Here is a 57,671-nt window from a genome sequence, read left to right on the forward strand (position 1 = left end):
TCCGCGTACATCAGCACCCCCGGGTGCCGCTCGCCACGGTCGGGGAAGACGGCGAAGGCGTCGGCCTGACCGTCCGTGGTGGGAATCTGCAGCGTCCTCGTGGGCATGGCGGGTCTTCCTTCCTTGGAGTTCACTCAATTAACGTTTATTGCACTAACGTTTTTGGCGCGAGTGAACGTACATCGTTAGTCAGACTAACGCAATGGGTAGGATGGGCGCCATGATCAGAGCCGAAGCCGCGGACACGCATGACGACGGCGCGCTCAAGACGCCCGACAGGCTGCGTCGGCGGGCGAGCCGACTGTTGTCGCAGCTGGCCGTGCGGTCGGACCGGCTGATCACCGAGGGGCTGGCCCGGGACGACACCCGCAAGTGGCACTACGCCGTGCTCGCCTCACTGCAGGATTACGGGCCGGGCAGCCAGGCGGAGCTGAGTAGGCGCTCCGGCATCTTCCGCAGCGACATGGTCGGCGTGCTCAACGAACTGGCCGAGCGCGACCTCGTCGAGCGGGCACCGGATCCCGACGACCGGCGCCGCAACATCATCACGATCTCCGCCCGAGGCCGCCGTCACCTACGCCTCCTCGACAAGGTCTTGGACGGCCTCCACGACGAACTGCTCGCGCCGCTGAGTCCGGCCGAACGCGACCAGTTCGTACAGTTGCTCACCCGCTTGCTGGACCACCACACCCGGACCTCCTGAGCCGGTGGTGGCAACCGGCATCAACGCTGCCCGGGGCGCTGTTTCAGGAGAAGACCTCCACCCGTCAGACGTTCAAGGTCGTCCCGCGGGTTTCTGGCTCATCTGGGGCATGCCCCGCCAAGACGCTTTCCTCTGCGTATCAAAACGGTTGACGCCCCGGATGCCCCGCTGAGTGATCCTCCGAGCCAGGCTTTCGCGGTGATTCTCCGTCCTCACCTTGCCTTCACCCTGAGATGTGGCTGGAGCCGTAAGCCTCGACCTCGGACTGCACATGAACATCGTCCAGTTGCCGGGGATCGGCCGCATTTCCCGTATCGCGCCACCGCTGACGGCGAGCGACGAAGAGATCGCCCGTGGAGTCTCCATACTCGATCAGGCGCTCGGCGACGCGGCTCGGGATGTGAGCATCCGGTAGCGGGGAGTACGACTCACAAGGCGCGTCGACCTTTGTCGTCCCAGTTTGCCTGAGCGTGGCAGCGGCTTCAGCCGGGTGCTCCCACCCTCGTGCGGAAGGCTACGACATGAGCCCGAGCACACCTGTGCAGTCCGACGATTCAGCCACCTAGCGACGGCAGCCATGATGCCGCCCGCCCTTCCAACGGCCGGGCTGTGGCGTACAGGTCGGCCCTGGCGAGGCCGCCGTCGGCACCCGCCGGCCTGTGCCGACGGCCGGGTCGCTGCCCTACCTCTGGAGCCGTGCGGGATCAGTCGGTGGATGCCGTGAGGGATCGGGGGCGCAGATCGGTCCAGCCGACCTCGATGAAGTCCAGGCACGCCTCTCGGGTGTTCTCGTCGAGAGCGATCGTCCATCCCCCGGGAACCTCGACGAAGGACGGCCAGAGCGAGTGCTGTCCCTCATCGTTCACCAGGACCAGGAAACGGCCTTCGGGGTCGTCGAAAGGGTTGGTGCTCATGTGTCAGTGCCTCCTCGGGGCCGACGGGCCGGCGACGGCCGCGTCGTGAGTGTGCGTCAGGTCGTCGGTGTGGGTGGGCGTGGTGGGCCGGATCACAGCGGTGAGTAACGGCCGACCGGGTCGAGCGGCGCGTCCTCGGTCCGGCTCGACAGTCGGGCCGATGGCCAGGCCCGTTCCCGCAAGGGACATGGGCCCGTCCAGGAGGTGGATCGAAGATAGAGAGTGTAAAAGCATTAGGTTAGGCTCACCTAATGCAGGATGAGCCTAACCTCTCCCCATCCCTCTCACAAGGAGAAGTTCATGCGCCCAGTGATCGAACGGACCCGCACCTGGGACGGCGCGAACGTGGCTCCGAGCACGTTCCTCCGGACCACGGGCGGCTGCCTCACCAGCCGGCCGTGACCGATCCCGGTTCCGGCCCCGCTGCCGACGTGCAAAACGCCTTCGCCGAGTTCGGACTGCCCCGCAGGCCGGGCACCGACGAGTTCTGGGCGGCGGCGCGGACGCCCGCGTCGGTGCCTGCCGACGACGGCGGCTGGCGGACCTTGTTTCTGTGGCGCGGGTCTTCGGCCCGCATCGACTTCGAGAGCTGGTCGCAGCCAATTCCCCTGCGGCGATGGGCAGACACGGACTGCTGGTACGCCGAAGTGCGCATGCCCGCGCGGCTGCGGGTGACCTATCGGATCGTCGCGGGCGACGCGGCCTACGCCGACCCGTTCAACCCGGTCGGTGCCGGTGGTGACCGGTCCATCGCCGCGACCCCGGATGCCCCGGCCCAGCCGCACTGGCCCGTCATCGGCGCCGACGACACCCTGCCCCTTCCCCGTACCCGGATCCGCTGGACCAGCGAACGGCTCGGCGGACGGCGCACCGTGCGCGTTCACCCGGTGGGCGGCGGCGGACCGGTGGTCCTGCTGCTCGACGGGGACGACTGGCTGCACCTGCACCCGGCGATGACCGCGTTCGACTCGGCCGTCGCCGACGGCGAGATGCCCCCCGTCACCCTCGTCTTCGTTCCGGCCAAGGACAGGCAGGCCGAGTTCGGGTGCAGGCCCGAACTGTGGGAGGCGGTACGGGACGAACTGCTGCCGCTGGTGGCGGAATCGGGCGTACCCGCCGACCTGGACCGCATGGTGGTCGCCGGGCAGAGCCTGGGCGGGCTGAGCGCGCTGTACGCGGCGCTGCAGTTCCCGGACCTGGTCTCGCGAGTCGCTTGCCAGTCGGGGTCCTTCTGGTGGACACCCGGAGCCATGGACCAGGCGGACCTCCTGGGCGGCCCGGTCGGCGGCGCCGTCGCGGCGCGCCTGCGCCAGAGCCCCGACCTGTCCCATCTGCGGTGCGCGTTCGACGTGGGGGAACACGAGACACGGATGCTGCCCCACTGCGAGGCGGCCGAGTCCCTGACCGAACAGGCCGGTGCAACGGTGCGGGTTTCGCGGTCGGCTTCGGAACACGACCGGGCAGGCTGGCGGCATGCCCTGCTCAGGGACGTCGCCTGGGCCCTCGCCTGAGCGGTTCCGGGGGCGTGTTCGGACACGCCCCCGGAACCACCCGGCGCTTCACCGGGCGACGGCCAGGCAGTAGTCCGCGTCGCCGGCGAGGAGGTTGCGGTGGGTGTCCTCGGCGGTAATGACGCCGTCGTCCAGGACGAGGACGCGGTCGGCGGCGTCCAGCAGGGCCGGGCTGCTGGTGAGCACCACGGTGGTCCGACCGCGGCGCAGCTCCGCGACGTTGCGCGCGATGAGCTGCTCGGTGACCGCGTCGACGGCTGTCGTCGGGTCGTGCAGGACCAGCACTTCGGTGTCGGCAGCCAGGGCGCGGGCCAGGGAAAGCCGCTGTCGCTGCCCCCCGGACAGGTTCGCCCCGCGGTCGCGGACCGTGTAGTCGAGCCCGTCGCGGTGGAGGGCGACGACATCGGTCAGCATGGACGCCTCGACGGCCTTGGAGATTGTCCGGCTGCTGCCCGACGGGTCGATGTTCGTGCGCAGGGTACCCGCGAAGATCTCCCCGTCGTACGGATTCACCAGCATGTGCTCGCGGACCGCCTCGATCGACAGGTCCGCGAGGGGCTGCCCGCTGACCCGCACCACTCCCTCGTACGCATGGGGCGCGACGTTCACCGCGAGGACCGACGCAAGGTCGGACGCCGCGCGCGGCTGGTAGACGGCGATCGCCACGAACTCGCCGGCGGCCACTTTGAACTTCAGCTTGTGCAGGGCCCCGTACCGGACGCAGTCGACCTCGAGGTCGCCGCCCGCGGCCGGGCGCTGCGGGCCCGGGGTCGTCACCGGCGGCGCGGTGAGCACCAGCGCCATCCGCTCGGCCGACGCGCGCGCGATCATTACGTACTTGGGCATTTCCGAGAACATCTTGAGCGGTTCCATGATGAACTGCGCGAGGCCCACGGCCATGACCAGCTCGCCGATGTTGATCTGGCCGCCGAACGCCAGCCAGCCCGCCGTCAGGGACACCGCTGCGGCGAGGACCGCGTTGAGGGCCAGCGCGGTGCCCGCGTACGTGCCGTTCACCTTGGCGACAGTGATCGCCTGGCGCTTGGCGTCCGTGCTGACCTTCCGGTAGGAACCGAACGCCGCGTGGTTGCCGCCGAAGCCGTGCAGCGGGCGCAGGCCGATGATCAGGTCGGCGACCTTCGCGCCCGCCCGCGCCACCCGAGCCTGCTGTTCCTGAGTGCTGGCGCCGATCCGCTTGGACATCACGGCCAGGATCGACAGGATCGCGACGGTTCCCACGATCACCAGCAGGCCGAGCCGGATGTCGGCCAGGCCCAGCGCGACCGTCGCGACCACCACCGCGACCAGGGAGCTGATCAGCATCGGCACCACCTCGACGATGTCGGCGGTCTGGTCGGCGTCCTCGGTGGCGATGGTCAGCACTTCGCCGGACTTCAGGTCGACGTCCCTGGCCACCGGCTGGAGCCCGCAGGCGGCCACTCGCACCCGCCAGCGGTGGGCCTCGGTCGTGTTGGCCTTCTGCAGGACGCGCATGCCGAACCGCCACGACAGCGAGACCGTTGTGATGATCACGGCCAGCGCGCCGATCGACAGGCCGAGCGCGCCCAGGCTCCGGTTCTGCATCGTGTGCTCGACGATCAGGCCGAGTGCGATGGGGAAGGCGGTCTCGCCCGCCTGGTACAGGCTCATGAGGACGGTGCCCCAGACCATGGCCCGGGCGTTGCGGCGCAGTGCGGTCCGCAGGATGGCCGACCCCGGGCGGGGCCGCTGCGTGTCAGGAGTTTTCATCAAGGTGACGGGCAATCGCTTCCGGGGTTCGCAGGGTAAACAGATCACGGATCGTGATCACTGGACCGTACTCGCGGCGGAGCAGCCCGTTCAGCCGCACCGCCAGCATGGAGTGTCCTCCGAGGGACACGAAGTCGCTCACCGCGCTCACCTCGTCATCGTCCAGGTCCAGTGCCTCGGCGAAGAACTCGCACACCACGGTCTCGGTTTCGGTCTCCGGGCCGCGTTCTCCCGCCGTGGTCAGCGCGCCGAGCGGCTTGGCCTCCGGCAACGCCTTGGTGTCAGCCTTCCCGTTCACGGTCAGCGGGATGCTGTCGACCTGGGCGTAGTGCGTCGGGCGCAGGAAGTCCGGCAGCGCGGCACCCACTTCGCCGGCGACCTGCGCCAAGTCGGAGCCGTCCAGTACGAGATAGGCTGCCAGCCGGTACGCGCCGTCGACCTGCGGGTCCGGCTGGGCGACCGCGGCGGCGAACCGCACCGCCTGGTGCGCCGAGAACACGGCCTCGACCTCGCCCAGTTCGACCCGGTGCCCGCGGATCTTGACCTGCTGGTCGGTGCGGCCCAGGTATGTCAGGTTCCCGTCGGGCCGACGGATCACCAGGTCGCCGGTGCGGTACATGCGCTCGCCGGGCGCGCCGAACGGGCACGCGACAAAGCGGTGCGCGGTCTGGGCGCTCTGCCCGAGATAGCCGCGCGCGATGCCGATACCCGATACGTACAGCTCACCGGGAACGCCGTCGGGCAGGGGCCGCAGCCACGGGTCCAGTACGTACACCTCGGTGTTGTCGATCGCCACGCCCACCACCGGGTCCTGGCATTCGAAGGTGCCGACGCCGAGGGTGTTGATGGTGTACTCGGTGGGCCCGTACAGGTTGTAGCCGACCGTGCCCTCGGTCTCGGCGAGCCGCTGCCACAGCGCCGGGGTGACGGCCTCGCCACCCAGCAGCACCAGCGCCGGCCGCGTCGCCGGGTTGTCGAGCAGGCCCTCGGCCACCAGTTGCTGCGCGTAGGTCGGCGTCACGTTGATGACGTCGATCCCGCGCTCACGGCAGTACTCGACCAAACGGGGGGCGTCGCGGCGCAGTTCCTCGTCGCATATGTGGACCTCGTGGCCATCGGCGAGCCACAGCAGTTCTTCCCACGACATGTCGAACGCGAACGACACCGTGTGGGCGATCTTGAAGATCGGGTGGCCGTGCTCGGCAAGGACCGGCTCAAAGATCCGCCTTTGGTGGTTGATGAGCATGTTGGTGAGCCCGGCGTACTCGGTCACCACGCCCTTGGGCTTCCCGGTCGAGCCGGAGGTGTAGATCGTGTACGCGGGGTGGCGCAGGCGGTCCGGGTCGTCCGGCGCGAACGTCACGACCGGATCGGCCTCGGGCAGGGGGCGGTCCAGCTCGATCAGGTCGCCGCTCAACCGGGGCGACACGGCGCTCACGGTGAGGATCACCGCGGGGCGTGCGTCCGCGACGATCGCCGCGATCCGCTCGTCCGGGTGGTCCAGTTCCAGCGGCACGTACGCGGCACCGACGCGCAGCACGGCGAACAGCGCCACGATCCAGTCGGGAGAGCGCGGGATCGCCAGACCCACGGTCGTCTCGGGGCCGATGCCCCGCCGGGCGAGCACTCCCGCCACCGCACGACTGCGGTCCTGGAGTTCGGCGAAGGTCATGGTCGAACCCTCGGCGACAAGCGCGACACGCTGCGGATCACGGTCCGCCGCCTGGTCGAAGCGGTCGACGACGGTGTCCGTGCCGACGTCGGTGCGCTGTGCGGGCTCGGGATTCGCCACCAGCCCGCGCAGCGCGCCCACCCGGCCCGTCGACCGGGCCAGGTCCTCGAGCACGCGAAGGTAGTCGTCGAGGAGGCGACGGGCGTCGTCGGGGTCGCCGTCGCGGTGCTCCAGCTTGACCGTGAGCCGGTCGCCGGGCGTGACGACCCACGTGTACGGGTAGTGCGTGGAGTCGTCGGCCTTCACCGAGGTGATGCCGTGCCTGGCGTTCATCTCGGCGAACGCGTCCAGGTCCAGAAAGTTCTGGAGCACGAACAGGTTGTCGAACAGGGTGTCGTGCCCGCTGGCCCGCTGGATTTCGCCGAGCCCCAGGTGCTCGTGCTCCATCGCCTCGACCCGGGCCGCCTGTACGCCCGACAGGTACCCGCCGACCGTGTCATCGGGGCGCGCCCGTGTCCACATGGGCACCGTGTTGAGCAGCACACCGACGATGCCGGAGTGGCCCTCGCCCTCCCGGCCCGAGACGGTCACGCCGAACACGGCGTCACTGCGGCCCGTGTGGGCGCCGAGCAGGAGGCCGAACGCGCCGGTCAGCACCGAGTTCAGCGTGACGCCGTGCACCCTGGCAGCATCCCGCAGCAGTTCCGACAGTTCGGCGGACAGCGTGTGCACGAGGGCGCGCGGCAGGTCGTCCGAGAGGGCGGGAGCCGGCCCGGCGAGCAGCGTCGGGCCTGACAGTCCCGCCAGGTGCTCGGCCCAGAAGCGGTTCGACACCGCGGGGTCCTTGGCGTCGAGCGTCCGGGCGTAGTCCTCGAAGCTCGGCAGGGCCGGGGCCGCGTCGAGCGGCTCGCCCGCGACGACGGCCTGGTAGGCGTCGAACAGGTCCCGCAACAGGATCTCCCGGGACCAGCCGTCCCAGAGCAGCAGGTGGTAGCTCAGCAGCAGGCCGTCCCGGCCGCCGGGCAGACGCACCACGGTCACCCGGATCAGCGGCGGCTCACCCGGGTCGAATCCCGACTCGCGGTCCCGGGTGCGCAGGGCCTCGACGTCGGCGTCCGTCGTCAGGTCGACCGTGCGGACATCGACCCTGCGGCCCATCTTGAGGATCTGGACCGGGTTTCCGTCGTCGTCGGTGGTGAAGCCGGCGCCCACGACCGGGTGCCGCGCGATCACGTACGCCATCGCCTCGGCCAGCGCCTCGGTGTCCAGGCGCCGGTCGAAGGTGAAGTAGCTCTGCGCCACGTAGTGTCCGGCCGCGCCCGCCATCTGGGCCTGAAAGAACAGGCCCCGCTGGAGCGCGGTGACCGGCGCTGTGCGCTCGGCTGTCGCGGAGGCGTCCCCGATGTGCTCAAGAGCGCTGCGCCAGTGCTCGGTGAGCTCGTCGGGTATGCCTTCGGCGAGGGTGAAGGCCGCGTGCAGGCTTCCGGTGGCGTCGTCGATCCACGCGTTGACCTCGACGGCGTACGGGCTGCTCTGATCGCCGCCGGTGAGGTGCGGCGCCTGGGACTCGTTGCCCCGGCCGAGGTAGTTGAACAGCACCTGCGGGCGGGCGGTCAGCAGCGGCGCCGTCTGCGGGTTGAGGTACCTGAGTTGGCCGTAGGCGACGTGTCCGCACTCGTCCAGCTGGCGTTCGGCGACCTCGCGGGCCGCCGCGACGGGCTCGGTGTGCGCCGTGAGCCGAAGCGGTGCGATGGAGGTGAACCAGCCGACGGTGCGGGTGTAGTCGTGGTGTTCCAGGGCCGGGACCCTGCCGTGCCGCTCCAGTTCGATCGCGAGATCGGTGGGCGTGGGCTGAACGTGTGTCAGTGCGGTGCGCAGCGCGCCGCACAGCAGCTCGGTGAGGCCCAGGCCGAGTGCGGCGGGCGCACTGCGCGTCACGCGCTCACTCATCTCGGGTGCGAGCACAACCGTGGCCTCGCGCAGATCCTGGACCGCGGGCAGCAGTGCGGGCGCCTGGAGCGTGCTGACCCAGTGTCCGAGGTCGTCGATCACCTGGGCGGAGCCCACCGCCAGTGCTTCGGCGTACTCGGCGTAGGACGTGGTCGGCGGTGCCAGGGCCGCCCCGCTCATGGCGGTGGCCAGGTCGTCGAGGAGGACCAGCCAGGACACCGCGTCGACGGCCATGTGGTGCACGGTGACCACCAGGGTCCGGCTCGCCTCCAGCCAGGAGAAGGCGATGACTTCTCCTGATTCGGGATCGAGCCGCCCGGCGGCTTCGTTCGCCGCGGTAGTGGCATCGGCGGCGTCCGTCCGGGCGACGGTGACCTCGCGGGCGGGTTCGGTGCGCAGGGCCCACACGCCGTGCTCGACGCGCAGCCGCAGCCGGAGGGCCGGGTGTGCGGCCACGACGGCGTTCGCGGCCCGACGGGCGTCAGCTAGGTCGGTGCCCTCGGCAGCCACCAGCGTCCTTGCCTGGGCGAACCGGGCGAGCGTTCCGCCCAGTTCCCGCTGGCGCAACATGATCGGCGTCGCCGGCAGTGGGCCGTCCTCGCGGCGGGACGGCACGGCCGCAACGGCCTGCGGGGTGCGTGTGCCCACGTGGTCGGCGAGCGCGCGCGGTGTCTTCCACAGGAAAACGTCCCGGGGGGAGATCGACAGTCCGAGCGCCCTGGCCCGGTTGATCACGGTGATGGCGACGATGCTGTCGCCTCCGGCGCCGAAGAAATCAGTGTCGGCGTCCACCGCGGCGCCGGGCAGCGTCTGAGCGAAGATCTCGACCAGGGCGGTGAGCGCGGAGTCGCTGGTGGCCACCGGAGTGTCGTCCTGTGCGGCGCGTTCGGTCAGGGCCTTACGGTCCAGCTTGCCGTTGACCGTCAGCGGCAGGGCTTCGACCGGCAGTACCCGGCCCGGCACCATGTGCACGGGCAGCCTCGTGGACAGCAGGTCGGTGAGGTCACCGGGCACCCGGCCCACGACGTGCGCGACGAGATGGTCGCCGCTGTCCGCCACGGTGACGGCCACATCGACGACACCGTCGAGTTCCCTGACCGCGGACTCCACTTCGCCGAGCTCGATGCGGAATCCCTTGAGCTGCACCTGGTCGTCGGCGCGGCCGGCGAACTCCAGCTCGCCGTCGAGCGTGCGGCGGGCGAGGTCGCCCGTGTGATACATGCGGGAGCCGTCGTCCGCGAACGGGTTCGCGACGAACCGGCCCGCGGTGAGCCCCGGCCTGCCCAGGTAGCCGAGCGACACCTGGTCGCCGGCGACGTAGATGGCGCCCACCCGGCCCGGCGGCACCGGCCGGAGCCGATCGTCGAGCAGGTAGGTGATCAGGCCGGGAATCGGACCGCCGATCGGGCTGACGTCGTCGCCGGGGCCGAAGTCGTCGTCGGTCAGCACCCGGTGGGTGACGTGAACGGTGGTCTCGGTGATGCCGTACATGTTGACCAACTCGGGCGTACCGGTGCCGTGCCGCTCGACCCAGCCGCGCAGCTTCCCAAGATCCAGCGCCTCGCCTCCGAAGATGATCCGGCGCAGCGAGGTGACCGGCTCGTCGGCGTGCCGGTCGGCCTCGATGAACTGATAGAACGCCGACGGGGTCTGGTTCAGCACGGTCACTGAGCGCTCGCGGACCAGCCGATGGAAGTCGACCGGGGAGCGGGTCAGCCCGTACTCGGGCACCAGCAGCTCACCGCCGTGCACCAGCGCGCCCCACAGTTCCCAGACCGCGAAGTCGAAGGAGAAGGAGTGGAACTGGACCCACACGTCGTGCGGGCCGAAGTTCATGTCGGGCCGGGTGTTGGCGAGGAGCGCCACCACGCTGGAGTGCGGGACGACGACGCCCTTGGGCTTACCAGTCGAGCCGGACGTGTAAATCACGTACGCGGGGTCGTGCCAGCTGACCTCGGGCTGGGTGGTGGCCGAAGGGAGTTCGTCGCCCTGGACGAGCACGCGGGCCCGCACCCCTGCCCGGGCCAGCAGTCGGGTGAAGCGGCCTTGCTGTTCGCGGTCCACGAGTACCACCTGCGGAGCGGCGTCGGCGAGGATGTACTCCAGCCGTTCGTCCGGGTACGCCAGGTCCAGCGGCACGTACGCGCCGCCCGCGGTGACGACCGCGACCAGGGCGACGACCTGCTCGATGGAGCGCGGGACAGCGACGGCTACCCTCTTGCCCGGCCCGACACCGGCCGCGTGCAGGGCCGAGGCCAGCTCGTTCTTGGCGTTCGCCAGTTCGCCGTAGGTCAGTGACCGGGTACCGCCGTCGAGAGCGCATTGAGTGACGGCGGTGGCTGCCGGGTGGCGGTTGGCGGCGGCGGCGAACAGTTCGCCCAGGGTCGCCGGGGAGATCGACGCCGGGCGCAGGCCGGCCTCGGGGGCCAGTTCGTCGACCGGGGCGTCCGGCCGGTCGAGCAGGCCGGTGAGGGTCTGGGTGAACGCGTGCAGGATCGCCTCGGCGCTCTCCTGGCGCAGCAGTTCCCCGTCGTAGATCAGGTTGAAGCGCGGACGACCGTCGAGCGCGCGCTCCACCACCAGCGTCAACGGGTAGTGGGGGGCGCCCTCGTTGACGATGTCGGTGATGACCAGGGTGTCGTCGGGCCCGCGCAGAGCTTCCACATCGGTCGCGACGTCGAACACCACCAGAGTGTCGAACAGGGAGCCGGCGCCGGCCTGGCGGCCGATCCTCGCCAGCGAGACGTGCTGGTGCGGCAGCACCGCGCTCTGGTGTTCGCGCACCGAGGCGAACAGGTCGCGCCCCGTGGTGGCGGCTGCCCAGCGGGCACGCACGGGAATGGTGTTGATGAACAGGCCCACCATGTCCCCGATGCCCGGCACCTCCGAGTCACGCCCGGACACCGTGGACCCGAACAGGACGTCCCTGCCGTGCAGGATGCCGCCCAGCGTCAACGCCCACGCGCTGTGCACGGCCACGCTCAGGGGCACACCGGCCGACCGGACGGCCGCGTCGATGTCGTCGGCGGGCTCAGTGGCGGTGTCGGCGAACCGTTCGGACGGGGTGTGTCCTTCGGCGACCAGCGAGGGGCCGGGCAGAGCCGCGAGTTCGTCGCGCCACACCCGGTCGCTCTCGTCGTGGTCGCGTTCGGCGAGCCAGCTCACGTAGTCGCGGTAGCCGCCGAGCGGGTACACGGTCCCCGGCGCGGAGTACTCGGCCAGCAGCGCGCGGAGCATCGGCGGCACCGACCAGCCGTCGGCGATGATGTGGTGCACGGTCTGCACCAGGACGTTGCGGCCGGACCCGGCGCGGATGAGCGTGTAGCGCATCAGTGGGCCGGTGGCCAGGTCGAAACCGGCGCGGCGGTCCCGCTCGGCGTGGTCGCGGATCTCGTCGTCGGTGATGGAGGGGCGGTCCAGCGTGGTGAAGGGCGCCTCCACACCGCTCTCCAGGACGGAGACGACACGGCCGTCGGCGAGGGCCGTGAACCGGGCGGCCAGGTTCGGGTACAGCGCGAGCAGCCGGGTGGCCGCCGCAGCGAGTCGGTCGGCGTCCACGTCGCCTTCCAGCGTCAGCAGTTGCTGCTCGACGTAGCTGCCCGTCGCGTCGTCGTCGAAGACCGAGTGGAAGTACAGGCCCTCCTGCAGCGGGGTCAGCGGCAGGATGTCCCGCAGCGCCGGTCCGTCCAGGTCGTCGACATCGGCCTGGGTGAGCGGCACCAGGGCGAAGTCGCTGGGAGAGTGGCCGCCTTCTTCGAGCGCGGCAAGCGCGGACAGAGCCGCCTGGAAGTACTGGCCGAGGGTGGCGATGTCCTCGTCGGTGAACACCCCGTCGGGCCAGGAGATGGTGGTGACCAGCTCGTACTCGCCACTCGCGTCGGGTTCGGCGATCGCGTTGAACTCCAGGGCGCGCGGCATGCGCATCCTCGGGTCGCGCTTCTCACCCAACTGCCCTGTAGTGCCCGCGAGTTGCCAGTCTCCGGCGAGACCTGCGTCGAAGCGGCCCAGGTAGTTGAACAACACCTGAGGTGCGGGCGCGGTCAGCGCGGTGTCGGTCAAGTACCGCAGGGCGCCGTAGGAGACGCCGTTGCTCGGCACCCGGGCGAGGTCCTCCTTGACCGCCTTGAGGGTGGCGGCCAGGTACGCGGGGGCGGTGAAGTCGGCTGCCGCACCCGGGTCGACGGTCACCGGGAACAGGGTGGTGAACCAGCCTACGGTCCGCGACAGATCGGGCTCGAAACCGGCATCGCCTGCGACGAAGCGTCCCTCGCGGCCGTGTCCTTCGAGTTCGATGTGGGCGAACGTCTGGTCCTGTCCGCGGTCGCGCCGCCACCGGGCGAGGGTGACGGCGAGCGCGGTCAGCAGCACGTCGTTGACGCCCGCGTGGAACTTCGCGGGTATCTCGCCCAGCAGGGCGGCCGTGTCCTTGGGCCCGACGGAGACGGTCTGCGTCCGCTCTTGGGCGACGGTGTCGGCCTCGGTCAGCGCGCGCCTGCCCAGCGGTGCGTCCGCTCCCGGCAGGGTGCGCCGGAAGTGGGTGCGGTCCGTGTCGAACGCCGCGTTCCCGAGCAGCTGCGTCCAGCGCCTGAACGATGTGCCCACGGGGGGCAGGTCGATCGGTGTGCCCGAGGCGAACTGGCGCCATGCCGTGGCCAGGTCGTCCATCAGGATCCGCCAGGACACGCCGTCGATCACGACGTGGTGGGCGACCACGACCAGCCGCTGTGCCTCGCGGTGCCAGACGGCGCGCAGCATCACGCCGTTGTCCGGGTCGAGCCCGGCGGTGGCGAGAGCGATGCAGTCATCGAGCGGGCGGTCGCTCTCCTGCCACACCGCGTCGGCCTGGCCGACCGCCGGGATGTCGAAGCTCCAGCGTTCGCCGCGCACCAGCTTGGCGCGCAGCATGTCGTGCCGCCCGAGCACGGCGGTGAGGATCTCGTCGAGAGCGCCGGCGGTCAGGTCCGCCGGCGTGTTCAGTAGGACCGACTGTACGAAGCCGTCGATCGCGTCCGTGGTGTGGCCGAGCCACTGCACGATAGGCGATCCCGCAACGGAACCGGTCGCGATATCGCCGTGGTCCACGGTGGAGACGTCTTCACGGCTCGCCACCGCGGCCAGTGCCCCGAGAACGCTGTGGGTGAAGATCTGCCGTGCGGTGACGTAGAGGCCCGCGTTCCGCAGGGCGCTCAGCAGTGAGATCGCCAGAATGCTGTCTCCGCCGAGCTGGAAGAAGTCCTGGTCGACACCGGTCTTCTCCAGCCGCAGGACCGTCGCGACGGCCGCGCACACCATGCGCTCGTTGTCGGTGGCGGGCGCCACGACGGAGCCTGTGCCGATCACGGGCTCCGGGAGGGCGACCCGGTCGACCTTGCCGTTCGCGGTGAGCGGGAACTCCTTCATCACGACGAGGTGGGCGGGCACCATGTACTCCACCATGTGCAGGGTGGCCCAGGCCTTGACCTCGTCCGCGTGCAGGTCCTCGTTGCCTGCGGCCGGGATCACGTATCCGACCAGGTAGGTGCCGCCCGCCGTGTTCTTCTTCGCGACGACGCAGGTGTGCCGTACGCCGGGGTGCTCCGCGAGGCCGGCCTCGACATCCTCGATCTCCAGCCGCATGCCGCGGATCTTGATCTGGTTGTCGGCGCGGCCGAGGAAGTCCAGCGACCCGTCCGGGGCGAACCGCGCGAGGTCACCGGTCCGGTACAGCCGGGAGCCGTCCGCGGCGAAAGGGTTCGCCACGAACCGGGAGGCCGTGAGGCCGGGCGCGTTGACGTACCCGCGCCCGAGGAGCAGTCCTCCGGCGTACAGTTCGCCGCCGACCCCGACCGGGACCGGGCGCAGTTCGTCGTCCAGGACGTACAGTTGGGTGTTGGGGTTGGCCTTGCCGATCGACGTCGACAGACGTTCGGCCGCGCCCCGGTAGATGACGTGGGAGACACCGATGGTCGTCTCGGCCGGGCCGTAGCCGTGGTACAGGGGGATGTCGAGCTGGGTGCGGAACCGCTCGTAGAGCTCCGGCGTCAGCACCTCGCCGCCGCACCACACGTGCCGCAGGCTGCTGAGGCGGCCGGAGTCACCCGCCATCTCCAGCAGCACGTCCAGCATGGACGACACCAGGTAGGTGAACGTGACGCGCTGCTCGGCGATCACACCCAGCAGGTGGTGCGGGTCCCGTTCGCCGCCGGGCCGCAGGATCACCAGCCTGGCGCCGGACACCAGCGGCAGGAATATCTCGTTGATGGAGATGTCGAAGGACAACGGCGCCTTGAACAGCGACGCGTCGTCGTGGCCGAAGCCCAGGATCTCGTTGACCTGCCACAACAGCCGCTCGCTGATCGCTTCGTGTCGGATCATGGCGCCCTTGGGCCGCCCGGTCGAACCGGATGTGAAGATCACGTAGGCCAGGGCCGTGCCGGGGACGGTCGCCTCGGGTTCCTCGGCGGCGTAGGCACCGAACGCCCAGTTGCCGAGGTCGACGGCCACGGCGTCCGGTTCTCCCGCGCCGTGCTCGCCCGACGCGTTGAGCTGCAGCACGACCCGGGCGTCCTTGATGACGACGGCTCGGCGTGCGGCGGGCCACTGCGGATCGAGCGGTACGAACGCGCACTTCGCCTGGAGCACGGCGAGGAGTCCGATGACCATGTCCGCGGAGCGGCCCAGCGAGATACCGACGACCTGTTCGGAGGTGAGACCGCGTTCGATCAGGTGATGGGCCAACTGGCTGGAGTGTTCGGCTGCTTGACGGTAGGTCAGCGACCGGTGCTCGTCGACGATGGCGACGGCGTCCGGCCTGCTGCGCGCCTGCTCGCGGAACATCTCCATGATGGTCGGGCGGACCCGGTCGGCCCGGGTGTCGTTCCACTCGGCCAGGGCTTCGATCCTCGCCGGAATGCTGGACGGGCTGATGGTGCCGATGGGCCGGTCCGGGAAGTCGGCCAGGTCGTCCAGCGCGAGCTGCGCGTCGGCCGGCTCGACTCCGTCGGGGACGGTGATACTCAGGCCGTCCGCGCCGACCTGCCAATCGCCGCTGCCGGCACCGCCGTTGTCGACCCACCCGAGGACGTCGGCGAACAGTGTGCCGGGCGTGAGGTCGATACCGTCGGGACTGCGGCTCGTCGTCCAGTACGACAGCCCGATGGCGCATGCCTCGATGATGGTCCGGTCACCGTAGCCGCCGGTTCGCCGGCGTACATCGGCCAGGCGGGCGGGAGAAAGCAGTACGCGAGGAGCGCTCGGTTCCATCATCGAAAACTCAGTATCCTTTCAAGGAGTGCAGGGCAGCCTAACCTAACTTAGGCTGCCCTAACTGCCCTCTCGCCAGGCGCTCCACAGACGCGCGTACTGGCCGCCCAGAGCCACCAACTCACCGTGCGTTCCCTCCTCCACCACGCGTCCCGCGTCCAGCACGGCGATCCGGTCCGCCGCCATCGCCTGGGTCAGCCGGTGCGCCACGAGCAGCGTGGTGCGGCCCGAGCGTGCGGCCAGTACGGCTCGCTCCAGCTCGGCGGCGCCCTCGCTGCCCGCCTCCGCGGTCGACTCGTCGAGCACCACCACCGGCGAGCGGCTCAACACAAGCCGGGCCAGGGCGATCTGGGCGACCTTGGTGCCGTCCAGGCGCTCCCCGCCCTCGCCGACCATGGCGTTCAGCCCGTCGGGCAGCAGCTCGACCCACCCACCGGCGCCGACCGTGCGCAAGGCGTCCATCAGCCGCTCATCGCTCGCCTCGGGCGCGGCGAGCCGCAGGTCGTCGGCGAGCGGGCCCGAGAACACGTGTGTCTCCTGCGTCAGGATGCTCACCAACGCCCGCGCCCCGGCCTCGTCGAAAGCGGCGAGGTCGTGCGACCCGATGCGTACCGAGCCGGCCTGCGGGCTGCCGATGCCGGCGATCAGCGCGGCCAGAGTCGATTTGCCGGCGCCCGTCACCCCCACCAGAGCGAGCGAACCGCCCGCCGGGATGGACAGGTTCACATCCCGCAGGACCGGTTCCTCGGTGTCGGGATAGCTGAAGGTCAGGCCCTCCACCGTCACCGGGTACGGCGCGGTGTCCGCCGGCGCGACAGACACGTCGCCCACCAACCGGTCCTCCGCGGGCTCCCCCAACACCCCGACCAGACGAGTGAGGCTCGCGCCCGACTTCTGCGCCTCGTCGAAGGTGAACATGATGGCGCCCAGCGGGGTGAACAACCGGTGGAACATCAGCGGGGCCGCGGACACCTCGCCCAGGGTGGCCGCGTCGGCCTCCAACAGGGCGTACCCCACCACAAGGATCAGGACCAGCCCGATGAACTCGGCGCGGTTCTCCCTGCCGACGAACCGGCCGAAGAACCGGAACACCTCGACGCCGAGATTGCGCACCCGCCACGACTCCTGGGTGACCTTCTCGCGCACGGCGCCCTCAAGGCGGTACGCCCGGACCGTGTCGATCCCGTTCAGACCACTTATCAACGCCTGCGCACGGTCGGCCTGGGCCACCCGCTGCTCCCGGTAGAGCGGTGCGGACCGGGGCAGATACCAGCGCAGGGCCAGCGCGTACGCGGGCAGCGCGCAGGCGCCGGCCAGGCCGAGCCGCCAGTCCAGTCCGAACATGCCGACCGTCGCTATGGCGACCAGCACTCCCGCCGAGAACACCGTGGGGACGGCCGTGCGGATGCCCTTGGACAGCACGGCCACGTCGTCACCGACCCGGGACAGTACGTCGCCCCGGCCGACCTGCTCGACGCGTGCGCTCGGCATGGCCAGCACCGCGCGGACAGCAGCTTCCCGCAGTTGTGCGAGCAGATCCGCTCCCAGCCGCCCGATCAGGTACGTCGACGCCGCGGTGGCCGCGGCGCCGAGCAGCGCGGCGGCCACCATCAGCACCCCGACCATGACCAGCATCGAGCGCGATTCGCCCTCGACCACCCCGTCGACCACCCGGCCAAGAAGGAGCACCGGGAGCACCTGGAGCACCGCCCCGGCCACCGTGGTGAGCACGGTGGCGGCCGTCAGCCACGGGGCCCGGCGGCAGTGCGCAGCGACCCACCCGGTGGCCTCACCTCCGGCCGCCGTGCGCAGAGTTGTCGGGGCGACGCGGGTGTCGGTGATACTCACAAAGAGACCAAATCTTGCCGGGGACGGGACAGGGCGATCGGCATTTTCAGCCGACCGACTTGGCGAGTTCGTCGATCGCGTACGGCAGGGACAACAGCGTGCCCTGGGACATGGCAGCACCGACCGCCGGTCCCTCACTGTCCAGCAGGTACGACACCTTGCCGCTCTTGACGGCGGGCAGGTTGGTGAACAGCTCGAACTTCTTCAGCGCTTCCGTGTCCGCCTTGTCGTTGATGACAAAGATGCGGTCGACGTCGATCAGGTCCATGCGCTCGGGGGACAGTGGGACGGAGAAGCCGCCGTCCGCGATCTCGTCGATCTTGGTCTGGTACTTGAATCCGATGCCCGTCGCCAGCCGTCCACGCACGTCGGTGGAGGTGAACGGCACCACCGCGTCCTTGTACCAGGACACCGCGACAGCGGTCTGCTTCCCGAAGTCGGGGTTTGCCTTTTCGGCCGTGTCGAGCTTGGTCTGGATGCCCTTCACCAGCTCGGCACCCTCGTCTTCCTTGCCGAGCGCCTTGGCGATGTGCACCGCGTTGTCCTGCCACGGCGCACTGAAGGGCTCCTTCTCGCCCTTGGTGCGGCCCACCGTCGGGGCGATCTTGGAGAGCTTCTCGTAGGCGGCCTTGTCGATCTCGGAGTAGACCGCGACGATCAGGTCCGGCCGCAGGGAGGCGATCTTCTCGTAGTTGGGGCCCGAGTCACCGTTGTTCATGACGACCTCGGGGCGGGTGTCGCCCCACTTGTCCTTCACCCAGGGCCACTGGGTGTTGATGTCGGGGGACTTGCCCGCCGGGTTCGGGTACTGGTCGACCATTCCGACCGGCTTGGTGCCGAGCGCCAGCATGGCCTGGTCGTCCGTGTAGCCCACGGAGACGACCCGCTGGGGAGCCTTGGTGACCTTCGTGGATCCGAACGCGTGCTCCACGGTGACCGGGAATGCACCGGTGGCGGCAGCCGGGGCGTCGTCGCTCTTCTTGTCCGCCGAGTCGGAACCGCATCCGGAGAGGAGGCCCAGCCCGAGGGTCGCGGCGGACACTACCGCCGCCACCCGCCGCCATGGCTTCACAAGCGTCGTTCGATGGAGAAGCATCCGAAATCCCTTGCTGTCGCACGGTCCACTGCGCCCCGATGTAAGGGCAGCCAAACCTTATCCCGCATAAGTGAGGTTAGCCTAGCCTAACTTTCCATCACCGGAAACGAGTTGGACACGCACCTGCCCTTGAGGCCTACAGGTCGAGGCGGACGTGCGTACGGCCGATCGGCACGATCAGCGGCCGATCGCCCACCGGGTCGTCGATCACCCTGGCCTGCAGCCCGAACGCCTCGTGCAGCAACTCGGCGGTGATCACGTCACGCGGATGCCCCTGCGCCAGGATCGACCCCTCCCGCATCACGATGAGGTTGTCGCTGTAGCGCGTGGCCAGATTGAGGTCGTGTAGCACCATGACCACGGTGCACCCCGACTCGTGCAGGTCGTCCACCAGGTCGAGCACGTCGATCGCGTGCGCCAGGTCCAGATAGGTGGTCGGCTCGTCAAGCAGCAGCAGCTCGGTGCCCTGGGCCAGGGTCATCGAGATCCAGACACGCTGGCGCTGACCGCCGGACAGTGAGTCCACCGGACGGTCGGCCAGGTCGGACACCCCGGTCATGGCCAGCGCGCGCTCCACGACGCCGGCGTCGTCCGAGGACCACTGCCGCAGCCAACTCTGATGCGGATGACGCCCCCTGGCGACCAGGTCGGCCACCGTCAAACCTTCCGGCGCGACCGGCGCCTGCGGCAGCAGACCGAGCTTCTTCGCCACGTCCCTCGTCTTGAGCCTGACGATGTCCTCGCCGTCCAGAACGACCGTCCCACTGGTCGGCTTGAGCAGCCGCGTCAGGGTGCGCAACAGGGTGGACTTCCCGCAGCCGTTGGGGCCGATGATCGTGGTGATCACTCCGGGTGGAATCGCCACGTCGAGATCGTCGATAACTGTCAGGCCGCCGTATCCGACCGTGACGCCCCTGGCTGCCAACCGTGAGACGTCCTTGACCCCGGACTCGATCTCGGTGATGAACTGCGCGGCCACAAGCCCCCCTTAATTAGGTTCGCCTTACTTTTTACCATCTACCTGAGGTTCGCCCGCACCAGCAGGTAGACGAGGAACGGGCCGCCGATCGCGGCGGTGACCACGCCGACCGGGAGAGTGATCGGCAGCGCCGTGCGAGCGACCAGGTCCGCGCCGATCAGCAGCAGTGCTCCCACCAGGCCGGAGGCCACCATCGGCGGCGTCGGGCACTTCGCCAGACGCATCGCCACTTGCGGGGCCACCAGCGCGACGAACGGAACCGGGCCTGCCGCGCTCACCGCCACGGCGGCCAGCAGGACCGCGCACAACAGCAGGACCGCCCGCACCCTGGAGTACCGGACGCCCAGGCCGGCGGCGACCTCGTCGCCGAGGTGCATCGGCTTGAACTGGAACGCGACGCCGGCCACGACGACCATGAGAACGAGCGTGCACCAGAACGCCACCCGGACCTCGTCCCACGACCGGTTCTCCAACGAGCCGACCAACCACGCCTGGGCCCTGGCCACGTCCCTGATGTCGGCCGAGACCAGCAGCCAGGTCGTGATCGCCTCCATCACGGCGCTCACCGAGATGCCGATGAGGATGAGCCGTACGCCGTCGATCCCGCGTCGCCACGCCAGGAAGTACACCAGCAGACCCGTGCCGAGACCGCCCGCGAGCGACGCCGCGGACAGGCCCACCGAGCTGACGACCGCCGCGGCGGTCCCGCCCGACACCGTCACCAGGAACACCGCGACAGCGCTGGCTCCGCTGGTGATCCCCAGGATGTCGGGACTGGCGAGCGGATTGCGCGCGACGGACTGCGTGATCGCTCCGGACATCCCCAGCGCGATCCCCACGATGAGACCGGCCAGGGCACGCGGCATCCGCAGATCCATGACCACGAACTCGTCGACCTGTTCGCCCCGGCCGAGGATCGTGGCGATCACCCGGGACAGGCCGATGGGGAAGTCCCCGGCGCTGAGGGAGAGGCAGAACACCAGGAAGGTCGCCGCCATCAGCAGCAGCGTGACCAGGACGAGCCAGGGCCGCCATACGAACGACACACGGCCGATCCGCACGCCCGGCGCCACCGATGGATTCACATCGGTCTTGTTCATGTGTGTCTTGGCCATGCGTGTCTTGTTCATGCGCTCTTGAACTTTCCTCGCCAGACCAGAATCGCGAAGAACGGGGCGCCGAGAAGGGCGACCACGACCCCCGCGTCCAACTCGCCCGGCCGCACCACCAAGCGCCCCACGATGTCGCAGACCAGCAGGACGACGGCTCCCAGCAGACCCGCGTACGGCACCAGCCAGCGGTAGTCCGGCCCGGTCAGAAACCGGGCCCCGTGGGCCACCATGAGCCCGAGAAACGCGATGGGGCCGCAGGCCGCCGTGGCCGCGCCCGCCAGCAGGGTGATGGCGACGATGCCGATGGTCCGGCTCATCGCGATGTTCACTCCCAGCCCCCGCGCCACGTCGTCGCCCAGGTTGAGCAGGTTGAGGGCGGGCAGCGTGATCAGTGCCAATACCAGTCCGGTCGCGATGAACGCGGTCACCGGCCGGATGACGTCGAATTGGACACCGGCCACGGAGCCCGCGTTCCAGAACCGCAGCGCGTTCAGCGACTTCTGGTCGGACAGCGCGACCGCCGTAGTCATCGCCGCGAGGAACACCGTGATCCCTTGCCCAGCCAGGGCGAGCGTCAACGGGTTGCCCGCCCCCCGGCCGATGCTCGCCAGGCCGAAGACGACGACGCCGGCGACCGCCGCCCCCACAAAGGCGAACCAGACGTACTGGAACGGGTCGGTGAACCCGAACAGGGCGATCACCGTAACCACGGCGAACGAGGCTCCGGCGTTCACCCCCAGCAGGCCCGTGTCGGCGATGGGGTTGCGTGTGTACCCCTGGATCAGCGCACCGCCGACCCCCAGAGCGATGCCCGCCACGATCGCGAGAACCGTCCGGGGCACCCGCACGGTCTGCACAATGAGCCTGATCTCGGTGAGCCGCTCGTCGGAGTCGGGCACCGCGAACAGCCCGTGCCAGACCTCGGCGGGACTCAACGCGCGTGCGCCGACGGCCAGCGACACCGCCGCGGCGATCACGAGAATCACCACAAGCGTGCCCAAACCCACGACCCGCCGCCGACGGGCCTCCGTTGTACCCACGGGCGCGGGTCGCTCAACTGCAGTCGTGAACATGTCGATGTACGTTATCCCTCCCCGTGGGCGGACTGACGGGCGGTGCTGCCGTCGGCGACGGGCCGGGCCTCGTCGGAGGCGGACTTCAGGCCCCGGTCGAACAGCGAGTCCAGGATCTCGCCGACCCGTATCGCGGTGTTGGACAGCAGGGACGTCGTGATGCCATGCGTGTGCTCCGTGCCGCCCTGCAGGTAGATCCCACAGCGCAGGTCGGGGTCCGTCGCGACGCGGTAGTCGCGCTCGACGCGGACCCGGCCCTCGTCGTCGCTCAGGCAGCGGTCGGCGACCTCGCCGAGGAGGCCGAGCGGGTCGGCGGGGCTGTAGCCGGTGGCGAACACCACGACGCCGGCGTCCAGGAGCGTCTCCTCGCCCGTGACGAGGGACTTCACCGTGGCACGGACGCCGTCGGGCGTCTCCTGCGCGCCGGTGACCCGGGACACGTTGAGGACACCTGCATGGTGGCGTCGTCGATCAGCATGCCGCGGTGCCAACCGAAGCTCGGCTGCTGCTCGAAGAAGTGAGCGGTGACCGGCTCCTGCCTGCCGACGTGCGCGTTGTGCTCGTTGAGCGCGATCGCCATGGCCACATTGGAGGGGCCGAAGCCGATGCCGATGAGGTCGAGGACCAGCGGTGCGTCGCCAGGAAGGACCTGTGACATGTCACTCCGATCGTGCGGGAAAGCCGCCTGCCAGGCGTGGAGGAAGGATGCGAAGGGCGGGCACGCCGACGGAGCGGCCAGCAAACTTAGGTTAGCCTAAGCTAATCATGCGATGCTGTCGACAGGGCAAATACGGACAATCGGGCATCGATGGCTTATCGTTCGAAGTTCGAGGTGAGCGGCGAACCCACTCCCACGGCGGTCGCGCCATGCGCGAGGTAGATGCGGGCCGCTTCGGCGTCCACTCCCCCGACGGGCACGAACGGCGCGGTCGGGAACGGGCCGTGCAGGGCCCGCAGGTACTCGGGGCCACCCGCCTGCGCCGCCGGGAGGATTGGGAGGGCGTCGGCTCCGAGCCGTTCGGCGACGATGTCGGTGGGGGTCATCACCCAGGCGAGAACGGGCAGTTCGAGTCGCTTCGCCTCCGTGATTCCTCACAGACGGCCGGGGTGACGACGAAGTCGGCGCCCGCCTCGTGGACCGCCTGCACGTCCTGCGCGATCAGGACGGTGCCGGCGCCGAGCGGGGCGGCGGCCCCGAGGGCCGCGCGGGCCCGGCAGATGACGGCGAGCGCGTCGTTGCCGCTGAGCGAGACCTCGATGAGCGGGATGTCCTCCTCTGCCAGTTGGAGTCGTCACCGATGACGAAGACGTGGGGGCGGGTGAAGGCGACACTCCACCGAACCGATCCGGACACCACCGGGCCGTTACCGTTCCCCCTGCCCCTGCCCCTGCCCCTGCCCCAGCCCCAGCCGCCACCCCTGTCCCGATGACCCGACAGACCGGCGGGAGCCACCAGTGCCGTCAGGCCCCTGGTGCGAGCTCCTGCAGGATGGCGTGCCCGGCCGCGCGATGTTCGGCGGCCTCACGCGGGTCCGTTTCGTCGAGGACCGCGGCGCTTCCCTCGTGGGCCAGCGCCTCCGCGTACCGGTATCCAAGTTTCGGGGCCAGATCCAGCGCCTGCCGGTGCAGTCGCAGGGCCTCATCGGGCAGGCCCGCCAGTCGGCAGGTCGGTTCCTCGACACGGCCCTCGTCCCACCTCAGGTAGCCCCGGCGCATGGTCGGTTCGGCCTCGGACCTGGTGTCACCGGCCCTGGGCATCGAGGCCGCCGCCGCTATGTACGCGGCACCGGCCTCCACCATCCGGCCCGAGTTGTAGCGGGGCGAAGCCCAGAGCAGGCTGGCCCCCTGCGCATATCCGGGGTCCCGCCCCGAAGCGAGGGACGGCGCCGCTCGTGCGGGCTCACCGTCGGCATCAGGACGACTGCGGTCGCTGCAGCCCCAGAAGGAGCAGTTGGACCAACCGGCGGGGGTCGTAGCGGGGGTCGCTGTCACGCCCGATGCAGAGGTTGCCGATGCCACGCATCAGTTCGTAGGCATGCGTACCGGGCCTGATTTCGTCGGCCTCGGCTGCCGCGTCGAGCAACTGCGCACAGACGGGCACCAAGCGGTCGAGGAAGTAGGTGTGCAGCGCGTCAAAGCCACTGCTCTCCGACTGCATCGCGTTGGCGAGTCCGTGCTTCGTGACCAGGAAGTCGACGAACAGGTCGGCCCACTGACGGAGCGCTTCGAGCGGAGAGTCGGCGTCGGCCAGCAGGTGCGGGCCGGCCTCGGCGCAGGTTTCGACCTGGTGGCGGTAGACGGCGACGACGAGATCCGCCCGAGTCGGGAAGTGGCGGTAGATCGTCCCCATCCCGACGCCCGCTCGGGCCGCGATCTCACGGATCGGTGCGTCGACGCCGGAGGTGACGAACACCGCAGCGGCGGCGGTGAGCAGCGTCTGCTGGTTGCGCTGCGCATCGGCCCGCTTGCTTCGGGGCCGCACCTCCCCGAAGTGGCTTGCAGTGGGCACCGCGCTCTCCTTCCGATGGCCGTTGACTAACCGAAACATCGCTCCGCACAGCAAGTGGAACAACGCTCCGCTTCAGCGTAACCGAAGCCGGACGCTCCTGACCGCATCCCCCGCCGTCGGCCGAATGAGACAGGCGGCAGAGGTCATTGAACGGAAAACGCATCATGCCTGAATCGACCTCCACAGCCGCCACCTTCAGCTCACCCACTCCTGTCCTCTCGGTCGGTCCGGTGGTGCTGTCGACTCCCGACCGAGCCGTTGACCTGGAGGTACGGGTCTCCGCGCCGGTGACCGAGGGCGACCTGCCGGTCATCCTCCTCTCGCACGGCCAGGGCTACTCGAACCATCTCTCCTCGCTGAACGACTATGCCCACCCTGCTCGCCCTGTTCGACGCGGAGCACGGGCTCGGCGGGGTCTCCGGATATGACGTCGCCGAGACCACGGACGAGAACCTCGAGCGAGTGTCGGCGGTCCAGCGGCTCACCTGGGCCTACCTCCGCACAGAGCTCTACCCCGGCGATTCCGCTTGGCAGGCGGCGCATGACGCACTGACGGCCGAACCCAACCCGCTCGGACGAGTCGAATCGAAGTAGGCACGAGAGACACCGCTTCCGTAAGCGGGAGAACGAGAAGGGCCGCAGCGACCGCCGGGACGTCCGCTGATCGGCGTGGTCGCGGGCCTCTATCCGGCGATCCGCGCCTCCCGTCTGCACCCGACGGTGGCGCTCACGCGAGATGAGGCAGCGTGGGGCGGCGTGGGGGCCCCTCCCCGTACGCCGCGGCGCACCCGGCATCGTTCGGCGAACGTCACGAAGCCACAGGGCCTTTGGTCCTGGCCCTAAGTCCTCCTCGCCGGAGTCGGATCCCTGCGGGCTGTGAGCCCGCCCATAGGGCGTGGATCACATACGAAGCGCCTTAGGAGGACACGGCGTACGGTGCGGCGCCCCATGCAAGGTCCGAGCCGACTTCGTCCCTTCACTACGTAGAAGCATAGTTTTTAGGGTTATTGCGGACATCTCTCGCGGTTGTTAACCATGGAACGTACCCCGGGGAGCCAGCCACTCCGGACCGGTCGAGCAGCGCTCGATCCGACTGTTTCCCGGCCACGTCACGCAGCGTCGCTGCACTGTCGTCGCCCCCCGCGGCTTCCCCGCATTCCACTGATTTGGAGAGTTCCATCCGTATGCTCGCCCAGCCCCGCACCTCCACCGCCCGCACTGCCCGGATCCGTAACTTCTCGGTCTCCGGCCTCTGCGCCGCCGGCGCCGCCGCGGCAGCACTGACCCTCGTCCCCTCCCCCGCACAGGCCGCCGAGCCCACCTTGCACAGCGTGTCCGCGGCGAGCGCCGTCTCCGCACAGGCCGACGCCCTCGCGAAGAAGGCCGACAAGAAGCCGTCCCACCCCGAGAATCTGGACGGCTGGATCCGCGAGTCCCTCGCCATCATGAAGGACAAGGGCATCCCCGGCAGCTACGAGGGCCTGCACCGCAACATCATCCGCGAGTCCGGCGGCAACCCGGACGCGGCCAACGGCACGGACGTCAACGCCCAGAACGGCACGCCGTCCAAGGGGCTGCTGCAGGTCATCCAGCCGACCTTCGACGCCTACCACGTCCCCGGCACGGAGAAGGACCTGACCGACCCGGTCGCCAACATCACCGCAGCCGCCAACTACGCCGCTGACAAGTACGGCTCCATCGACAACGTCGACTCCGCCTACTGAGCGACACGAGGCACAGCACCACCCTGCTCGGAACGACCTCATAGGATCATCGGCCATGAACGATTCAGGCTCAGATCTCGACTGGCTTCAGAGGCGGTATGCCGAGCAGTGCGACGGCGACCGGGAGCACATGTGGGGTGTCAAGATCGGCACCCTCGACAACCCGGGATGGACCATCACGCTTGACCTTGAGGACACTCCGCTCGGAGCACGCGAATACCCCGAGCAGACCATCGAACGCGGCCCGACAACTGGATCCACGCGCGAGTAACAGGCTTCCACTTCAACGCCGCATGCTGCCCCGCCAACCTCACCGAGGCCTTGGCCATGTTCCGATCGTGGGCCGAGGCACGCAGGCCGTAAAGCAGAGAAGCCCGGCAACCCTGCTGCACCTGCCCGCCCCTGTCACGCCACCGCCGCCGTCGCCGACCCCGTCGCGCGGCAGGTATGCCTGACAGAGCGTGCGGTGAGCAAGCCCTCCGCCAGGACGGTGGCAGCCCGTACGGCGCACCCCGGGCGAGTCCTTGTATCGACCCCGATTTGGCGCGGACTCGGCGCGCCGTCTGCCTGCGCCACGCGCGCAAAGAGTCAGGACGACGTAGCAAAACTCGCGTGATGTGACACTGTCAGGCACTCCTCGAAGGCTTTCGACGGGAGCAGAGGATGAGTCAGAAACGCCACAAGACGCCCAATCACGCGCGGCTGCGCTTTGACGGATGCATCGCGGGCACAGGCACCTCATCCGGGACACGCATCGTACTGGGACATTGGCAACGATCGCCGTTCGGCTCGTTCAGCGACGTGATGCTTGAGCGAAAAGACGGCGAACGGCGGCTGTTCGCACCCACTTCGCGGACGGCGGATTTCATCGCCACCACCTACAACTTCGACACCGTGCACATCGTGCCGGTGGACGTCAGCGTCGAAGCAGCCCTCTGGACCGTCAAGGCGGGTCCTCTCGACCTGCGCTTCACCACCGGTCGGCGAGGACCCCTGGGGATTCTTCTGCGTGCGGTGCCCGACACGCTCGCCGCCCGCCCGGCCTGGAGCACACTCCTGGACCTTCCCGCCCGCCTCCTGCTGGCAGGCGTACGGACCCGAGGCAGCGCAGGGACCGGTCGCCGCGAGTGGTATGGACCGCACGATCTGAGGCCGATCGACACAGTTTCGGCAGTCTTCGAAGGCAAGGACCTCGGCGTGATGGCGCCCATCGAACCGCCCGTGCGCTTCGGGTTCGCTTCGGTGCCCCGGAAACCCGCCGTCACTCGGATTACCACCACGGTGGCACTGGGCCCAGAAGAGCGGCACCCCCTGGGGGCCTGACTGCTCGACCAGGTCGTACGCCAGGCGTACAGCACGCAGGCCCTGACGCCGGAGCCGTCACCATGTGGGCCAAGGGCCGAAGAGTTCGACCGCCTTCGTATCCGGATTCCCGCTCAGCCGACCAGGCGAAGAAATGGGAGGCTGGCCGTGCTGGTCCCACAGCGGGACCACAGCCGTACGCTGTACGCGCCCGGGCCATGGAGCAAGGAGTTGCAGCCGCATGTGGACGTGTGAACAGGTGGTCGGCGCGAGCCTGAACGTGAAGGAGACCATCGGTCTCTACCGGGCATCCACCCTGGCCGAACGACGCCCGGTCGACGACGAGGAACGCTTCACCAAGATGCTGGCCGGCGCCAACCTGATCATCACCGTGCGCGCGGAGAACCGGCTCATCGGGATCGCCCGCTCGATCACCGACGGCGCATACGCCACCTACTTGAGCGACCTGGCCGTCGACAGCGAGTTCCAGGGTCAGGGAGTGGGACGCGCCCTCATCCAGGCCACCAGGGAAGCGGCGCCCCAGGCCCGGCTCATCCTGCTGGCGGCCCCCGCCGCCGTCGACTACTACCCGCACGTCGGCTTCACCCAGCACGACTCCGCCTGGACCATCAAAGGCCCCGCCACGGTGTGAAGCCGGCCACCTACCAGGCCGTCACAGCCGCACACCTGTATCCAGCGGCACACCTGCCCACCGGCCAAGCGCCGACGCGTACACGGACACCCTCTGGCAGATGCCGCAAAAGTTCCCACAAGGGAGCCGAAAGGCCTCAACAAGCAGCCGGCCGCACACCAAGGGCCGCTTACATACGCCGGGTTACCGACGCGCGGCCTGAACCGGACTGGTCAGCCACTCCAACACCTTGAGTTAGGTTAGGCTAAGCTGACCCCCTGTCGGAGGGGAAGTCCTGTCATCAGGAAGAAGCTTGCGCGCATCTGGGCATACTGCTCACGGCTGCGGACGCCTTCATGCGGGACATCCAGCCCTTCGTCGTCGCCGACCTCTCCGCCGAAGAGCACGCCATGGCGCTGCGGTGGGCAGCGCGCAGTGGCGTCGTGTGCACCAACGACATGCCGCTGCGTGCCCTCCTGACCGGCAGGGCGGCGCGTGACGCATGACAGGCAGGCCGGCAGACATCGAGCCTGGCATCGGCACAGCGTTGAGCCGGCACGAGGAGAGACAAAGACCATGACAGTACGGGTCGCTGCGACCGGAGCGAGCACCGCTGTACTCGGCTCCAACACCACGCGGGTACAGGTGACGGTGAACGAAGAGACCGCTCGCCCGACCGCTGCGAGTGCCATCGACAATCCGGCCAGGGGCACTGCCGGCCACGCGGTGCACAGCATGAGTGTCACCTTCGGCCTTCCTGAGGGCCTGGACCTGGACCTGTCCACGAATGGAGTGGCCCAGTGACCGCCACAGCCGCACAGGGATTCCTTACGAGCGGCGTGCGGCCACGCCACGCGCCTCGGGCACTGGAGGATTTCCAAGGCCGCACGGTCGTGATCAAGTTCGGCGGAAACGCCATGGTGAACGAGGATCTCAAGCGGGTCTTCGCCCAGGACGTGGTGGAATTGTGGCGGGCGGGGCTGCGCCCTGTCGTCGTACACGGCGGCGGCCCGCAGATCAGTGCGCTGCTCGACCGGCTCGATCTGGAGGTCCGTTTCGAGGCTGGTCTACGGGTCACCACTCCGGAAATCATGGACGTGGTCCGGATGGTGCTGACGGGTCAGGTCCAGCGGCAGCTCGTGGGGCTCGTCAACAGCCACGGACCCTTCGCCGTGGGCCTGTCGGGCGAGGACGCGCACACCATGACTGCTGTGCGGCGGCCGGCCTGGGTGGACGGAGAACCGGTGGACATCGGGCTGGTCGGCGACATCACCGAGGTCAATCCGGACACCGTACAGACGCTGCTGGATCAGGGCCGTATACCGGTGATCTCCCCCGTGGCCCGGGGAACGGACGGACAGGTCTACAACGTCAACGCCGATCTCGCGGCGGCGGCCCTGGCGGTGGCCCTGGGCGCGGAGAAGCTGGTGATGCTCACCGATGTCGAGGGGCTGTACGCAAACTGGCCGCACGACACCGAGGTGATCGAACGCCTGACGGCGGATCAACTGGAGAAACTTCTGCCGGAGCTGGCGGGCGGGATGCTTCCCAAGATGGAGGGGTGCCTTCAGGCCGCCCGGGCTGGCGTGCTCATGGCCCACGTAGTGGACGGCAGGATCGCGCACTCGGTCCTGGATGTGTTCGGCGGGGACCGCTTCGGCACCACCGTGGTTCCGGGCGAGGACGGGGACGAAGACGGGGACGGGGACGGGGACAATGCCGCATGACTGCCGGCCGACGTCCGCGCCCGCTCCTCACGGGTCGCCGCTTCGCTCAACTGGCGACGCAGGGTGCGGAGTGCGGACGTCGGTGACAACGCCGGCGGGCCCAGCCGCACGGCCGGCGTCGGCGTTCGGCGAGGTGCGCGAAGCGAGCTGATCGCTGCTCGACCGGGCCCATCGGCACCAGGGGCCCCCTCTGCGATACGGCGACAGAGCACGAAAGCGGGTTACGAGCCCAACAGTCCACGTAGCTGCGCCAGTTGGTCAGAGGGCGCGGGCGAGGACTCGCGAATTGCGGCGTGGGTCCAGGGATTTCACCCAGGCCATCGGTGCGAGTTCCTCGGAGGCGGACGCGAAACCGTACCGGAGGAACAGGCCGCCACCGCCGGTCGTCGCAGTGAACACGACGTCCAGCGATTGCGCGGTCGCGTGGGCCAGCGCCCCGCGCAGGAGCTGAGCGCCCACCCCTGAGCCCTGACTCTGCGGCGCGACGCAGAAGTTGTAGAGCACGCCTGCGGGCCCGCGGCCGCGGGAGGGTTCGGCGGGATGAACACGCAGCCCCAGACAGCCGTCGAGGGCTCCATCCTGGGCCTCCACCACAAGAAAGTCGGCAGCGTCTGAGGCGTAGAGGGACAGGGAACGCTCACGCAGCGCCCCGGAGCGTACGAACGGCCGGGACAGGGCCTCAAGCGCGGTGGCATCCCCGTGATGCGCGGACCGCAGCCGGAGCGGGGCGGGCAGGGGGGTGCGCGGCGACGGCGTGCCGAGGCGCGCGGCGATGGGGGCCGTGATCAAGAGGCTTCCTTTCATCGGTACCACCCGTGCACGAAGGGCAGTTCTGCCGCCGCACCCGGGACACCATCGACAGTAAGGGTAGCCTTACCTAACTCAATCACCAAAACAGAGACGCGCATCCTACGACCCACTCAGCGGCGGCCGTTGCCCCCGGCGTCCACACGCGCCCGCGCCCGCACGCGCGCCCCTGCCGACACCCTGGACCCGATACGCGCAGATCAGGCGTCGCAGTGCCACATGCGTGAAATGACGCTCCCTGGGACATGGCTGAGGACCGCTTCGCGCGGCCGTCGTACCCAACAGCTCCGCGTACCCAGCAACTCCGCGCACCGAACGCGGAGGGCGATCGGGAGCGTCTACGAGCAGGGGCGACCCGGATATTCGTCGCTCTCCGGCGCTCCCGCCTCGCGCATTTTGCGCAGGACCTCCCGCTGAGCCCCGTCCCCGATATCAACAGGGCAGTTGATCTCCCTGTCGAAGATCATGGTTTCCCCGGCGGTGTTCCAGATGACCCATTGATGAGGCGCCGAACCTGCCCGCCACAGGTGTGCGTAGCGCTCCAGGTCATCGGTCTTCGTTCGGGCCGTTGTGCTCACAGTGCCGACTCCTTGGTCTCGTGGCCGTCGACGAACGTCGTGACCACCTCGATGTCGCCGATATGTGAAGTGCTCACGCACCGTGGGTCGTCGCCGAGCACCACCAGGTCGGCGCGCTTGCCCGGGGTGATGCTGCCCGCGACGTCGTCCCAGTGGCAGGCGAACGCGCCGCCGACGGTGTACGCGCGCAGCGCTTCATCGACCGTGACGCCCTCTCCCGGGCCGATCAGCTGCCCTGACTCGGAAGCTCGCTCGACCATGAACTGGATGGCGCGCAAGGGCGAGCCATGGGCGACGGGCCGGTCGGAACTGCCCACCAGTGTGATCCCGTGGTCCAGGAACCCTCTGCCCCGGTAGAGCCAAGGCGCCCTGTCCTCCCCCATAATCGACGCGTAGTCGTCGCCGAAGTACCGCAGGAAGCTCGGCTGGACCACCGCGATCGCGCCGAGCTGCGCGAATCGCGGCAGCTGATCGGGTCGGATCAGGCCCGCGTGTTCGATACGGTGCCGTGCGTCCGGGCGCGGTCGCAGCGCCTGCGCCCGTTCCAAGGCGTCCAGCGCGAGGTCGGCGGCGCGGTCGCCGATGGCGTGGACGGCGAGCTGCCACCCGGCCAGATGGCCGTCGACGATGGTGTCCATGACGACGTCCGGGTCGTCCTGCAGCTCCCCGGCGCTTTCCAGACCCTCGTACGAGGTGGTCAGCGCGGCGGTCCGGGCCATCATGCCACCGTCGGTCCAGATCTTGAGCGCACCGACAGAAAGCCAGTCGTCACCGAATCCGGTGCGCAGGCCGAGGTCGAGAGCCCTGGGTATCTGGTCGTTCACGTGTGCGCCGACCGGGTGCAGCGTGTCCGCGGCCACCATGAGCTGTACCCGCAGCGGCAGTCGGCCCTGTCCTCGCGTAAGTTGGTAGGCGGCCAGTTCGACCGGGCTGTGGCCGAACAGGGCGCCGCCGATGCCCGCTTCGGCGACCGCGGTCACTCCCTCCGACAGGCAGGTCCTCGCGGCGTACGCGATCGCGTCCGCCAACTCGTCCTGGGAGTAGGGAAGCCGAAGCCGGCGCGCGGCGCCCATCGCACCCTCGGCGAGGTAACCGTCCTCGTGCGGGACGTCGGCGGGCAGCAGATCCAGGACGGCGCTGTTGACCACGCAGGCGTGTCCCGAGTCGTGCATCATGAACACCTTGCGGCCGTCGCTGACCGTGTCCAGCTCGGCGGCGGTGAGATGGCGCCCGAGCCCTCGCTGGTCGTAGCCGCGCACGGACACCCAGGAGCCCTGCGGCTTGTGGGCGACAGCCTCGGCCACCACCCCGAGCACGTCCGCGACACGATTGCACGGCGCGACGCTCGGGACCCTCGCGTTCAAACCGGTCCAGGCCAGATGCACATGACTGTCGATGAACCCGGGCAGCACCGTCGCGCCCTGAAGATCGACCACCCGGCGGGCCGGCAGCGACGTCACGGCGTCGTCCAGCCCCACGATCCGCCCGTGCCAGATTCCCAGGTCGTGGGCGACGGGATGGTCCGGATCCATGGTGATGATGCGGCCGTTGGTCAGCCTCGTGCACAGCATGGGCAGTTCGTCTCCCTAGGGGTGGAAGAGCCCTGTTCAGAGGTGCGTGTTGACCTCGTCGACGGCGTCACGAGTCTGCCCGGAGGTGAGCTCCTGGCTTCGTTGCACGATCGAATCCAGGATCTCGCCGACCCGGATCGCGGTGTTCGACAGCAGGGAGGACGTGATGCCGTGCGTGTGCTCCGTGCCGCCCTGCAAGTAGATCCCACAACGCAGTTCGGGATCGGTGGCGACCCGGTAGTCACGCTCGACGCGGACACGACCCTCGCCGTCGCGATGGCACTGATCGGCGACGGCGCCGAGCAGCCCGAGAGCATCGGCGGACCGGTAGCCGGTTGCGTAGACGACCACATCGGCATCGAGCGGAGTCTTCTCTCCGGTGACCAGGGATTCGACCGTGGTACGGACCTTGTCCGGGCTCTCCACGACATCGGTGAGCCGCGAAACGTTGAGGAATCGCAGCCGCTCGGTCCCCAGAACCTTCTCCTGGTACGCCTGGCGGTACAGGTCGTCGATCAGGTCGATGTCCACCACGGCGTAGTTGGTATTGCCGTGGTAGCTCATCAGCTTGCGCTTGATCTCGTCGGGGGCCGTGAAGTACTCGTCCACCGCGCCGGGATCAAAGATCCGGTTGGCGAAGCTGCTGTCGTCGGCGGGACTGTATCCGTAGCGGGCGAATACGGCGCAGACTTCGGCCTTCGGGAAGCGGCGGTGCAGGTAGGCCACATTTTCGGCGGCGCTCTGACCGGCCCCGACCACGATGAAGCGGGAGGGCTCGTCGGCGTCCAGGCCATCCACCCGGGCCAGCAGGTCGGAGTTGTGCCAGATCCGGTCGGTGCGATCGACACCCTCGGGCATCTGAGGCCGCAGACCCGTGCTGACGACGAGGTTCCGGGCGCGGTGGACCACCACTTCGGACCCGGAACGGGCCGTCACGTCCAGGTACTCCACCACTCCGTCAACCACGAAGGGTGTCACCGAGACGACCTCGTGCCCATAGGACACCATGTCGTCCACCTGAGCCGCGGCCCACTCGAAATAGTCGTGGAACTCCACCCGCAGAGGGAAGAGGCTCTTACCGTTGACGAAGTCGACCAGCCGCCCCTTGCTCTGCAAGTAGCACAGGAAGCTGAACTCACTCGACGGATTCCGCATCGTGACCAGGTCCTTGAGGAAGGAGACCTGCATCGTCGCGTCGTCGATCAGCATGCCGCGGTGCCAGCCGAAGCGCGGCTGCCGCTCGAAGAATTGAGCTGTGACCGCCTCCTGCCTCCCGACGCGTGCGTTGTGCTCGCTGAGGGCTATCGCCATGGCCACATTGGATGGCCCGAAGCCAATTCCTATGAGGTCGTGAATCGGTGGTACGTCGTCAGGAAGAGCCTGTGACATGTCACTCCCATCGAGGGGCAGCCGCTTGTCAGGCGTGGGGGAAGGCGAGCACGCTTGCGAAGCGGCGGGCCGAGCGGAACTTAGGTAACGCTAACCTCATCTCGCAAGCCTGTCGACAGGGCAAAGCGGATATAGCGTGCGATTTACTGCAACATCGCCCAAAATATCGGCCGTTGCATCCTTAGGTAAGGCTTGCTTTACTTAATGTCGCTCGGACACTGTCTATAAGAAGGAGCCTCATGCGGGTCGTCATGTTCGGTTATCAGACCTGGGGCCACCGCACCCTGCAAGCTCTCCTGGACTCGGAGCACGACGTCGTGATGGTTGTGACGCACCCCAAGAGCGAGCACGCGTACGAAAAGATCTGGAGCGACTCCGTAGCCGATCTCGCGGAGGAGCACGGTGTGCCCGTGCTGATCCGCAACCGCCCCGACGATGAAGAGCTGTTCGCCGCGCTCAAGACAGCCGACCCGGACATCATCGTGGCCAACAACTGGCGTACGTGGATACCTCCGCGCATCTTCGGCCTCCCCCGCCACGGCACCCTGAACGTGCACGACTCACTGCTGCCCAAGTACGCGGGCTTCTCCCCACTGATCTGGGCGCTGATCAACGGTGAGCGTGAAGTGGGCGTCACCGCGCACATGATGGACGATGAGCTCGACGCCGGTGACATCGTGGACCAGCGGGCGGTGGGGGTCGAGCCGACCGACACGGCTACCGACCTGTTCCACAAGACGGTCGACCTCATCGCCCCCGTCACGGTCGGCGCCTTGAGCCGTATCGCGGCCGGCGAGACCGAGTTCACCAAGCAGGACCGGTCGCAGGCGACCTTCTTCCACAAGCGCTCCGCCGAAGACATCCGCATCGACTGGAACTGGCCTTCCGAAGACCTCGCGCGCCTCGTACGCGCCCAGTCCGCCCCGTACCCGAGCGCCTTCACGTACCACAAGGGCAAGCGCCTCGAGATTCTGACGGCGGTCGTGTCCGAAGGCACCTACGGCGGCACCCCCGGCCGCATCTTCTACCGCGAGGGCACCGGCGTGGCGATCGTCGCGGGAGCCGACGCCCGCACCGGCCGCAACCACGGCCTGGCCATCACGCGTGTGCGCACCGAGGACGGCGAGGAAATGACTGCCACCGACTACTTCACCTCGATGGGCGGCTACCTCACGGGCCGTCCGTGACGGCCGGAGAACCAACACTGATCAGAGAACCAACACCCGCACGTGCAGCACGGCTCTCGACCGGGGATATGACCACCTGAGAATCGGCGGCCGCGGCCGCAGGCCGACTCGCGTCGTCGCCCGCGCGGACCTTCCCGTCCACGCGGCGACGGCACGTGCTCGGCGCTGCCGCATACCTCTGCGCTCGTCGGCCAACCATGTACAGGCACCCGAAGGTTGGGCCCCACTGGCATTCGTTCACTCTCCATGCTTGAAAGCGCGCACAACAGCCGATATTCGCACGGCCCCGAAAGGACCGGAAGGAGAGCGATGGAGCAGTGGTCCGTCTCGGGAGCGGCTCACGACCCGTCGGGCGCCGGTTTCAGCACCATCGGGATTTCCAGCGCGCCGACCGACTGGAGCCAGATTTTCCGTGCCCTCGCCAAAAGCTCCCTGCACATCGAGACGTTGACGGAGAGTGTCCCGGACGTCGCGCGCGCCGCCCCCGGCCCCCAGGAGACGCCCGATCCGAACGGGACTCAGTGAGTGGCGTGGCCGACGATCCACTCCGCCAAGGCCACCAGCGTGGATTCCGCACGGTCGGCCATGTGGTCGCGCAACGCCTCAATGTCCTCGCCGCTGTCGCCCAGGACTGGATCGGTGCGCAGGAGCTGCCAGGACTGCTCGACAACGCTGCCCCAGCCCTGCTCGCGGAAGCGCCAGTCCCAGCGCACGATTCCACACTCGGCTCCGCCGACGACAAAGGCGAAGGCGGAGCCCGGATCGGCCTGCGCCACCTCGGAGTGGGTGACCCGTTCCCGCCCGTCCCGGCAGTTGCGTCTGATCGCGTCCTGTTCCTCAGCCGACATCGCGCGCTCCGAGGCACTCGCCCTCGACACGTGCCACCGCGTCGATCTCGACCACCCCGCCGTGGGGCGGCGACGCACCCCGACACAGCTTTTTCTGGGCGGAGAACCCTATGCCGCACCCCGCGGACACCCACCGGCCCAGCGCCGCATCCGGGCAGCAGGCACGCCATCCGAGGTGAGACACACGCGCACCGAGAGCCCGGACATGACCGTCGAGGGACGCACCGGCACGGGTGACACCGTTCACGACCGCGACGACCGAAGTGCCCCGCACCAAGCGAGTGGTGGGCATGGACGCCGAGTTCGGTGGAGGGGTCGAGGACGTCAGCTCACCGCGAGCGCCCGGAGCCCTCCAGGATGCGGGCGAGCTCGGTTCTGGACCGCACGCCGAGCTGCGAGAACACATTGCGCAGATGGTGGTCGACGGTCCTTGTGCTCACCGACAGACGCAGCGCCACCTCCCGATTGGTCGCGCCCTCGGCGACATGGCGGGCAATTCGCCGCTGCTGCGGGGTGAGCCGGTCGAGGAGACCGTTGCCGCGTCCGTCGGCCACCGCCTCCCCCGCGGCCCGCAGCTCTCCAGCCGCGCGCTGCCACCAGGCCTGTGCCCCACAGCGCTCGAAGGCGACCAGCGCATCACGCAGTGGACCGCGCGCCTCTCGGGTCCTGCGCCTCCGGCGCAGCCAGTGCCCGTAGAGCAGCAGCGTACGGGCCCGCTCGAAGTCACCACCCGCGCGCTCGTGTTGAGCGAGGGCTTCCATGTATCGGTCGGCGGCCGACTCGGGCGGCGCTACCAGGGCCCGACAGCGGGCCAACTGTGCGGGGGCGAGCGGATCCGCCGTGTCCGCGGCCCATCGCGTGAACTCCTCGACCGCATCGAGCGCTTCATCCGTACGCCCGGCGAGGACGGCAGCCTCCACCAGGCACGGTACGGCCAGCATCCGGGCGGCGAAGTGCCCGCGCCGTGGCCCGCGGCGCACCAGCGGGAAGAGCCGCGCCGCGGCCTCCGCGGGCAGCCCCCTGGCCAACTCCGCGCGGGCCACGGCCCAGGTGGCGAGGGTGGCCGCCTGGGTGAGGCCGTGCGATCCGGCGCCGGCCGCTGCTCTCTGGGCGTGCCCGGCGCAGATTGCACCGTCGCCCTCCACCGAAGCGGTCAGAGCGAGCACGGCGTGCAGGTGAGTGGCGATGTTGCGCTGCCCCAGGCGGGCAGCGGCGCGCAACCCTTCCTCGGCGTGGGCACGAGCCAGCGCATGCCGTCCGACCCGTAGTTCGCCGTAGGCCAAGTACTCGAGGGCCTGCGGGAGTTGGACCTCGGGGCCGTGGGCCCGCACGGCGGCGAGTGCGCGGCCACCCGACCGGCAAGCGCCCTCGACGTCCCCGATGACCAGGGCGGCGACCCCGGCACGCATCACGGCGGCGGGATCGCCCGCGCGCAATGCCCCCTCGATGCAGTCCCGCAAGAGCACCCTGCCTTGAAACATCCGGCCCCCGAAGACCGCCAACATGCCTTCGACGTATGGCCCCAGGACGGCCTTTGGGGCCGCCGGCCCGTCCCCCGGTCCCGTGCGCCCGGCTGCGCTGCCCTCTTCGCCTCCGTGGCTCGGCACCTTCGATACGGCCGAAGCCCGTCGCAGGGCGTCCACCCAGCCGGCCGCGTCGCCCATCGCCCAGGCGGCCTCCGCTGCGCCCAGGAGCGCGTCGGCCGCGCGCTCGGTGTCCTGCCCGGTCAGCAGGGCCGCCGCGGTGAGCAGCGACTCGCGGGCATCGGCGACCGGACCGTCGCGCAGTGCGAGCAGCCCCCGTACGTAATGGACTCGGCCGGGCGCGGGAACGGCGCGTACCCGGGTGAGGAGGGCGCGGGCCCGCCCGGGGTCACCGCCGTGCCAGGCCTGTTCGGCGGAGGCCGCGAACCGCACGTCGCGCAAGGTCACGTCGGTGGTCAGGTCGGCGGCCCTGGCGAGCGCGACAGCGCGGTCGGCGTAGGGGCGCGGCTCGACCGCCACGGCGGCCAGGGCGTCCGCGAGCAGCGGGTCGGCGACGGAAGCCGCCAGTGCGCGCTGTACCAGGTGCGGCAGTTCCTGGTGCGGTGCGTCCAGGGTGGCGGCGAGCAAGTGGTGCGCCGCGCGCAGGCGGGCCGCCGGTGACCTGCGCAGTATCGCCGTGCGCAACAGCGGGTGGGTGAAGCGCACCCGTGTGCCGTCGCTGCGGACGACGTCGGCCCGTTCCGCCGCCCGGAGCCGGTCGGGGTCGATTCCGGCGAGCCGTGCGGCGCTTGTCAGCACGGCGGCGTCGGCTCCCGCACCGTCCGGTTCGTGCTCGTGGGCCGCAGCGGCGAGGAGCAGCAGCAGCCGGGTCTCGGCAGGCAGCGCCTCGGTGCGTGCGGCGTACGCATCGAGTAGGGCCTCCCCGCCCGGCAGCGGGTGCGGCAGCGGCGTCCGCCCGGCCAGTTGATCGGGGGTGACCTGCTCGGCGAGGGCGGTGAGCAGTCGCGGGTTGCCCGCGGCCTCGCGGCACAGGGCCTCGCGTACGACCGGATCGGCCTCTTGGCCGGTGAGGCGCGCACACAGCTCCGTGGCCGCGGTGGTGTCGAGTGGCCCGAGGCGCAGCTGGGGCAGGTCGCCGAAGGGTGCCTGGGCGCCGGGTCCGTAGGGGCTGCCCGAGCTGTGCGAGAAGTCCGCCAAGGTGACCAGGACAGCGACGTGGTCGGCGGGCTCCAGGCGCCGGGCCGCGAAGCCGAGCGCGACGCGCGAGTCCGGGTCCCAGGCCTGCGCGTCGTCGACACAGACCAGGAGAGGTCTACGTGAGCCGAGGGCCCGCAGCAGGTCGAGCAGGGCGATGGGGGTGAGCTCGGCGCGCGTCACGTGGGCCGCCCCACGGGGCAACGACCCGGGTGCGGAGCACAGCAGGGCGTGCAGCCCGCTGTACGGCAGCAGGCCCCTCGCCGCCACGGCACGGGTGTGAAGCAGCGGGAGTTCGCCGTGCGCGACCATCGCATGCCGCAGCAGACCGGAGCGGCCGAGTCCGGGCGGAGCGCTGATGACGAGGGCGCTGCCATGTCCGTCGCGCAGGCGCTCCGACAGCTGGTCCAGGATGGCGAGTTCACCGCTGCGGCCGCACAGCCGAAGGGGACTGCGAACGGTCGTGGTTGGGGTCACGCCGGGCAACGTACTGCCGCCCGAGGGGCGTCCGGAAGGCTCACGTCCGGCTGTCGGCGCCGCGGTTCGTGGTCTTGGGCGGGCTCCCAGCGACCACGGGCCACGGCTGTGCCGGCGCACAGCTCCCGGCCCGTCTGTCGCCTGCTCCCGGCACCAACACGCGGTGCCGGTGACGATGCCTCGTCACCGGCACCGTGCACTCGGGGCCGTTACTCGGTTGATCAGGTGTGCGGGCAGTTGCCCCGGTACTCCTCGACGGTCAGGCTCGGCCGCGGCAGTGGGCACAGGAACTGCTCGTAGCGGGTGTCATTGTCGATGAAGCGCTTCAGCCACGAGATGCTGTACTTCGCGATGGTCGTGTTCGCGGTGTTCGGCGTGAAGTGGTTCGCGTTGTTCAACTCCAGATACGCCTTGTCGAGCGAACCCGGCAGCGACTCGTAGAACGGCTCGGAGTGCGAGGAGACCGGCGCGATCGTGTCGCCGTCCGCCCCGATCACCAGCGTCGGCGTGCGCACCTCGGGCCAGGACGTGTCGGTGTTCCACCCGGTCAGAGGGATAGCTGCTTGCAGCGAGGTACGGCTCTTGGCGGCCTCCAGGCTGCCTCCGCCGCCCATCGAGTGGCCCATTACGCCGAGCCGTGAACTGTCGATGCGGCTGCGAACCGGGCTGCGTTCGGTCAGGTAGTCCAGGGCGGCGAGGAGTTGGTCGCCGCGGCTGCCGGGCTGGTCGGTGACCGTGATGGTGTCGATGGTGAAGACCACAAAGCCCTGGGAGGCGAGCCTCGGGCCCAGCCAGGCCATGCTGGACTGACTGGCCGTGTAGCCGGGTGCCACGGCGACGGCGCCGAAGGTGCCGTCCGCGGTGGATGTGGGGTAGTAGATGGTGCCTCCGCCGAATCTGCCGGCACTCAGCCGGGACACCGAAGCCTCGGAGACGGCGTACGAACCGCGGGAAGCTTCGATGCTCGACTGGGTGGGGGCAGGTCCGCGCTGGTAGGGGTTGTCCGCGGCCGTCGCCTGCGCGCCGGGGAGGAGCGTGGCACACAGGCCTGCGGCGACCGCGGCGGCGGCCATCGCCGTGCGGGCGGTGCGGCTCCTGGCAAGTTCGTGCTGCACGAGGGGGGTCCTCTCGATCGGGCGGCGCCGCGCTGTCGGGGGCCGGGCTCGTCGTCCGGAGTCCCTGCCCCCGACGGGGCGTTCGCCGCCTTGTTGATGGCGACACCACCGTCGCGGCCCCGCTCCCCTCACACATCGGCAACTTCACCGGTCCTTGCCCCGGTCGGCCACTCGGGGAACTTCGCAGTCCTCCGAACCGGATATCGGGCTCAGTCGCCCACCCGTGGCGGGCACTCGGCCCCTTGGAACGACGGCACCCTTCGAACGGGCATCCGCCCGACCGTACGACGGTGAGCATGCGACAGCGGTCGTCACGACCCGTATCTCGGGGTCAGGCTGTCGGTGGGCCGCTGGGAAGGGAGCGGACGAGTGTCGCGCAACGCCGACGTCTTCCGGCCAGGGAGCGTGGCCGCCGTGCACGACTGCCCCATGCGCCCCGGGGATTCTCACCACGCTTCGACGGCCCCGCTGGGGCGAGCAGAACACGTCCTGCTCGCCCCACGCGTACGTCCCCCTTCGAATCCGGGAGACGCACGAGATCGGCATGCGGTGGGGCTCAGACGGAGGTCGGCCGGAATGCAGCGCCGCCGGACAGCCCCTCGGCAGCTCGTCCTGCGCTCAGGCGCTGCTGTCGAATCTACTGTGCGCGCATCAGCAGATGGCCCCGCCGATAGCGCTCTCCCTCGCCGGGCTCGCGCAGCATCCGTCCGACTTCGACGAATCCGGCATCCCGGGCCAGCCCGGCGAGGTCGTCGATCGGCCATCGGTACGCCGTAGTCACTTTGTGGTCGAACGCCTCCACCGGCCCGCCCTCGGACTCGAAGAAGGCGAGCAGGAGGGCGCCACCTACGGTCAGGGTCCGACGGAACTCCGCCAAGTACGACGGTACTTCCTGCGGCGGAGCATGAATAACCGAGTACCAGGACACGATTCCGCCCAGTTCGCCGTCGGCCAGGTCCAGGGCGTCCATCGACCCGAGCTCGAACCGCAGGTCCGGGTACGCCTCGCGGGCAAGGTCGATCATCACCGGTGACAGGTCGACGCCGAACACGTCCAGTTCCAGTTTCCGCAGATGCGCCGTCACATATCCAGGGCCGCAACCCAGCTCGGCGACGGGCCCGGTACCAGTGGCTCGTGCGAGCTCGGCGAACGCGGCGAGAACCGCGCGGTCCAGCGGAAGACAGTCGAGCCCGTCGCGGACGAGATCGGCGTAGCGAACGGCGACGGCGTCGTAGGCATCCGCTGTTGCACAGAGGTACGAGCGAAGTTCGGTCACAGTGAATGACACTAGAGCTTACGCGATCGGGTCCAACGACTGGCCCGTCGGACAGACCCCGGCCTTCCGTGGCCATAGCGGGGGATCTGCCAGAATCGGCGGACGCTGAGCGTCGGAACGATGGTGATGGGCGCCGCAGATGTGCGGCGCGGCGTGGACTTCTGGTGTCGGGCGCTGGGTTACGTCCCTCGCGATGGCGAGGCGATCGACACCAGCCACGGCTGACGGACACTGACAGCTCGGATGACCACATGCGCGAAGACCGGGTTCCTCACGGCCGAGTACAAGATCAACTCGCTGGCGCCCACCATCGGCGACGCCATCGAGGCAGTGGGTTACGTCCTGAAGTCCGGACGCGCCCCGACCGTGTGCCAACTGGAGGTGTGCGGCTTCCAGGACAGTCGGCGGACAGTCGTCGGCAACGGTTGGCCGACCCTGATCCGCCTGAACACACCAGAGCAGTGACAACTCCCCCGGGACTCGGCCACGACTGTCCGGGACAGGAGCACTGGTACCTGGCGATGCCCCGCGACCCGGGCGAGTCCACCGGCCCCTCCCTCACCCGTCGGCATCAGGTGGCGGCATCGGGCCGTACTAGGCTCATCGGCCAGCCACCAGTCGCCCTGACAGGAGACCCATGCCCTCTTACAGATCAGCAGACCGCCACCAAGCACGTGATACCCCGATGGCCGGCAGCCTCACCTACGCTCCACCCGGCGCGACATGTCCCGGCGACGACGTCTGGTCGACCGAGATCCCGGGATACCGCCGCTACGAGCGGACCGTCGTCATCGGGCGTGGCGACAGCGACTGGCGCGCCGCGTCCGACGCCGTCCTGCAATGGGGCATCAAGCGCCGTAGCGGTTTTGGAGTCACACCGCTGGCAGGCGCCGGCGAACGGGTCACCGAGGGGGCCGAATACCGCATCACAGCGGCGTGGGGCCCACTGGCTGTGCACGAGCCGGTGCGGGTCGTCGCCGTCGTGGACACGCCCGAAAGATGCGGCTTCGCCTACGGCACACTGCCCGGACACCCCGTGTCCGGCGAGGAAGCCTTCATCGTGTGCAACACCCCCGATGGCCACGTCACCCTGACCTTGCGCTCCCTGACCAGCCGCGCCCCCAAAGGCCCGTGGCGGCCCCTGTTCCCCGTGCTTCTGCTCGCACAACGCACATACCGTCGCCGATACCAACGCGCCCTCCGACGACCCGCACGAGGCGAGTGAGTACCCCACAGGCTTGGCTGACACGGCCACGACGATCGTCTCAAGGCTGATGGAGCAGGCGACGGCGTGGACTTCACGGCGTGTCACTGCGTCCGTCCCGCGGACCGAAGCTGCGAGAACATCGGCATCGGTCGCCCGGGCTCGGAGAAAGCAGTCGGCCCACTGGGTGATCTCGGTATACGAGGATTCCCGGGTCACTTGGGTGATCGTGGCCTCACTGTCGAAGCTCGTGGTCCGCAGTTCGCCACCGGGGCCCACGAGCGCCCAGTGGGCTTTCTGCACGTAGGACATGCCGACGCCGCCAGGGCACCACGCAAGGGGCGCCCGCTTGGCGCAAGGGGCGCCCCGGGGCACATCTCCCCGGGGCGCCCTCACCTGCATGGGCGGCCGCGTGCGCGCGCCCCTGTTCCCGGCCGTCAGACGCAGTACTGCCCCTGCTTCCCGATCGACCGGTACATGCAGTCCGCGTTCTCCACCAGTTGGAGCACCGCGTCCCGGTTGCGCGAGGTCTCGCGCTCGATCACCTCGTCCGGCGGGTAGAAACCGCCGCCCGAGGCCGAACCCGGGTACATCTCGAAGGTGTAGCCGAAGATCTTCTGCGAGCCCCACAGCCAGTCGTCGATCGACCCGTCGGTGATGTAGAGATCGCTGGACTGCTCGGCGGTGTAGCCGTTGCTCGCACTCATCTTGCGGCCCACGGCTGCGAACGCGTCGCGGTCGTCGGCCGTCATCCCGGGGGCCGTGTCGTTGTACGTGTAGCCGAACGGCCACAACACCAGCTGGCTGTACGTGTGGAAGTCGATGCCCGCCTTGATCTGCTGCTTCCCGCCGACCACCCGGCTGCGGACGAAGTCCGCCACGACCTTCGTCTCGGGCGCCGACTCGGCGGCGGCGCCGCGATAGGTCTCCGACGAGCGGCTGGACGAGGAGCCGCCACAGCAGCCCCAGTTGTATGCCCAGTTGCGGTTGAGGTCCGTCCCCACGTAGCTGGAGCCGGAGTTGGGCTGCCGGTTCTTGCGCCAGCTGCGGTACGAGCCCGACGCGATGTCGTACTCGCCGCCGTCGGGATTCATGTCCGGCACAATCCACAGCTCACGGCCGTTGACCGCCTGGCTGATCCGGGAGTCGGTGCCGTAGTCCTCGCCGAGCTCGCGGAGCAGATAGAGCGCCATCTCGACGGTCAGGTGCTCTCGGGCGTGCTGGTGGGCGGTGAAGAGGACCTCGGGCTCGGCCTCGTCGGTGCCGACGTTGTCGCTGACCTTGATGGCGACGATGTCCCGGCCCTGATAGGTCTTGCCGATCACGCGCTTGCTCATGATCGAGGGGTACGCGGCGATGCGTGCGTCGATCTCCGCGTTCATCTCGGCGTAGTTGTGGTATCTGGAGTCGGCCGGAGGGAAGTCGAGGGTGCCGATGCCACCCGACGCGGGCGGTTCGCTGCCCGGCACGGGCAGGGCCTCCAGCACGTGGCCGCGGGCCCGGAGCTTCTTGGCCTGGGCCGCGTCCGCGGTGATCACGATGCCGTGGTCGTGCACCTCGTCGATCGAGACGCCGGCGCGGGCGATCGCGGTGCGGGCGGCGGGAGTGGTGTGCCCGGTGATCTCGTACTGACGGGTCCGCTCGTCCGCGGCGACGGCCGCGCTCCGGGACGAGGCGTCGGCGCCGGTGACGGCGGTGAGGGGAGCGGTGAGACCGAGGGCGAGCAGAACGGCGATGGTGGCGGTCCGTCTGACCTTCGTCGGCCGGGGTATCCGTGCGTTGACGAGTCGCATGCTGGCAATCTCCTGAGTCCGGTGAGGTGGGGGGTAGAGCTGTGCGACGCGCACATGGTCGTGCTATGGCATGACCAGGTCAAGAGAGGGGTTCCGGCCACCGCTCGTCCCGGCCGGACCCCCAGGCGCGCACGGGGCTGACGCGATCTCGACGGTCCGGAGTCGACGGCACTGCCGAGTCGGCGTACCAGGGTGGGTAACGACATCCGCGACCGGCCTGGGAACGCAAGCCGTGCGACAGGCCAGTCGTCCTCCTGGAGGCGCCGGTCGGCGGCGACCTGACGCTCGGACACATGAAGCCGCTCGACCCCCTCGGCCCCCTCAGCACCGCCGCCGTCGTCCCGCCGACGACCGGGCCCTTCAACGGGCGTTCCGAACGTGGACCGAGGTGGCGCGAATGCTTGCCGCCGCGCGTCGCATCGCCTAGCGTATGGCGACTATTAGGAAACCTTCCTGACGATCACTGTTGAGGAGTCCCCCCATGTGGAGGTTGCGAAGGGCCGCCCAGCCCACTCTCGTCACCAGCCTCGCCCTGGCCGTCGCCACCGGCCTCGCCGGACCGGCCGCGCAGGCGCGCCAGCCCGCACCCGAACCGGCCGAGAGACCGAGCACGCAGGGCGGAGGGCATGTCCGGGTGGACCAACTCGGGTACGCGGCCAAAAACGACAAGTGGGCCTACCTGATGACACCCGGCGCCTCGGCGGGGGCACGGTTCGTGGTGCGGGACGCACGCGGGCGCCAAGTGCTGAGCGGCAGGGCCGGTGCGGACCTCGGGAAGTGGAACGAGGCCTACCAGCACGTCCACGGCCTTGACCTGAAGGCCCTGCACAAGCCCGGGAAGTACCGGGTCGAAGTCGGCGGCCTGAAGTCGCCGCAGTTCACGGTGGGAGGCGGGCGGCTCTTCGACGGGGCGGCCGACAAGACGGTCACGTTCTTCGCCTCGCAGCGGGACGGGAAGAATGTGATTCCCGGCTCGCTCGAGCGGAAGCCGTCGCACCTGACCGACCGCGCGGCCCAGGTCTATGACTGGCCGGTATTCGCCGGGCCCGATACCGACCAGACTGTGGGTGAACTGAAGCCCATCGGCGGGCCCGTCGATGTCGAAGGCGGCTGGTACGACGCGGGGGACTATCTGAAGTTCACACATATCGCGGCGTACACCGACACCTTGCTCTGGGCCTCGGCGCGGGACGCCCGCCACGCCGACCCGAAGCTGCTCCGTGAAGCGCGGCACGGGTTGAGCTGGCTGGACAAGATGTGGGACGAGAAGACCCGGACGCTGTACATCCAGGTCGGGGCCGGCGCGGGCAACGCCGAAGGGACGTATGTCGGCGACCACGACGTGTGGCGGTTGCCCGAGGAGGACGATCTCGACGCCGATCCGGCGCACCGGTTCCTGAAGAACCGGCCGGTATTCCGCGCGGCAGCGCCGGGGAAGCCGATCAGCCCGAACATCGCCGGCCGGACGGCCGCGGCCTTCGCTGTCGCCGCTCAGGTGGAGACCGATCCGAGCAAGGCGTGGCGCCACATCAACACCGCGGCGCAGATCTACGCGCAGGCGCAGACGACCGGTGTTGATCAGCTGGTGACGTCGTTGCCGTTCGCGTTCTACCCCGAGAGCGTGTGGCGGGACGATCTCGAACTGGGTGCGGCGGAGCTCGCACTTGCTGGGCGCAAGCTGGGTGATCCTCGCTCGAAGACGTGGTTGCGGGACTCGGCCCGTTGGGCCAAGGAGTACCTCGCACACGATGCGGGCGGGGACACGTTGAACCTGTACGACGTGAGTGCGCTCGCGCATGCCGATCTGCTCAAGGCGATTCGGGCGCACCGGGTCGACGGGCTGGCGGTCGGCGCGGCCGATCTCACCAAGGACCTCAAGGCGCAGCTCGAGATCGGCCGGCGCCGTGCTGTCGCCGATCCGTTCCGGGCAGGAGCGGCGTACAACCAGTTCGACGCGGTGCCTCACGCTTTCGGACTCAACGCGACAGCCCGGCTCTACCGGGGGGTGACCGGGGATCGGTCGTACGACGCGTTCGGGACGCAGCAGCGCAACTGGTCGTTCGGCGCGAACCCTTGGGGTGTCTCGTTCATGGTGGGGGTGGGCGAAAACTTCGAGCAGTGCCCTCACCACCAGATCGCCAACATCAAGAAGTCCACGGCCATTGGCGCTGTGGTCAACGGGCCGAACAGTGAGGACCTCTTCACCCACGGCCTGGGCGACAACCTTGATCGAATGAACCCCTGCCCGCCCGACGCCGTCGATCGGAACGAGGAGTTCACCGGACGGGGTTCGCGCTACGTGGACGATGTCCGCTCGTGGCAGAGCTCCGAACCGGCCGACGATTTCGCCGCCATCGCCACCTACGCACTGACCCTCGAAGCCCGCTGACCGCCGTTGAGGTCGACGGTGTACGCGCGCCTGGTCGCGTCGGAGTTCTCGTACGCCGGAGCGCCACCGAAGGACCCGGGGCCATGGCCCCGGGTCCTTCGGACGCAACGGCGGTCAGCCGATCGTCAGCGTGCGCGCCTTGCTGGGCACCCCCTTCGCGTCGAGGGCGAACAGCATGTAGCCGCCGGGGAGTGCCACACCCGGATCGGCGGGAATGCGTACCTCGTACGATCCGTCCGCAAGGCGGATCGACTGCAACGGCACCCGGCGCTGGTCGTTGTCGACCGAGTGCGTCGCCGCCCCCATGCGGACGAGGGAGAAGGCGGAGCCCGCCCCGTCGGTCGTCACCGGCACCGTCGCGCCGTGCGCGACCCTGGCCGGAACGGTTCCGATGATGGCGGGGCGCGGCTTCTCCGTACCGTCGGAATTGAGAAGGTACGGAGGGGTGAAGATCGCGCCGTCGGAGTGGTTCGTGGCGCAGCCGCCGCACAGTCCGCCGCCGCCGGAGAATATCCGGCCGTCGGGAAGCAGGTTGGCGACGCTGTGGTAATTGCGCGGTACCGCCATGGATGCCATCGGGGTGAATGTGCCCGTCTGCGGGTCCCAGATCTCCGGTGTCATCGTGGAGGTCGCGTCGCTGAAGGGAACCGGGTAGGACTGCCCGCCGAAGACCGCCACCTTGCCGTCCGGCATGACGACGCTGTTGCTGAAGGCCCGCGCCTGCGCCATGTCGCCGGTACGCGTACTGACGGGCTGCGCCCCGCCGTTGAGGTCGACGGTGTACGCGCGCCTGGTCGCGTCGGAGTTCTCGTACGCCGGAGCGCCACCGAGGGTCAGCAGCTTCCCGATGTCGTACGCGACCGCGTTTCCGTTCATCGCGTCCTGGCTGTCGGCGCGAGTCCCGGCGGCGGTGACGCTGCCGTTGCCGGTGGTGGAGATCCAGTTGAGCTGTTTGCTGGGGCCGAGTTGCAGCACCCTGCCGCCCGAAGTGGCGTGCAGCCACTGGTGGTTGTCTGCGCGGTAGGGGCCGGCCTGGTCGGCTGTCATGGTGGTGGTGACCGGTACGCCGGACAGCTTGCGCCAGGTGCCGGTGGCGGGCGACCAGACCTCGCCGTCCTTGCCGCCCGCTCCGCCGCTCCAGGAGCCGCCAAGAACGAACGCGTCACCGGTGGAGAGAAGAGTCATGGCCTGGTAGCCACGCGCGATGTTCATGTCGGTAGTGGAGGACCAGGCGTCGGTGCGCGGGTCATAGATGCTGGCGCGTTCGGCGTTGCTGCCGCCGGTGACCAGCACCCGGCCGTCGGCCAGCACCGCGATGCCGGGGCAGAACATGTCGTGCCGGGTGTTGTCGATCCGTCGTTGACTCACCTGGCCGGTCGTCAGGTCCAGGATCGCGGTCTGGGTGTAGCCGTTGCTGCCGCCGAACCGGTCGATGGCGTACGCCGACCAGGCCAGCAGCTTGTTGTTCGGCAGCACCGCGGTGGCAACCGGGACCAGCGGGAAACCGGTGACCTGTCCCCATGAGCCGGTGGTCGCCGGGTCCGCGGGTCCGGCAATGCGAATCTCCGCCGCCGAGGACCACGGGCCGCGCCCGCCGGCCTCTGTGGTGGCGGTCAGACGGACGTATCGCGCGTCGACAGCCCGGGTGAACGTGGCTCCCTTGACGGTGTCGTCGTCCTTCCAGGTGCCGGTGGCGACGGGCGTCCCGAACGTGGCACCGTCGATGCTGGTGGTGACCGAGTACGCGCCGATCCTGCCGTTCGCGCCGGCCCTGCGAGGCTCGTAGGTGAGGGCGGAGACCGTCTGTGTGCGCTTCATGTCGAGGGTGATGCTGTGCGGCAGCGGCGCTGCCGTACCCGACCACTTGCTGTGCCAGAGCGTGGTGCTGCTGCCGTCCAGAACCAGGGCCGCACGGTTGTCCGCGCTCGTCGTCTCCTCGTCGCTCGCCACGGCGGTCCAGCCGTCGCGCGGGAGGTCGACGGTGGAGGCCGGTGAGCCGGGGTCACCGAGCAGGTTGATCTCCGCGGCCGAACTCCACGGTCCGCGTCCGCCGGCCTCGGTGACCGCGGTCAGCCGGACGAACCGGGCTCCCCGGGCGGCGAAACTGAGCGTTTTCGTGGTGGTGTCGTCCGCGAGGGTACCGGTGGCCACGGCCGGGCCCCAGCTCTGGCCGTCGGCGCTGACGTGCAGCTGGTACTCGCCGATCCGGCCGTTGGCGCTGCCCGTACGCGGCCGGTAGACCAGCGCGGAGACGACTGCTGTGCGGTGTATGTCCACGGTGAGCGTGTGCGGGAGGGGCGCGGCGGTGCCCAACCACTTGCTGTGCCAGATCGTGGCCGCGCTGCCGTCCAGGACATTGACCGCACGGCCGTTCTCCCCGGTCGTCTCCTCGTCGCCGGCCAACACGGTCCATCCGGTACGCGGCAGCATCGGAGCGAGGGGCTCCATGGCGGACGCGGGTGCGGCCCTGTGGTGCGGAGCCGGTGGCGGCGAGGTCCCGCCGACGGTGGGGGTGGGCGCAGGTGCCCGGTTGTCCGCGGTGGCGCTGTTTCCGCCGGCCCCCAGGAGGGGAAACAGCGTGGTCACCACGGCGAGGGTGGCGAAGAAGACCAGGATTCGGGAGAGGCGCCGAGGCGAGATCTCCCCCGATCTGAGCCGTCCGAATAATCGAGCAGAGCAAGCTGACATGGTGCCCCCTTTTTTTCCGGGCCGGTATTACCACGACCCACAAGGGCATGACCATGTCAGGCTGTGGCGATAACGTAAAGACTTTGCGAGGTCACCTCTTCGGGCCCGCTCGAATTAGCCGAGTACCTACGAACCCGGCTCGTTGCAGCGGCATGAAAAACAGGACCACGTCGTCACGGACGGCCGCCGAACTGCGCATCCCGTCCGGCTGCTGACCGCCACGCAGCAGGCCCGGCGTATGCGTGGCGGTCACGGCGATCCGGCCCTTCCGGTCATTATTGGCCTCTGCGCGACTGCTGTCATTGCTCTCGCTCCTCCAGGCGTGCGGGGACTGGCCGGGGGCGCTGCTGGCCGAGCGGCTGGACATCAGCCCGCGCACCGTACGACGTGATGTCGACCGTCTGCGCGAGCTCGGGTATCCCGTAGTGGCCTTCAAGGGGCCCGACGGCGGGTACCGGCTCGACGCCGGCACGGAACTGCCCCCGTTGCTGTTCGACGACGAGCAGGCCGTCGCCCTCGCCGTCGCCCTCCAGATCGCCACCACCACCGGCGACGGCATCGAGGACGCCGCGGCACGCGCGCTGACCACCGTCCGGCAGGTCATGCCCGCACGGCTGCGACACCGCATCGACACCCTCCAGGTCACCGCCGTCAAGCGGCCCGAGAGCCGGCCGAACCCTGATCCTCGACCTGCCCGCCGCCGTCGTGTCCCGCTACACCCACGACGGAATCGTCGAGGAACTCGACCCGAACCGCTGCCGGCTCACCCTTGGCTCGTGGTCATGGCCCGGCCTGGCCGCCACCATCGGTGGTTCGACGCCGACATCGAGGGTGTCGGCCCGACCGAGCTCAAGGACGCCTTCGCGCACCTGGCCCGCCGCTACACCAACGCCGCGACCAACGCCCCTTCTACGCTGCCCCCGGCCCAATGAGTCACCCGCACACCGACCACGATTCGGGCGGATGGACAGCGCGATGGTCCGAGGCTGTGCGGCCGGAGTGCGCCGTCGAGGGCCATGACGACCAGCCGCCGATCCGCGCACGATCATGGTGTTCGTCCTGATCCGAACGAACGACGTACTGCGCCACCAAGCCCCTACCTCCGCTGCTGCTCCCGTGAGAAAGGCCGACCGCCATGACCGCGACCGCCCCCTCGTCCCCGCCGAGCCTGCTCGCGGCCTTCGCGCACCCGGACGACGAGTCCCTGGTGGCCGGCGGCGTGCTCGCCCAGCACGCCGCCGCCGGCGCGCGCACTGCCGTCGTCACCGCCACCTGGGCACCGGACAGTCATCGGGTTGCCGAACTCTCCGACGCCGTAAGGATTCTCGGCGCCGGACCGCCGCGCATGCTCGGGTACGCCGATGCCCGTATCCCCCAATCGGCGCCCGGACAGGCCCGGTTCCGCGATGCGCCGCTCGATGAAGCCGTGGGACGACTCGTCGGACACCTGCGCGAGATCCGCCCGGACATCGTCGTCACCCACGACGCGTACGGCAATCTGACCGGCCACCCGGACCACGTACACACCCACCGCGTCACCGCACTCGCCCTACAGGCCTCAGGACTTGAGCACCTCTACCCCGAGACCGGGGAGCCCTGGCAGCCTACCGCTCCCTACCTGGCCACCCATCCGCACTCGGGCGTCGTGAAGTTGGGCAACCTGCTGCCCCGGGTCGGCAAGTCCCTGCTCAGCGTGCCGGACCCGCGGGTCACCGCGACGGTCGACGTGAGCCCGTGGCTCGCACAGAAGTGGGCCGCGATCCTCGCGCACCGAAGCGAAGTGGGACGCACTCGATCCCTGCCGGGCATCCTGTCCCGCCTGGCTGCCGACGCCCGGCACCGGATCATCTCCACCGAGTACTACACGCGCTTCGACATCAGGCCGACGCCGGGCGGACTGCGGGAGCTGACGCTCTGACCCCTCAGGCTGCCCAGCCCGAGCGCGACGCCGACGGCCGGTTTCGCAGGACCGCGGGTCCAGGGGCGGGCACAGGTCAGGCAGTGGGGACTCCCAGCCCCGCCGTAATGGCGGTGGTGCGGGTGAAGATGCCGGCGGGGAGATCGGTGTTGCAGAACTTGTTGTATTCAGCCGTAATCGAACCCGGCGGTGTGCCCCGGGCCGGGTACTGAGCCGGTAGACCCCTGACGTCGCGCGAGCCTGGTCGTGTGGATCGGCCTCTGTCCGGCTCCATGCAACCGGGCCCCATCCCAGAAGGCTCAGACGCATGTCCGGATGTGACAGGGAACTGTCATTGCGGTCATCGGCAGTGGCGGTGAGGATGGGGACATGCCCATTCCGCACCGTGTCGTCATCGCGGTCTTCCCTGATGTCGACCTCCTCGACGTCTCCGGCCCGGCCGAGGTCTTCGCGCTGGCCAACCGAGTGACCGCGGGCCTCGCCGGCTACCAGGTCCACCTGGCCGGGCCCATCGGCGGCGAGGTGCGGACATCGGCGGGTGTGCGTCTGGTGGCAGATCTGTCCTTCGACGAGGTCGGCGGGCAGGTGGACACCCTGCTGGTGCCCGGCGCGGTCGACATGACCGACGCCGGCCCCCTGGCCCGTATCGATCCCGATGTCGTGGCCTGGGTCAAAGAGACCGCACCGCACTCCCGGCGGGTGGCGTCGGTGTGTGTGGGCGCGCACCTGCTGGCGGCGGCCGGGCTGCTCGACGGCAGGACGGCGACCACCCACTGGTCGACCGCCGCCCAGCTGGCCGCCGATCACCCGACCGTCACGGTCGACCCCGATCCCATCTTCGTACGCACCGACCGGGGCCGGCTGTGGACCGGGGCCGGCATCAGCGCCTGCCTGGACCTCGCGCTGGCTCTGGTGGCCGAGGACCACGGCGAGGAGACCGCGCTGGCGGTGGCCCGGCAACTGGTGATGTACCTCAAGCGGCAGGGCGGCCAGAGCCAGTTCTCCGTTCCGATCAGCCGCCCCGCGAGCTCCCGCCGTGACATCGACGAGCTGCGGCTGTGGATCGCCGAGCACCTTGACGAGGACCTGTCCGCAGAGGTTTTGGCGGCCCGGATGTGTCTGAGCGAACGGCACTTCGCCCGCGTCTTCAAGCAAGAGACGGGCTCCAGCACGGCCGGCTACGTCGAAGCGTCCCGGGTGGAGGCGGCCCGCCGCCTCCTGGAGACCACCGACTGCCCGCTCGACCAGGTCGCGACCGCTGCCGGGCTCGGTTCGCAGGAGACCCTGCACCGGGCGTTCAAGCGGCAGCTCGCCACCACCCCCGCCGCCTACCGCCGCCGGTTCCGCACCCAGAGCACCTGACGCGCCTGCCCGTACGCAGGCAAGCCCGCGGCTTCGCCCTGCCTCATTCCTCGACGAAAGGCCCCCCGATGACCACGAATCAGCCGTCCAAGACCCTGCGCGACGTGATCGGCCTGGACAACCAGCCGCCCCGGCTGAGTGACTCCGTCCTGATCATGATCGACTTCCAGAACACCTATCGCACCGGCGTCATGGCTCTGGACGGCGCCGAGCAAGCCCTCGCAGCGGGCGCCCGCCTGCTGGAGCGCGCCCGCGCCGCGGGCACCCCGGTCGTCCACGTCATCAACGACGGCGGCGAGAACACCCCGTACGACATCCGCGCCCACATCGGGGCCATCAGCGACCAAGTCGCCCCGGCGGAGGGTGAAACGGTCGTGGTCAAGCAGTTCCCCAACTCCTTCCACCTCACCGAACTGGAGAAGACACTGACCGACCTGGGCGCCGGGCCGGGCAGCGGCAAGGACCTGATTCTTGGCGGCTTCATGACACACATGTGCGTCAACTACACCGCCCAGGGCGCCTTCAACCTCGGTTACCGCCCCACCGTCATCGCCGAAACCACCGCCACCCGCACGCTCACCACTCCCGAAGGCGCCGTTCTGCCCGCCGCCTCCCTCCAGGCCGCCGCCCTGACCGCGATCACCGACCTGTTCGGCACCGTCGTCCCCACCGTCGGCGCCCTCCCCGCCTAACAGGTCCACCGAGCGCGGCAGCCCGCCCCCGCTGCCGTCACCAGCGGCGGGCATCGGAGCAGGTGAGCACGACAACGGTGGACCCAGGGCACCCGGCCCATCGACATCCGATGGTGCGGAGGCACGGAGACCGGGATACTGAGTGGTTATGTCCACAAAGCCTCCGGCAGGCCCGCTGTGTACGCGCGCATCGCTCGCCACCGACCTGCAAGCACTTGGCCTACGCCCTGGTGAAACCCTCCTCGTCCACTCCTCCCTCAGCTCGCTCGGCTGGGTCTGCGGCGGCGCGGGCGTCGTCGTCACGGCGCTGCTCGATGTCCTGAGTGGCGAGGGGACCTTGGTGGTTCCGACGCACTCCGGGGACAACTCGGATCCGGTGAGCTGGGGGAATCCGCCTGTTCCCGAGGCATGGTGGGCGGACGTTCGGGCGTCGATGCCGCCCTACGACGCTCGCACCACGCCCACCCGTGGCATGGGTGTCATCCCGGAGACCGTCCGCAACTGGCCGGGCGCCGTCCGCAGCGGCCATCCGCAGACCTCCTTCGCGGCTCTGGGCCCGCGTGCCGCGGCGATCCTGGACGGCCATGCCCTCGACTGCCAACTGGGCGAGCAGAGCCCGCTCGCCCGGCTCGAAGAAGGCGGGGCGAGGATCCTTCTCCTGGGCGCGGGCTTTGATTCCTGCACCGCGTTCCACCTGGCCGAATACCGGGTCGCCGCACCGCTGGTGGACAACTCCTTCGCGGTCATGACCCCGCAGGGCCGCCGCTGAAGCACTGTGCGTGACACGTCGATCTCCGAAGAGCACTTCGATGAGTTGGGTGCGGCCTTCGAGAAGGAACGCCCGGTGGTACGGGGCACGGTGGGCGGGGCGCAGGCCAGGCTGTTCGGCGTGTCCGAGGCGGTGGAATACGCCGAGGGCTGGCTCTTGGAGCACCGGCCCCGGACAGCCACGACCTGACGAAATCAGCCGCTCGGCAGCGTGACCGGTCGATTGATCGGCTGATGGATTGGCCGGCGGATCGGCTGGTCAGGCCCCGAGGACATCCAGCGGGGTCATCTGGCCGAGCAGTCCGCTGACGATACCGGCGACGCCCACCACCAGGACGGGGTTGCGGCGCGCCACGAATCCGATGATCACCACGACCGCACCGAGAGGAACGATCATGCGGCGGCCTTCGTCAGGCGTTGGGGCAAGGCACCAGGGGCGGCACGGATCCGGAGTTCCGATTCCGTGGGGGATGCACGGACCCTAGGAGATCGTTCAACGATCCAACAAGGGTAATCCCGGCACGATGTCGGGTAGCGGGAGAATCGACCCTTGCCGGATCGTTCAACAATCGGCTACGTTCAAGATGTGATCGATCTCAACGCAGACCTCGGCGAAGGCTTCGGCCGCTGGACTCTCACCGACGACGCCGCCCTCCTCTCCGTCGTCACCAGCGCCAACGTCGCCTGCGGCTTCCACGCGGGCGACCCGTCGGTGATGCGCCGCGTCTGTGATCTCGCCGCCGAGCGCGGAGTACGGATCGGGGCGCAGGTGTCGTACCGCGACCTGGCCGGCTTCGGGCGGCGGGCCATGGACGTACCCAGCGACGAGCTGACGGCCGAAGTTGCCTACCAGATCGGGGCGTTGAAGGTTTTCGCCGAGGCCGCCGGGGCCGAGGTGTCATACGTCAAGCCGCACGGCGCGCTCTACAACCGCACCGTCCACGACGCCGAGCAGGCCCACGCCGTGGTGGCGGGTGTCCTGCTCGCGGGCGGGGCGCTGCCGGTGCTCGGCCTGCCCGGGTCACGGCTGCTCGCCGCAGCCGAAGAGGCGGAACTCGTCGGCGTGCCGGAGGCCTTCGCGGACCGCGCGTACACCCCCGGGGGCACCCTCGTGCCGCGCCGCGAGGCGAACTCCGTGGTGACGGAGGAGGACGCGGTGGTACGGCGCGCGCTGGCGTTCGCGGTGGAGGGTTCCGTCGAAGCCCTGGACGGTACGCGCGTCGAGGTCGCCGCCCGCTCCCTGTGCGTGCACGGCGACACCCCCGGCGCGGCCCGGATCGCGGCGCGAGTCCGGGAAGCGCTGGACGCGGCCGGGGTCGAGGTTGGGGCCTTCACATGACCAGGAACCGACTTCTCGACGTACGCATAGCCGGGCGGCACGCCCTGCTCATCGAGCTTCCGGACGCCGAGCGCACCGGGGCCTTCCACGCCGAGCTGTTGCGGCGGCGCGCGGCGGGGACGCTCCCGCCGGTCGAGGAGATCGTGCCGGGCGCGCGGACCGTACTGCTGGACGGGGTGCCGGATCCGGAAAAGCTGGCCCGCCAACTCGCCGACTGGGACGTGCCGTCAGGGGTGGCCGACGACGGCGACATCGTGGAGATCGCCGTGCGCTACGACGGGCCGGACCTGGCTGCCGTGGCGGATTTGTGGGGGCTCGGCGCGCAGGAGGCCGCCGCCCGGCATTCCTCGTACACCTATCGCGTCGCGTTCTGCGGTTTCGCGCCCGGGTTCGGCTACCTCACGGGACTGCCCGCGGAATTGCACGTACCGCGCCGCGCCACGCCCCGCACCCGGGTTCCGGCCGGGGCGCTCGCACTCGCGGGGCCCTACACCGCGGTGTATCCGCGCTCCACACCCGGCGGCTGGCAGTTGATCGGCACCATGCCCGACCCGACACCGCTGTGGGACCTCACCCGGGACGGAGCGGCGCTCCTCACGCCGGGAACCCGGGTCCGATTCGTCCCCGCGGACAGCACGCCATGACCATCAGCCTCACCGTCATACGCTGCGGCGCCCTCACCACAGTGCAGGACGCGGGCCGGCGCGGCCATGCCCACCTGGGCGTTCCGCGCTCCGGCGCCCTGGACGCACCCGCGATGAGGCTCGCCAACCGGCTACTCGGCAACGCCCCCGACGCCGCCGTCCTGGAGACCACCCTGACCGGCTGCGCCCTGCGGCCCGATAGCGGCGTCACTGTCGTGGTTGGCGGCGCGCCCTGCCCGGTGACGGTGGACGGTCGGCCGGTGCCGTGGGGCGCACCGGTACGGGTGCCCGCGGGCGCGGTCGTCGATGCGGGCGGAGTGAGTGCGGGCGTGCGCTCATATCTGGCCGTCGCGGGGGGCATCGCCGCCGAGCCGGTCCTCGGCAGTAGCTCGACGGACCTGCTCTCCGGACTCGGTCCGGCGCCACTGCGCGACGGGGATGTGCTCCTCGTGGGCGCACCCGTACAGCAGGCGGCGCTGCCCGCCACCGCCCCCTGGGCAGGGCCGCCGGACGAACTGACGCTGCCGATACGGCTCGGCCCCCGCGCCGACTGGTTCACCCCGGAGGCACTGCATACGCTCACCTCGGCGACGTACAGCGTGTCCCCGCACAGCAACCGCATCGGCCTGCGCACCGAAGGGCCGCCGCTGGAGCGGGTGTCGACGGGCGAACTGCCCAGTGAGGGCATGGTCCTCGGCGCGGTACAGGTGCCACCGGACGGGCGCCCGGTGGTGTTTCTGCACGACCACCCCACGACGGGGGGCTACCCGGTGATCGCGGTCGTCGCGGAAGCCGCCCTGGCGGCGGCAGCCCAGGCCGCGGTAGGGACTCCGGTGCGCTTCACGCTCGGCTGACACATCCGGGCGTCAGAGCCGTGCCCCTCCCCCATGTCGGCCATCTACGGGGGGGAGGGGGGAGGCCGGCAACGGGCCGTCCGCGCTGTGTTGTGCCCGCTGAGATCGCGGGACTGGAAGGCCGGACTAGAAGAAGTGTTTGCGCCCACCGACCTGGCGACCCATCGCGCCGAGGATCCACAGAACCGCGCCGACCACGACGAGTATGCCGCCGACCGTCGTCAGGAGGGAGATACCGACCAGCAGGCCGATGATGAGCAGAATGACACCAAGGACGATCATGAGTGTTCCCTATCTTCCGGTCTCTTCGGGGTGTGCGGTCCTCGCCTCGTCAGAGGTGAGGACCCTTGCC

General features: G+C 69.6%; 40 protein-coding genes and 10 pseudogenes. 24 read left to right on the forward strand and 26 right to left on the reverse strand.

Annotation, left to right across the window (positions count from 1 at the left end; translation table 11 throughout):
- Positions 1-107: pseudogene (locus QMK30_RS20670) on the reverse strand (dienelactone hydrolase family protein); the annotation flags it as partial.
- 113 nt (positions 108-220) lie between these two features.
- Here QMK30_RS20670 and QMK30_RS20675 point away from each other — a divergent pair.
- Both QMK30_RS20675 and QMK30_RS20680 read left to right on the forward strand, forming a co-directional pair.
- On the forward strand, positions 221-703 hold the full coding sequence (locus QMK30_RS20675; RefSeq protein ID WP_283519774.1) for a MarR family winged helix-turn-helix transcriptional regulator: 483 nt from the start codon (positions 221-223) through the stop codon (positions 701-703).
- Between the two features lie 256 nt (positions 704-959).
- Positions 960-1,118 (forward strand): annotated as a pseudogene (locus tag QMK30_RS20680) (aspartate aminotransferase family protein); the annotation flags it as partial.
- A gap of 289 nt (positions 1,119-1,407) precedes the next feature.
- On the opposite strand, the gene QMK30_RS20685 reads toward QMK30_RS20680, so the two are convergent.
- Complete coding sequence (locus QMK30_RS20685; RefSeq protein WP_283519775.1) at positions 1,408-1,617, reverse strand: MbtH family protein; 210 nt, start codon at positions 1,615-1,617, stop codon at positions 1,408-1,410.
- A 398-nt stretch (positions 1,618-2,015) separates the two neighbouring features.
- Between QMK30_RS20685 and QMK30_RS20690 the strand changes: the two genes are divergently transcribed.
- Positions 2,016-3,128 (forward strand): alpha/beta hydrolase-fold protein, encoded by a 1,113-nt coding sequence (locus tag QMK30_RS20690; RefSeq protein WP_283519776.1) that lies wholly within the window; start codon positions 2,016-2,018, stop codon positions 3,126-3,128.
- Positions 3,129-3,176: 48 nt separating this feature from the next.
- Here the strand turns inward: QMK30_RS20690 and QMK30_RS20695 are convergent, their stop codons facing one another.
- The 12 genes and pseudogenes from QMK30_RS20695 to QMK30_RS20745 all read right to left on the reverse strand — a co-directional run bounded on the left by QMK30_RS20695 (position 3,177) and on the right by QMK30_RS20745 (position 24,358).
- Positions 3,177-4,877 (reverse strand): ABC transporter ATP-binding protein, encoded by a 1,701-nt coding sequence (locus tag QMK30_RS20695; protein WP_283519777.1) that lies wholly within the window; start codon positions 4,875-4,877, stop codon positions 3,177-3,179.
- Positions 4,864-15,744: a non-ribosomal peptide synthetase gene (locus QMK30_RS20700; protein WP_283519778.1), complete on the reverse strand. Its 10,881-nt coding sequence runs from the start codon at positions 15,742-15,744 to the stop codon at positions 4,864-4,866. The genes QMK30_RS20695 and QMK30_RS20700 overlap by 14 nt, the downstream gene beginning before the upstream one ends.
- A gap of 57 nt (positions 15,745-15,801) precedes the next feature.
- Complete coding sequence (locus QMK30_RS20705; RefSeq protein WP_283519779.1) at positions 15,802-17,589, reverse strand: ABC transporter ATP-binding protein; 1,788 nt, start codon at positions 17,587-17,589, stop codon at positions 15,802-15,804.
- A 46-nt stretch (positions 17,590-17,635) separates the two neighbouring features.
- On the reverse strand, positions 17,636-18,685 hold the full coding sequence (locus QMK30_RS20710; RefSeq protein ID WP_283519780.1) for an iron-siderophore ABC transporter substrate-binding protein: 1,050 nt from the start codon (positions 18,683-18,685) through the stop codon (positions 17,636-17,638).
- Between the two features lie 136 nt (positions 18,686-18,821).
- Entirely contained in the window at positions 18,822-19,664 is an 843-nt protein-coding gene (locus tag QMK30_RS20715) for an ABC transporter ATP-binding protein (protein ID WP_283519781.1), read from the reverse strand.
- Between the two features lie 38 nt (positions 19,665-19,702).
- Positions 19,703-20,794 (reverse strand): FecCD family ABC transporter permease, encoded by a 1,092-nt coding sequence (locus QMK30_RS20720; RefSeq protein WP_502963182.1) that lies wholly within the window; start codon positions 20,792-20,794, stop codon positions 19,703-19,705.
- Positions 20,791-21,849 carry a FecCD family ABC transporter permease gene (locus QMK30_RS20725; RefSeq protein WP_283519782.1) on the reverse strand — a complete coding sequence of 353 codons (1,059 nt, stop codon included), beginning with the start codon at positions 21,847-21,849 and terminating at the stop codon, positions 20,791-20,793. The genes QMK30_RS20720 and QMK30_RS20725 overlap by 4 nt, the downstream gene beginning before the upstream one ends.
- Before the next feature lie 11 nt (positions 21,850-21,860).
- Positions 21,861-22,295: pseudogene (locus tag QMK30_RS20730) on the reverse strand (L-lysine 6-monooxygenase); the annotation flags it as partial.
- Entirely contained in the window at positions 22,235-22,507 is a 273-nt protein-coding gene (locus tag QMK30_RS38835; protein WP_502963183.1) for a SidA/IucD/PvdA family monooxygenase, read from the reverse strand. The pseudogene QMK30_RS20730 and the gene QMK30_RS38835, both read right to left, overlap by 61 nt.
- A gap of 155 nt (positions 22,508-22,662) precedes the next feature.
- A pseudogene (locus QMK30_RS20735) lies at positions 22,663-23,132 on the reverse strand (bifunctional 4-hydroxy-2-oxoglutarate aldolase/2-dehydro-3-deoxy-phosphogluconate aldolase).
- Positions 23,133-23,310: 178 nt separating this feature from the next.
- Positions 23,311-23,649, reverse strand: a complete 339-nt coding sequence (locus QMK30_RS20740) for a hypothetical protein (RefSeq protein ID WP_283519783.1) — start codon at positions 23,647-23,649, stop codon at positions 23,311-23,313.
- Positions 23,650-23,761: 112 nt separating this feature from the next.
- The gene (locus QMK30_RS20745; protein WP_502963184.1) at positions 23,762-24,358 is read right to left on the reverse strand and encodes a TetR/AcrR family transcriptional regulator; all 597 of its coding nucleotides are present in this window, start codon (positions 24,356-24,358) and stop codon (positions 23,762-23,764) included.
- Between the two features lie 164 nt (positions 24,359-24,522).
- Between QMK30_RS20745 and QMK30_RS20750 the strand changes: the two are divergent.
- The 8 genes and pseudogenes from QMK30_RS20750 (at position 24,523) to argB (ending at position 29,742) form a co-directional block, all read left to right on the forward strand.
- A pseudogene (locus tag QMK30_RS20750) lies at positions 24,523-24,952 on the forward strand (hypothetical protein).
- A 590-nt stretch (positions 24,953-25,542) separates the two neighbouring features.
- The gene (locus QMK30_RS20755; RefSeq protein WP_349362095.1) at positions 25,543-26,082 is read left to right on the forward strand and encodes a transglycosylase SLT domain-containing protein; all 540 of its coding nucleotides are present in this window, start codon (positions 25,543-25,545) and stop codon (positions 26,080-26,082) included.
- 130 nt (positions 26,083-26,212) lie between these two features.
- A pseudogene (locus tag QMK30_RS20760) lies at positions 26,213-26,445 on the forward strand (Imm53 family immunity protein).
- A 300-nt stretch (positions 26,446-26,745) separates the two neighbouring features.
- A complete protein-coding gene (locus tag QMK30_RS20765) occupies positions 26,746-27,405 on the forward strand; it encodes a hypothetical protein (protein WP_283519785.1) in 660 nt (219 codons plus the stop codon).
- A 220-nt stretch (positions 27,406-27,625) separates the two neighbouring features.
- The gene (locus QMK30_RS20770) at positions 27,626-28,036 is read left to right on the forward strand and encodes a GNAT family N-acetyltransferase (RefSeq protein ID WP_283519786.1); all 411 of its coding nucleotides are present in this window, start codon (positions 27,626-27,628) and stop codon (positions 28,034-28,036) included.
- 296 nt (positions 28,037-28,332) lie between these two features.
- Positions 28,333-28,521: pseudogene (locus QMK30_RS20775) on the forward strand (isochorismatase); the annotation flags it as partial.
- Between the two features lie 70 nt (positions 28,522-28,591).
- Positions 28,592-28,819 (forward strand): hypothetical protein, encoded by a 228-nt coding sequence (locus tag QMK30_RS20780; RefSeq protein WP_283519787.1) that lies wholly within the window; start codon positions 28,592-28,594, stop codon positions 28,817-28,819.
- 35 nt (positions 28,820-28,854) lie between these two features.
- Positions 28,855-29,742, forward strand: a complete 888-nt coding sequence (argB, locus tag QMK30_RS20785; protein ID WP_502963187.1) for an acetylglutamate kinase — start codon at positions 28,855-28,857, stop codon at positions 29,740-29,742.
- A gap of 258 nt (positions 29,743-30,000) precedes the next feature.
- On the opposite strand, the gene QMK30_RS20790 is transcribed toward argB, so the two are convergent.
- The 4 genes from QMK30_RS20790 to QMK30_RS20805 form a co-directional block, all read right to left on the reverse strand.
- On the reverse strand, positions 30,001-30,531 hold the full coding sequence (locus QMK30_RS20790) for a GNAT family N-acetyltransferase (RefSeq protein ID WP_283519788.1): 531 nt from the start codon (positions 30,529-30,531) through the stop codon (positions 30,001-30,003).
- Positions 30,532-30,887: 356 nt separating this feature from the next.
- Positions 30,888-31,127 (reverse strand): hypothetical protein, encoded by a 240-nt coding sequence (locus QMK30_RS20795; protein WP_283519789.1) that lies wholly within the window; start codon positions 31,125-31,127, stop codon positions 30,888-30,890.
- Positions 31,124-32,698 (reverse strand): amidohydrolase, encoded by a 1,575-nt coding sequence (locus tag QMK30_RS20800; protein WP_283519790.1) that lies wholly within the window; start codon positions 32,696-32,698, stop codon positions 31,124-31,126. The genes QMK30_RS20795 and QMK30_RS20800 overlap by 4 nt, the downstream gene beginning before the upstream one ends.
- Positions 32,699-32,734: 36 nt before the next feature.
- On the reverse strand, positions 32,735-34,087 hold the full coding sequence (locus QMK30_RS20805; RefSeq protein WP_283519791.1) for a lysine N(6)-hydroxylase/L-ornithine N(5)-oxygenase family protein: 1,353 nt from the start codon (positions 34,085-34,087) through the stop codon (positions 32,735-32,737).
- A gap of 239 nt (positions 34,088-34,326) precedes the next feature.
- Between QMK30_RS20805 and QMK30_RS20810 the strand changes: the two genes are divergently transcribed.
- Together QMK30_RS20810 and QMK30_RS20815 are read left to right on the forward strand one after the other, a co-directional pair.
- Positions 34,327-35,274 (forward strand): methionyl-tRNA formyltransferase, encoded by a 948-nt coding sequence (locus QMK30_RS20810; RefSeq protein ID WP_283519792.1) that lies wholly within the window; start codon positions 34,327-34,329, stop codon positions 35,272-35,274.
- A gap of 309 nt (positions 35,275-35,583) precedes the next feature.
- Positions 35,584-35,799 carry a hypothetical protein gene (locus tag QMK30_RS20815; RefSeq protein WP_283519793.1) on the forward strand — a complete coding sequence of 72 codons (216 nt, stop codon included), beginning with the start codon at positions 35,584-35,586 and terminating at the stop codon, positions 35,797-35,799.
- Here QMK30_RS20815 and QMK30_RS20820 read toward each other — a convergent pair.
- The 4 genes from QMK30_RS20820 to QMK30_RS20835 form a co-directional block, all read right to left on the reverse strand.
- The gene (locus QMK30_RS20820) at positions 35,793-36,122 is read right to left on the reverse strand and encodes a hypothetical protein (RefSeq protein ID WP_283519794.1); all 330 of its coding nucleotides are present in this window, start codon (positions 36,120-36,122) and stop codon (positions 35,793-35,795) included. The two genes, QMK30_RS20815 and QMK30_RS20820, sit on opposite strands and share 7 nt — an antisense overlap.
- A 329-nt stretch (positions 36,123-36,451) precedes the next feature.
- A complete protein-coding gene (locus QMK30_RS20825) occupies positions 36,452-39,277 on the reverse strand; it encodes a helix-turn-helix transcriptional regulator (protein ID WP_283519795.1) in 2,826 nt (941 codons plus the stop codon).
- 221 nt (positions 39,278-39,498) lie between these two features.
- Positions 39,499-40,350 carry a bis(hydroxyethyl) terephthalate hydrolase gene (gene bdeA / locus QMK30_RS20830; RefSeq protein ID WP_283519865.1) on the reverse strand — a complete coding sequence of 284 codons (852 nt, stop codon included), beginning with the start codon at positions 40,348-40,350 and terminating at the stop codon, positions 39,499-39,501.
- 679 nt (positions 40,351-41,029) lie between these two features.
- Positions 41,030-41,668: a class I SAM-dependent methyltransferase gene (locus QMK30_RS20835; RefSeq protein ID WP_283519796.1), complete on the reverse strand. Its 639-nt coding sequence runs from the start codon at positions 41,666-41,668 to the stop codon at positions 41,030-41,032.
- Positions 41,669-41,911: 243 nt separating this feature from the next.
- Between QMK30_RS20835 and QMK30_RS20840 the strand changes: the two genes are divergently transcribed.
- Both QMK30_RS20840 and QMK30_RS20845 read left to right on the forward strand, forming a co-directional pair.
- Complete coding sequence (locus tag QMK30_RS20840) at positions 41,912-42,133, forward strand: hypothetical protein (RefSeq protein WP_283519797.1); 222 nt, start codon at positions 41,912-41,914, stop codon at positions 42,131-42,133.
- A gap of 220 nt (positions 42,134-42,353) precedes the next feature.
- Positions 42,354-42,893, forward strand: coding sequence for a DUF1990 domain-containing protein (locus QMK30_RS20845; RefSeq protein WP_283519798.1), 540 nt, complete (start codon positions 42,354-42,356; stop codon positions 42,891-42,893).
- Between the two features lie 416 nt (positions 42,894-43,309).
- On the opposite strand, the gene QMK30_RS20850 is transcribed toward QMK30_RS20845, so the two are convergent.
- Positions 43,310-44,665, reverse strand: a complete 1,356-nt coding sequence (locus tag QMK30_RS20850; protein ID WP_283519799.1) for a M14 family metallopeptidase — start codon at positions 44,663-44,665, stop codon at positions 43,310-43,312.
- Positions 44,666-45,146: 481 nt separating this feature from the next.
- On the opposite strand from QMK30_RS20850, the gene QMK30_RS20855 reads away from it, so the two are divergent.
- Positions 45,147-47,054 (forward strand): glycoside hydrolase family 9 protein, encoded by a 1,908-nt coding sequence (locus QMK30_RS20855; RefSeq protein ID WP_283519800.1) that lies wholly within the window; start codon positions 45,147-45,149, stop codon positions 47,052-47,054.
- A gap of 114 nt (positions 47,055-47,168) precedes the next feature.
- Here QMK30_RS20855 and QMK30_RS20860 read toward each other — a convergent pair whose 3' ends face one another.
- Entirely contained in the window at positions 47,169-49,640 is a 2,472-nt protein-coding gene (locus QMK30_RS20860) for a galactose oxidase family protein (protein ID WP_283519801.1), read from the reverse strand.
- Positions 49,641-49,999: 359 nt separating this feature from the next.
- Between QMK30_RS20860 and QMK30_RS20865 the strand changes: the two are divergent.
- From QMK30_RS20865 to QMK30_RS20885, 5 genes and pseudogenes are all read left to right on the forward strand, one after another.
- Positions 50,000-50,674: pseudogene (locus QMK30_RS20865) on the forward strand (helix-turn-helix transcriptional regulator).
- Between the two features lie 203 nt (positions 50,675-50,877).
- Positions 50,878-51,660, forward strand: a complete 783-nt coding sequence (locus tag QMK30_RS20870) for a PIG-L deacetylase family protein (protein ID WP_283519802.1) — start codon at positions 50,878-50,880, stop codon at positions 51,658-51,660.
- 369 nt (positions 51,661-52,029) lie between these two features.
- Positions 52,030-53,022, forward strand: coding sequence for a GlxA family transcriptional regulator (locus tag QMK30_RS20875; protein ID WP_283519803.1), 993 nt, complete (start codon positions 52,030-52,032; stop codon positions 53,020-53,022).
- A 68-nt stretch (positions 53,023-53,090) separates the two neighbouring features.
- Positions 53,091-53,714 (forward strand): isochorismatase family protein, encoded by a 624-nt coding sequence (locus QMK30_RS20880; RefSeq protein WP_283519804.1) that lies wholly within the window; start codon positions 53,091-53,093, stop codon positions 53,712-53,714.
- Positions 53,715-53,862: 148 nt separating this feature from the next.
- A pseudogene (locus tag QMK30_RS20885) lies at positions 53,863-54,672 on the forward strand (AAC(3) family N-acetyltransferase).
- Between the two features lie 72 nt (positions 54,673-54,744).
- On the opposite strand, the pseudogene QMK30_RS20890 reads toward QMK30_RS20885, so the two are convergent.
- Positions 54,745-54,879 (reverse strand): annotated as a pseudogene (locus tag QMK30_RS20890) (5-oxoproline transporter, DUF969 family subunit); the annotation flags it as partial.
- 189 nt (positions 54,880-55,068) lie between these two features.
- On the opposite strand from QMK30_RS20890, the gene QMK30_RS20895 reads away from it, so the two are divergent.
- From QMK30_RS20895 to QMK30_RS20905, 3 genes are read left to right on the forward strand one after another with little or no spacing between them, the layout of a single operon-like run.
- Entirely contained in the window at positions 55,069-55,821 is a 753-nt protein-coding gene (locus tag QMK30_RS20895; protein ID WP_283519805.1) for a LamB/YcsF family protein, read from the forward strand.
- Positions 55,818-56,465 (forward strand): 5-oxoprolinase subunit B family protein, encoded by a 648-nt coding sequence (locus QMK30_RS20900; protein ID WP_283519806.1) that lies wholly within the window; start codon positions 55,818-55,820, stop codon positions 56,463-56,465. The genes QMK30_RS20895 and QMK30_RS20900 overlap by 4 nt, the downstream gene beginning before the upstream one ends.
- Positions 56,462-57,319, forward strand: coding sequence for a 5-oxoprolinase subunit C family protein (locus tag QMK30_RS20905; protein WP_283519807.1), 858 nt, complete (start codon positions 56,462-56,464; stop codon positions 57,317-57,319). Before QMK30_RS20900 ends, QMK30_RS20905 begins: the two co-directional genes overlap by 4 nt.
- Positions 57,320-57,445: 126 nt before the next feature.
- Here QMK30_RS20905 and QMK30_RS20910 read toward each other — a convergent pair whose 3' ends face one another.
- On the reverse strand, positions 57,446-57,601 hold the full coding sequence (locus QMK30_RS20910) for a hypothetical protein (protein ID WP_283519808.1): 156 nt from the start codon (positions 57,599-57,601) through the stop codon (positions 57,446-57,448).
- Between the last annotated feature and the right edge of the window lie 70 nt (positions 57,602-57,671).

Origin of the sequence: Streptomyces sp. H27-C3 (assembly GCF_030063415.1) — a bacterium.
Classification (GTDB): Bacteria; Actinomycetota; Actinomycetes; order Streptomycetales; family Streptomycetaceae; genus Streptomyces.

Excerpts from the sequence above, each read along its gene's own strand:
- QMK30_RS20675 (WP_283519774.1), top strand. The coding sequence starts at position 221 with ATGATCAGAGCCGAAGCCGCGGACACGCATGACGACGGCGCGCTCAAG.
- QMK30_RS20685 (WP_283519775.1), bottom strand. The coding sequence starts at position 1,617 with ATGAGCACCAACCCTTTCGACGACCCCGAAGGCCGTTTCCTGGTCCTG.
- QMK30_RS20695 (WP_283519777.1), bottom strand. The coding sequence starts at position 4,877 with ATGAAAACTCCTGACACGCAGCGGCCCCGCCCGGGGTCGGCCATCCTG.
- QMK30_RS20700 (WP_283519778.1), bottom strand. The coding sequence starts at position 15,744 with ATGATGGAACCGAGCGCTCCTCGCGTACTGCTTTCTCCCGCCCGCCTG.
- QMK30_RS20710 (WP_283519780.1), bottom strand. The coding sequence starts at position 18,685 with ATGCTTCTCCATCGAACGACGCTTGTGAAGCCATGGCGGCGGGTGGCG.
- QMK30_RS20720 (WP_502963182.1), bottom strand. The coding sequence starts at position 20,794 with ATGAACAAGACACGCATGGCCAAGACACACATGAACAAGACCGATGTG.
- QMK30_RS20725 (WP_283519782.1), bottom strand. The coding sequence starts at position 21,849 with ATGTTCACGACTGCAGTTGAGCGACCCGCGCCCGTGGGTACAACGGAG.
- QMK30_RS38835 (WP_502963183.1), bottom strand. The coding sequence starts at position 22,507 with ATGTCACAGGTCCTTCCTGGCGACGCACCGCTGGTCCTCGACCTCATC.
- QMK30_RS20740 (WP_283519783.1), bottom strand. The coding sequence starts at position 23,649 with ATGGTGGAGGCCGGTGCCGCGTACATAGCGGCGGCGGCCTCGATGCCC.
- QMK30_RS20755 (WP_349362095.1), top strand. The coding sequence starts at position 25,543 with ATGCTCGCCCAGCCCCGCACCTCCACCGCCCGCACTGCCCGGATCCGT.
- QMK30_RS20765 (WP_283519785.1), top strand. The coding sequence starts at position 26,746 with ATGAGTCAGAAACGCCACAAGACGCCCAATCACGCGCGGCTGCGCTTT.
- QMK30_RS20770 (WP_283519786.1), top strand. The coding sequence starts at position 27,626 with ATGTGGACGTGTGAACAGGTGGTCGGCGCGAGCCTGAACGTGAAGGAG.
- QMK30_RS20780 (WP_283519787.1), top strand. The coding sequence starts at position 28,592 with ATGACAGTACGGGTCGCTGCGACCGGAGCGAGCACCGCTGTACTCGGC.
- QMK30_RS20800 (WP_283519790.1), bottom strand. The coding sequence starts at position 32,698 with ATGCTGTGCACGAGGCTGACCAACGGCCGCATCATCACCATGGATCCG.
- QMK30_RS20805 (WP_283519791.1), bottom strand. The coding sequence starts at position 34,087 with ATGTCACAGGCTCTTCCTGACGACGTACCACCGATTCACGACCTCATA.
- QMK30_RS20810 (WP_283519792.1), top strand. The coding sequence starts at position 34,327 with ATGCGGGTCGTCATGTTCGGTTATCAGACCTGGGGCCACCGCACCCTG.
- QMK30_RS20815 (WP_283519793.1), top strand. The coding sequence starts at position 35,584 with ATGGAGCAGTGGTCCGTCTCGGGAGCGGCTCACGACCCGTCGGGCGCC.
- QMK30_RS20820 (WP_283519794.1), bottom strand. The coding sequence starts at position 36,122 with ATGTCGGCTGAGGAACAGGACGCGATCAGACGCAACTGCCGGGACGGG.
- bdeA (WP_283519865.1), bottom strand. The coding sequence starts at position 40,350 with ATGGCCGCCGCCGCGGTCGCCGCAGGCCTGTGTGCCACGCTCCTCCCC.
- QMK30_RS20840 (WP_283519797.1), top strand. The coding sequence starts at position 41,912 with ATGACCACATGCGCGAAGACCGGGTTCCTCACGGCCGAGTACAAGATC.
- QMK30_RS20845 (WP_283519798.1), top strand. The coding sequence starts at position 42,354 with ATGGCCGGCAGCCTCACCTACGCTCCACCCGGCGCGACATGTCCCGGC.
- QMK30_RS20850 (WP_283519799.1), bottom strand. The coding sequence starts at position 44,665 with ATGCGACTCGTCAACGCACGGATACCCCGGCCGACGAAGGTCAGACGG.
- QMK30_RS20855 (WP_283519800.1), top strand. The coding sequence starts at position 45,147 with ATGTGGAGGTTGCGAAGGGCCGCCCAGCCCACTCTCGTCACCAGCCTC.
- QMK30_RS20870 (WP_283519802.1), top strand. The coding sequence starts at position 50,878 with ATGACCGCGACCGCCCCCTCGTCCCCGCCGAGCCTGCTCGCGGCCTTC.
- QMK30_RS20875 (WP_283519803.1), top strand. The coding sequence starts at position 52,030 with ATGCCCATTCCGCACCGTGTCGTCATCGCGGTCTTCCCTGATGTCGAC.
- QMK30_RS20880 (WP_283519804.1), top strand. The coding sequence starts at position 53,091 with ATGACCACGAATCAGCCGTCCAAGACCCTGCGCGACGTGATCGGCCTG.
- QMK30_RS20900 (WP_283519806.1), top strand. The coding sequence starts at position 55,818 with ATGACCAGGAACCGACTTCTCGACGTACGCATAGCCGGGCGGCACGCC.
- QMK30_RS20905 (WP_283519807.1), top strand. The coding sequence starts at position 56,462 with ATGACCATCAGCCTCACCGTCATACGCTGCGGCGCCCTCACCACAGTG.
- QMK30_RS20910 (WP_283519808.1), bottom strand. The coding sequence starts at position 57,601 with ATGATCGTCCTTGGTGTCATTCTGCTCATCATCGGCCTGCTGGTCGGT.